General features: G+C 36.0%; 50 protein-coding genes (2 of these 50 cut by a window edge). 27 read left to right on the forward strand and 23 right to left on the reverse strand.

Going from position 1 to position 57,671, the window contains the following annotated elements:
- The 5 genes from ACLMCG_RS10245 to ACLMCG_RS10265 form a co-directional block, all read right to left on the reverse strand.
- Positions 1-835, reverse strand: the 5' portion of a protein-coding gene (locus ACLMCG_RS10245; RefSeq protein WP_413959458.1) for a nucleotidyltransferase family protein. The gene continues 80 nt to the left of window position 1, outside the view; 835 of the gene's 915 nt are visible here — the first part of the coding sequence; the start codon lies at positions 833-835; the stop codon falls past the left edge of the window.
- Positions 825-2,222, reverse strand: coding sequence for a Gfo/Idh/MocA family oxidoreductase (locus ACLMCG_RS10250; protein ID WP_413959459.1), 1,398 nt, complete (start codon positions 2,220-2,222; stop codon positions 825-827). The genes ACLMCG_RS10245 and ACLMCG_RS10250 overlap by 11 nt, the downstream gene beginning before the upstream one ends.
- Positions 2,223-2,706: 484 nt before the next feature.
- Entirely contained in the window at positions 2,707-4,242 is a 1,536-nt protein-coding gene (locus ACLMCG_RS10255; RefSeq protein WP_413959460.1) for a hypothetical protein, read from the reverse strand.
- A 55-nt stretch (positions 4,243-4,297) separates the two neighbouring features.
- Complete coding sequence (locus tag ACLMCG_RS10260; protein WP_047421441.1) at positions 4,298-4,990, reverse strand: AIM24 family protein; 693 nt, start codon at positions 4,988-4,990, stop codon at positions 4,298-4,300.
- 27 nt (positions 4,991-5,017) lie between these two features.
- The gene (locus ACLMCG_RS10265) at positions 5,018-5,743 is read right to left on the reverse strand and encodes a hypothetical protein (RefSeq protein WP_413959461.1); all 726 of its coding nucleotides are present in this window, start codon (positions 5,741-5,743) and stop codon (positions 5,018-5,020) included.
- Between the two features lie 154 nt (positions 5,744-5,897).
- Here ACLMCG_RS10265 and queA point away from each other — a divergent pair, with 154 nt between their 5' ends.
- The 6 genes from queA to ACLMCG_RS10295 all read left to right on the forward strand — a co-directional run bounded on the left by queA (position 5,898) and on the right by ACLMCG_RS10295 (position 12,418).
- Positions 5,898-6,947: a tRNA preQ1(34) S-adenosylmethionine ribosyltransferase-isomerase QueA gene (queA, locus tag ACLMCG_RS10270; RefSeq protein ID WP_047388096.1), complete on the forward strand. Its 1,050-nt coding sequence runs from the start codon at positions 5,898-5,900 to the stop codon at positions 6,945-6,947.
- Between the two features lie 71 nt (positions 6,948-7,018).
- A complete protein-coding gene (rlmN, locus tag ACLMCG_RS10275; RefSeq protein WP_047388102.1) occupies positions 7,019-8,053 on the forward strand; it encodes a 23S rRNA (adenine(2503)-C(2))-methyltransferase RlmN in 1,035 nt (344 codons plus the stop codon).
- A gap of 72 nt (positions 8,054-8,125) precedes the next feature.
- Positions 8,126-9,076: a sterol desaturase family protein gene (locus ACLMCG_RS10280; RefSeq protein ID WP_413959462.1), complete on the forward strand. Its 951-nt coding sequence runs from the start codon at positions 8,126-8,128 to the stop codon at positions 9,074-9,076.
- A gap of 332 nt (positions 9,077-9,408) precedes the next feature.
- Entirely contained in the window at positions 9,409-10,317 is a 909-nt protein-coding gene (locus tag ACLMCG_RS10285; protein WP_413959463.1) for a hypothetical protein, read from the forward strand.
- 71 nt (positions 10,318-10,388) lie between these two features.
- Positions 10,389-11,366, forward strand: coding sequence for a polyprenyl synthetase family protein (locus ACLMCG_RS10290; RefSeq protein ID WP_413959464.1), 978 nt, complete (start codon positions 10,389-10,391; stop codon positions 11,364-11,366).
- Positions 11,367-11,623: 257 nt separating this feature from the next.
- Complete coding sequence (locus tag ACLMCG_RS10295) at positions 11,624-12,418, forward strand: hypothetical protein (protein ID WP_413959465.1); 795 nt, start codon at positions 11,624-11,626, stop codon at positions 12,416-12,418.
- 208 nt (positions 12,419-12,626) lie between these two features.
- Here ACLMCG_RS10295 and ACLMCG_RS10300 read toward each other — a convergent pair whose 3' ends face one another.
- Positions 12,627-12,920 (reverse strand): hypothetical protein, encoded by a 294-nt coding sequence (locus ACLMCG_RS10300; RefSeq protein ID WP_047421833.1) that lies wholly within the window; start codon positions 12,918-12,920, stop codon positions 12,627-12,629.
- 138 nt (positions 12,921-13,058) lie between these two features.
- On the opposite strand from ACLMCG_RS10300, the gene ACLMCG_RS10305 reads away from it, so the two are divergent.
- Positions 13,059-15,491, forward strand: a complete 2,433-nt coding sequence (locus ACLMCG_RS10305; protein WP_413959466.1) for a thiamine pyrophosphate-dependent enzyme — start codon at positions 13,059-13,061, stop codon at positions 15,489-15,491.
- 116 nt (positions 15,492-15,607) lie between these two features.
- Positions 15,608-16,345 carry a class I SAM-dependent methyltransferase gene (locus tag ACLMCG_RS10310; RefSeq protein ID WP_413959467.1) on the forward strand — a complete coding sequence of 246 codons (738 nt, stop codon included), beginning with the start codon at positions 15,608-15,610 and terminating at the stop codon, positions 16,343-16,345.
- 41 nt (positions 16,346-16,386) lie between these two features.
- Here ACLMCG_RS10310 and ACLMCG_RS10315 read toward each other — a convergent pair whose 3' ends face one another.
- The gene (locus ACLMCG_RS10315; RefSeq protein ID WP_413959468.1) at positions 16,387-16,803 is read right to left on the reverse strand and encodes a carboxymuconolactone decarboxylase family protein; all 417 of its coding nucleotides are present in this window, start codon (positions 16,801-16,803) and stop codon (positions 16,387-16,389) included.
- A gap of 108 nt (positions 16,804-16,911) precedes the next feature.
- On the reverse strand, positions 16,912-17,304 hold the full coding sequence (locus ACLMCG_RS10320; RefSeq protein WP_309433895.1) for a helix-turn-helix domain-containing protein: 393 nt from the start codon (positions 17,302-17,304) through the stop codon (positions 16,912-16,914).
- A gap of 165 nt (positions 17,305-17,469) precedes the next feature.
- Between ACLMCG_RS10320 and ACLMCG_RS10325 the strand changes: the two genes are divergently transcribed.
- Positions 17,470-18,531, forward strand: a complete 1,062-nt coding sequence (locus ACLMCG_RS10325) for an NADH:flavin oxidoreductase (protein WP_413959469.1) — start codon at positions 17,470-17,472, stop codon at positions 18,529-18,531.
- Positions 18,532-18,747: 216 nt separating this feature from the next.
- Here the strand turns inward: ACLMCG_RS10325 and ACLMCG_RS10330 are convergent, their stop codons facing one another.
- On the reverse strand, positions 18,748-18,912 hold the full coding sequence (locus ACLMCG_RS10330; protein ID WP_413959470.1) for a bacteriocin-like protein: 165 nt from the start codon (positions 18,910-18,912) through the stop codon (positions 18,748-18,750).
- A 172-nt stretch (positions 18,913-19,084) separates the two neighbouring features.
- On the reverse strand, positions 19,085-20,287 hold the full coding sequence (locus ACLMCG_RS10335; protein ID WP_413959471.1) for an aminopeptidase C: 1,203 nt from the start codon (positions 20,285-20,287) through the stop codon (positions 19,085-19,087).
- 174 nt (positions 20,288-20,461) lie between these two features.
- Between ACLMCG_RS10335 and ACLMCG_RS10340 the strand changes: the two genes are divergently transcribed.
- The 12 genes from ACLMCG_RS10340 to ACLMCG_RS10395 all read left to right on the forward strand — a co-directional run bounded on the left by ACLMCG_RS10340 (position 20,462) and on the right by ACLMCG_RS10395 (position 39,058).
- Positions 20,462-20,980, forward strand: coding sequence for an RNA polymerase sigma factor (locus tag ACLMCG_RS10340; protein WP_413959472.1), 519 nt, complete (start codon positions 20,462-20,464; stop codon positions 20,978-20,980).
- A 12-nt stretch (positions 20,981-20,992) separates the two neighbouring features.
- Positions 20,993-23,308: a T9SS type A sorting domain-containing protein gene (locus ACLMCG_RS10345; protein WP_413959473.1), complete on the forward strand. Its 2,316-nt coding sequence runs from the start codon at positions 20,993-20,995 to the stop codon at positions 23,306-23,308.
- 66 nt (positions 23,309-23,374) lie between these two features.
- Complete coding sequence (locus ACLMCG_RS10350) at positions 23,375-26,143, forward strand: hypothetical protein (protein WP_413959474.1); 2,769 nt, start codon at positions 23,375-23,377, stop codon at positions 26,141-26,143.
- A 3-nt stretch (positions 26,144-26,146) separates the two neighbouring features.
- Positions 26,147-30,661: a TonB-dependent receptor plug domain-containing protein gene (locus ACLMCG_RS10355; RefSeq protein ID WP_413959475.1), complete on the forward strand. Its 4,515-nt coding sequence runs from the start codon at positions 26,147-26,149 to the stop codon at positions 30,659-30,661.
- Positions 30,662-30,857: 196 nt separating this feature from the next.
- On the forward strand, positions 30,858-31,361 hold the full coding sequence (locus ACLMCG_RS10360) for a GbsR/MarR family transcriptional regulator (RefSeq protein WP_034696386.1): 504 nt from the start codon (positions 30,858-30,860) through the stop codon (positions 31,359-31,361).
- A 156-nt stretch (positions 31,362-31,517) separates the two neighbouring features.
- On the forward strand, positions 31,518-31,880 hold the full coding sequence (locus ACLMCG_RS10365) for a hypothetical protein (protein ID WP_413959476.1): 363 nt from the start codon (positions 31,518-31,520) through the stop codon (positions 31,878-31,880).
- Positions 31,877-32,689, forward strand: coding sequence for a hypothetical protein (locus tag ACLMCG_RS10370; protein WP_413959477.1), 813 nt, complete (start codon positions 31,877-31,879; stop codon positions 32,687-32,689). Before ACLMCG_RS10365 ends, ACLMCG_RS10370 begins: the two co-directional genes overlap by 4 nt.
- A 33-nt stretch (positions 32,690-32,722) precedes the next feature.
- Positions 32,723-33,199 (forward strand): SRPBCC family protein, encoded by a 477-nt coding sequence (locus ACLMCG_RS10375; RefSeq protein ID WP_413959478.1) that lies wholly within the window; start codon positions 32,723-32,725, stop codon positions 33,197-33,199.
- An 18-nt stretch (positions 33,200-33,217) separates the two neighbouring features.
- Positions 33,218-33,922 (forward strand): YqjF family protein, encoded by a 705-nt coding sequence (locus ACLMCG_RS10380; protein ID WP_413959479.1) that lies wholly within the window; start codon positions 33,218-33,220, stop codon positions 33,920-33,922.
- Between the two features lie 77 nt (positions 33,923-33,999).
- Positions 34,000-34,899: a TIGR01777 family oxidoreductase gene (locus ACLMCG_RS10385; RefSeq protein WP_413959480.1), complete on the forward strand. Its 900-nt coding sequence runs from the start codon at positions 34,000-34,002 to the stop codon at positions 34,897-34,899.
- 50 nt (positions 34,900-34,949) lie between these two features.
- Positions 34,950-36,395, forward strand: coding sequence for an alpha-L-fucosidase (locus ACLMCG_RS10390; RefSeq protein ID WP_413959481.1), 1,446 nt, complete (start codon positions 34,950-34,952; stop codon positions 36,393-36,395).
- The gene (locus tag ACLMCG_RS10395; protein WP_413959482.1) at positions 36,395-39,058 is read left to right on the forward strand and encodes a glycoside hydrolase family 3 N-terminal domain-containing protein; all 2,664 of its coding nucleotides are present in this window, start codon (positions 36,395-36,397) and stop codon (positions 39,056-39,058) included. The genes ACLMCG_RS10390 and ACLMCG_RS10395 overlap by 1 nt, the downstream gene beginning before the upstream one ends.
- Positions 39,059-39,112: 54 nt before the next feature.
- Here ACLMCG_RS10395 and ACLMCG_RS10400 read toward each other — a convergent pair whose 3' ends face one another.
- Both ACLMCG_RS10400 and ACLMCG_RS10405 read right to left on the reverse strand, forming a co-directional pair.
- Positions 39,113-39,994 carry a hypothetical protein gene (locus ACLMCG_RS10400; RefSeq protein WP_413959483.1) on the reverse strand — a complete coding sequence of 294 codons (882 nt, stop codon included), beginning with the start codon at positions 39,992-39,994 and terminating at the stop codon, positions 39,113-39,115.
- A 123-nt stretch (positions 39,995-40,117) separates the two neighbouring features.
- Positions 40,118-40,504, reverse strand: coding sequence for a hypothetical protein (locus ACLMCG_RS10405; RefSeq protein ID WP_077418619.1), 387 nt, complete (start codon positions 40,502-40,504; stop codon positions 40,118-40,120).
- 199 nt (positions 40,505-40,703) lie between these two features.
- Between ACLMCG_RS10405 and ACLMCG_RS10410 the strand changes: the two genes are divergently transcribed.
- Positions 40,704-40,967 carry a hypothetical protein gene (locus ACLMCG_RS10410; protein ID WP_413959484.1) on the forward strand — a complete coding sequence of 88 codons (264 nt, stop codon included), beginning with the start codon at positions 40,704-40,706 and terminating at the stop codon, positions 40,965-40,967.
- 227 nt (positions 40,968-41,194) lie between these two features.
- Positions 41,195-42,583, forward strand: a complete 1,389-nt coding sequence (gene lpdA, locus ACLMCG_RS10415) for a dihydrolipoyl dehydrogenase (protein WP_413959485.1) — start codon at positions 41,195-41,197, stop codon at positions 42,581-42,583.
- Positions 42,584-42,667: 84 nt separating this feature from the next.
- Here lpdA and ACLMCG_RS10420 read toward each other — a convergent pair whose 3' ends face one another.
- Together ACLMCG_RS10420 and ACLMCG_RS10425 are read right to left on the reverse strand one after the other, a co-directional pair.
- Complete coding sequence (locus tag ACLMCG_RS10420; protein WP_413959486.1) at positions 42,668-43,495, reverse strand: hypothetical protein; 828 nt, start codon at positions 43,493-43,495, stop codon at positions 42,668-42,670.
- Positions 43,496-43,565: 70 nt separating this feature from the next.
- Positions 43,566-44,141: a Crp/Fnr family transcriptional regulator gene (locus tag ACLMCG_RS10425; RefSeq protein WP_413959487.1), complete on the reverse strand. Its 576-nt coding sequence runs from the start codon at positions 44,139-44,141 to the stop codon at positions 43,566-43,568.
- A gap of 178 nt (positions 44,142-44,319) precedes the next feature.
- On the opposite strand from ACLMCG_RS10425, the gene ACLMCG_RS10430 reads away from it, so the two are divergent.
- Positions 44,320-45,120, forward strand: a complete 801-nt coding sequence (locus tag ACLMCG_RS10430; RefSeq protein WP_413959488.1) for a patatin-like phospholipase family protein — start codon at positions 44,320-44,322, stop codon at positions 45,118-45,120.
- 112 nt (positions 45,121-45,232) lie between these two features.
- Here the strand turns inward: ACLMCG_RS10430 and ACLMCG_RS10435 are convergent, their stop codons facing one another.
- Entirely contained in the window at positions 45,233-45,670 is a 438-nt protein-coding gene (locus ACLMCG_RS10435; RefSeq protein WP_142718324.1) for a hypothetical protein, read from the reverse strand.
- A gap of 442 nt (positions 45,671-46,112) precedes the next feature.
- On the opposite strand from ACLMCG_RS10435, the gene ACLMCG_RS10440 reads away from it, so the two are divergent.
- Positions 46,113-48,050, forward strand: coding sequence for an SPFH domain-containing protein (locus tag ACLMCG_RS10440; protein WP_413959489.1), 1,938 nt, complete (start codon positions 46,113-46,115; stop codon positions 48,048-48,050).
- 67 nt (positions 48,051-48,117) lie between these two features.
- Here the strand turns inward: ACLMCG_RS10440 and ACLMCG_RS10445 are convergent, their stop codons facing one another.
- From ACLMCG_RS10445 to ACLMCG_RS10460, 4 genes are all read right to left on the reverse strand, one after another.
- Positions 48,118-48,813 carry an ABC transporter ATP-binding protein gene (locus ACLMCG_RS10445; protein WP_047378181.1) on the reverse strand — a complete coding sequence of 232 codons (696 nt, stop codon included), beginning with the start codon at positions 48,811-48,813 and terminating at the stop codon, positions 48,118-48,120.
- 80 nt (positions 48,814-48,893) lie between these two features.
- Positions 48,894-49,454, reverse strand: a complete 561-nt coding sequence (locus ACLMCG_RS10450) for a hypothetical protein (RefSeq protein WP_413959490.1) — start codon at positions 49,452-49,454, stop codon at positions 48,894-48,896.
- 380 nt (positions 49,455-49,834) lie between these two features.
- Positions 49,835-50,533 (reverse strand): LytR/AlgR family response regulator transcription factor, encoded by a 699-nt coding sequence (locus ACLMCG_RS10455; protein ID WP_413959491.1) that lies wholly within the window; start codon positions 50,531-50,533, stop codon positions 49,835-49,837.
- Positions 50,523-51,587, reverse strand: a complete 1,065-nt coding sequence (locus tag ACLMCG_RS10460) for a sensor histidine kinase (protein WP_413959492.1) — start codon at positions 51,585-51,587, stop codon at positions 50,523-50,525. Before ACLMCG_RS10460 ends, ACLMCG_RS10455 begins: the two co-directional genes overlap by 11 nt.
- 183 nt (positions 51,588-51,770) lie before the next feature.
- Here ACLMCG_RS10460 and ACLMCG_RS10465 point away from each other — a divergent pair, with 183 nt between their 5' ends.
- Positions 51,771-52,886: an acyltransferase family protein gene (locus tag ACLMCG_RS10465; RefSeq protein ID WP_413959493.1), complete on the forward strand. Its 1,116-nt coding sequence runs from the start codon at positions 51,771-51,773 to the stop codon at positions 52,884-52,886.
- A 258-nt stretch (positions 52,887-53,144) separates the two neighbouring features.
- On the opposite strand, the gene ACLMCG_RS10470 is transcribed toward ACLMCG_RS10465, so the two are convergent.
- Together ACLMCG_RS10470 and bla are read right to left on the reverse strand one after the other, a co-directional pair.
- Entirely contained in the window at positions 53,145-54,182 is a 1,038-nt protein-coding gene (locus ACLMCG_RS10470; protein ID WP_413959494.1) for a serine hydrolase domain-containing protein, read from the reverse strand.
- A 3-nt stretch (positions 54,183-54,185) separates the two neighbouring features.
- A complete protein-coding gene (bla, locus tag ACLMCG_RS10475; protein WP_413959495.1) occupies positions 54,186-55,076 on the reverse strand; it encodes a class A beta-lactamase in 891 nt (296 codons plus the stop codon).
- 86 nt (positions 55,077-55,162) lie between these two features.
- Between bla and ACLMCG_RS10480 the strand changes: the two genes are divergently transcribed.
- Positions 55,163-55,675: a hypothetical protein gene (locus tag ACLMCG_RS10480; RefSeq protein WP_413959496.1), complete on the forward strand. Its 513-nt coding sequence runs from the start codon at positions 55,163-55,165 to the stop codon at positions 55,673-55,675.
- A gap of 331 nt (positions 55,676-56,006) precedes the next feature.
- Here ACLMCG_RS10480 and ACLMCG_RS10485 read toward each other — a convergent pair whose 3' ends face one another.
- Together ACLMCG_RS10485 and ACLMCG_RS10490 are read right to left on the reverse strand one after the other, a co-directional pair.
- A complete protein-coding gene (locus tag ACLMCG_RS10485) occupies positions 56,007-57,470 on the reverse strand; it encodes a RagB/SusD family nutrient uptake outer membrane protein (RefSeq protein ID WP_413959497.1) in 1,464 nt (487 codons plus the stop codon).
- Positions 57,471-57,480: 10 nt separating this feature from the next.
- Positions 57,481-57,671 carry the final stretch of a SusC/RagA family TonB-linked outer membrane protein gene (locus ACLMCG_RS10490; RefSeq protein WP_413959498.1) on the reverse strand. 2,764 nt of this gene lie beyond the right edge of the window, so only the last 191 of its 2,955 coding nucleotides appear in the window; its start codon lies beyond the right edge, outside the window — the gene reads right to left on this strand; its stop codon occupies positions 57,481-57,483.

Raw genomic sequence — 57,671 nt, forward strand, 5'->3', positions numbered from 1 at the left:
CATACGTGACACCCATCCATTGAGACGGAGATGCTTTTACCTTTACCTGTACTCTGTTTTCATCTATCATTCTCTGTACGGCAGAAGGAATATAAAACTCCTGAGAAGGCTGTGGATCAGACTCAATAAAGTCATAAAAATAAGCTTCCAGATAACAGAAAATATGAGGATGGAAAATAAAAAAGTTCATAGACACCAAACTATCAGGATCTAATTTTACATTTTCACCATTTTTAATATAAACGATCGAGTTATTTATTCTTTGAATGGAAGTCTGCTCTTCAACCTTAATAAGATAGTTTTCCGGATCCAGCGTACATATTCCTCTGGCTACAGCTCCATTGCCGCTCAACGTTGTCCCTACAGGATAAGCAATCATTCCCAGTTGTGAATCTGAAATATGATGATGGTTAATTTCATGTGCAGCCAATTGATATGCTTCCTTTCCGTAAAAATCATCTGCATTGATCATCACAAACGGTTCCTGTATAGAATATTTGGCGCAAAGTACAGCATGAGCAGTTCCCCATGGTTTTTCGCGATCAGGATAATCAAACCCCTCTAATGAAATAGGAATACTGTCTATTTCCTGATATACCCAATGGAGCTCAAAATTTTTAGTTTCTGAGATTCTGTTGAGCCTTTCAATATAACTTTGAGGAATGAGTTTATTGACAACAATGACCACTTTTTGGAAACCGGCTTCCAGAGCATCAAAGATAGAATACTCCAGAATCGGCGAACCGTTATCGAGTATTCCATCCACCTGTTTGAGACCTTTATATCTGCTGCCTAATCCGCCTGCTAATATGAGTAGTGTCTTTTTAGAACTCATCGGTCATTCCAAATACAGGTTTACGGGTTTTCCATTTTCCATTGGTAAAATCAGGAATATCAACTACCTGACCACCTTTGGCAATAGACTCTTCACTCAATGGCGTAATTGAATACCACAACGCAAGGTCATACACATCCATCGGGAATTCTATATTTCGTTTGATACATTCAATAAAAGTATTCATTACAAAGAAATCCATTCCGCCATGTCCTGCTCCTGCAGCAGTAGTTTCAAACTTTTTCCACATCGGATGATCGTATTCTGTCATCCATTTTTCAGTATTATCCCAACGATGGGTATGGTTCATTGTTTTTTCAAAATAAATATGTCCCTGGTTGAAATCGCCCCATCCGAAATCCTGCCACAATCCTTCAGTTCCCTGAACCCTGAAGCCAAGATCATAAGGTCTCTGTAAGCTTGTATCATGAGTAAGTAGAATGGTTTCTCCATTAGCACATGCAATCTGAGTGGTTACCACATCTCCCTGGTTGAATTTTACTTTTGCACTAGGATGGTTTTCTCCACCTTTTGGATGTTCAACAATGTATTTGTGAAGTCCTACGGATTTTGAAGAGAATGAAGAAAGTCTTGTTAAACGGTTTCCTCTGTTGATATCCATCATCATCGCTACCGGGCCTAATCCATGCGTAGGATAAAGTTCTCCGTTACGCTTTACATAATGCTCGGTTCTCCATTTTGCCTCACTGAATCCTTTCTCTCCGAACTCTGCACCTGAATTGTAAGGATTAACTCCGTCATTGAAAAGAACCCCTCTCAGGTCATGCTGATAACCGCCTCTTCCATGTACCAATTCTCCAAACATACCTTTACGGACCATATTCAGAATGGCCATGATATCTCTTCGGTAACACACATTCTCCATCATGAAGATAGGAACTTTTGTTTCCTCATATACTTTTACAAATTCCCAGCAATCCTGAAGCTTTATCGCTCCGGAAACTTCCATACCCACAATTTTCTTAGCACGCATTGCCTCAACTCCTTGCGTAAGGTGCCATTCCCATGGAGTAGCAATGACAACAGCGTCAATTGTTTTTAATTTTAAAAGATTTCGATAGTCATATTCACCGTTGGAAAACTCCTGAGCAGCCGGTTTATTATTGTCTTTTAATATTTTTTGTGAAGCTGCAAGCATTCTTTTCTCCGGATCTGCAAACGCTACAATCTCTACATCATTACGTTTTGCCAGTAATTTTACATGTTCCTGCCCACGAAGGCCCACACCGATGAAACCGACACGGACTTTTTTATCTGTTTTAAAATCATTGGAATAGGCAAATAATGAATTGGGTAAAACCAATGCCCCAAAGCTTGCCAAAGCTGCCGTCTTAAGAAAGTTCCTGCGCGAATTGCTATTGTCCATCTATTTTTTTCCTAAATATATTAAAACTTTTGTAAATCCCGATGGGGTGATGGATATTAAGTGGGGAGGGGTTATGAGTTACGGGATGCGGATTGCGAGTTAGAAGGTTTTAGGGTAAGAGTTTTTGTGAGTAAGAGCGTTGAAATTGTAGAATATAGATTCCTACGGAATGGACAACCTAAGCACTTTATGTATCCGCTCACTTTGTCATTCCGTAGTAATAGAGATATTTTATTTTAGCCTTTGGGATGAAGGGGCGGGTTTCGAGTTTCGGGGTGTTGAGTGGGATAGCTTGCGTGTTAGGGTTTGGGTTGGGATTATAAGATTTTAGATTCCTGCGAAATGGACAAACTAAGTACTTAATCTATCTATCTATCCACACACTTTGTCATTCCGTAGGAATCTAGATATTGTACTTAATCTTTGGGAAAAAACTCTGGAGACTTCCCCGCAATTTCATCCTTTTGCCCTTTCACCTAAAAACCTACTGATTAATCCACGCCTTTCTTAAAGCCAACTGTTTTGAATCCGGGTTGGGAAAAGAGGTTACTTTTCCGGTGGCTTCATCATAGTTAAAACCTGCTTTTTCAAGATATTCTTTTAAAGGAATGGGCTGGGTGCCTTCTACAAAATCTCTGAAAAATGTACGTATTTCAGGATAGGTTATTTTGGTAATTTCATCAAAAAGCTCATCATCATTAAAATATTTGCCCGATCCGTATTTTTTCATAAGCATCTGCATCATATCCTGAGTTCCTGTTTTTCCGTTTGAGAGTTCTCTTAGTCGTATATCTAAACATAGTCCAAGCAATGCTCCTTTCATATAAAAATTCATATATTGGTCCTGTCTTTCCATAGATTTTTTACTCATTTCCGTAAAGGATAGAGTATTGTCAAACTCTTTCATGCCATGTATCTTTTCTTCCAGACTCTTTTCAAAATCTTCCAGACTGATCATTTTTTGTTTGACAGGCATATGAATCGTAGCATATTCTGTCATTCCCTCATACAGCCAAAGATGTTTAGACATAACAGGATTCAGGAAATCATAATGCTGAATTTCTCCCGAATGGATGTTGAGCGGTGTAACGACATGGAAAAACTCATGAGAAGCAACCCTATTTAAAGCATTCGGAATAAATTTCATATCTCCGGAACGGTACAGGCAGACTGTAGAGTGGGAATGTTCCAGACCATCACCCAGATATCCATTCTCATTGGAAGATTCATAATAAATCAGAAAAGCATATTTTTTGACCGGTAATGTTCCGCCAAGATAAGCCTGCTGATTTTTAAGAATGTTTTCTATTTCGTGGGCAATCGTTTTGGAATAATGCCTTTCCTTTTTGCTGTAGAATGATACAAGCACTTTGGTTTGACCTATTTTGAGCCACGTGGTATCCGGAACGGAATATAAAACAGGAGAATCTACCAGTTCACGGTAATCCTTTGCCCAAACCATATCCGTGTTTTTATTTTTCTGTTTGTAATCTAAAGCAGAGGAAGCATAGAAAGCCTTATTTTTTGTAACGGTAATCTGATAAGGAATATCTTTCAATTCTTCAAAATATCCTACTAAAGAATTATAGTTGATGACAAAAACACTGTCTTTTATAAACATGCTGCCGGCAGATCTGGCCTCATTGGATTCTTTTTCCAAAGAGTCCCATCCGTCAGCTACCTGATAAGATATTTTCTTTACCCGGCTGAGATCATGTACCATCCAGCTGTTTTTGTCCAACCGTTCAGTTAAGACTTTCTTACCGTTTTTATCAGTGGCTGTGAAATCAGAAATGTATTGTCCGAAATTCATAGCCTGATAAAATCCGGGAACCAGTTTAGGGATAATAAACTTACCCTGTTTAAGATTGTTCCTTGGGGGAGCAAAAGAAACCCGGACTTCATCATTGGACATATGAAGAAGATCTATATTGTATTCGTAATTATTCTTTGATTTTTGGGCTATAATTATATCAGGAATTATAACGATCAGAAAAAATAGCTTTATAATAGTATTCATTGCTATTGCTTTAAGTACTACGAAAATACAAAATTACCTCTAGGATTTACGGACTTTATTTTTCCATATAATAAACTTCTTCGTAAGGTTGGATCAATACCCATCCGTGGCCTGAAAACTTCATCTGAAACTCTTCACCGCTTCCTCTTCCGATAAGGCTTTTAAAAGAAACATTTGTTTTAAGTTCCGGGCTCAGATTTCCGGACCATGCAACAGTAGCATTAGGATCAGTGAAAACAGGTGTATCAGGAGTTACTAGTAATGTCAATGGATCTCCGTGGGTGGTAATCGCAATATGTCCCGTTCCTGAAAGTTTCACCTGGAAAAGTCCGCCGGACATCATTCCTGCAATACTCTTCAGCATGGTAATATCGCTGTTTACAGTTTGTTCGTGAGCAAGAACATCATTTCCGTTCACACATACGGATTCATTATTCAGATAAAGGATACGGACTTTTTTTCCGGAATCTGCTACATATAATTTTCCGGTTCCTTCTGCTTTCATTAGCTTACTTCCTTCACCACTGATTGCTTTTTTAAGGAGATTTCCAATTCCTCCGGCCAGCATTCCCTGTCTTTCAAAATTGATATTTCCCACATAGCTTACCATACTTCCTTTTTTGGTCCATACCGCCTGGTTATTAAGGTTGATTTCCAGAAGATGTTTGGTTTCCAGCTCAAAATAATCTCTTTGCTGTGGATTCTCTTTTGTTTCGTTGATAAATGCTTCAATTGAATATTTACTCATAATGATAATTTTTTTGATTGGTTGTTCTTATGCGTTTATCGATTTGATTTTATTTAATTTATATTCTCTTTTATTACTTTTCGGATTCAGATCTACAAATTCATACTCTTCAAAATTGGCAAGCCTGGCTTTAAACATTTCAGTTGCTTTTTCCAGTGACCAGGCTTTAGGATAATGAAAACCTTCAAATTCAGCATTGAAAATCTCTGCTTTGAAATCATGGGAAAACTCATCATCACCTGCGTAGGTTAATGCTATTTTGCCGGTCCATGTAATATCATACCGATTATTATCTTTTTTTGAAAAACTGATCTGATGGCCTGCACAGCTGTCATGCCCAAGCAGATAAATATTGAACGCCAGATCATCATCATCAAAATGTTGTTCAGACGGAAGATCGTTGCTGAAAAGATCATTTTTAATAACGGTGTCGAAGTCCAGTTTTTCATCAAGATTGTTAATTCTGATTCCTCTCTGCTCACCCCAATAATTTGATGACAGTGTACAGGTATGGTAATTTCCCCATACGATTTTGGAGTCCCAGTCAGGCAGATCTTCGTCTTCTTCCTCACTGTTTTCGTCATCATTTGCGTAATAATTTTCAGTTTTTAAATGAAAATCAAACCAGATAAACCCATACTCATCAATCCGTCCGCTCCAGTTGAATGTGACGATTTTATGACCGTCAGGATAGGGATTATTAAGGAAGTATATTTTGCTTACTGGCTCCATGCTGAATTTTAATTTTTCCAAAAATAGAACTTTTTAAGCTTAAAAATCCCCGTAAAATCACGGTTTTATATTTCATTGTAAATAATACTTGACAAAGGGGTGTTCAATGTCGTATATTTGCACTCCGAAAATTACACCTTGTAATTATAATAATTTTTAAACCGTAATTTAAAAAATGAAAACATCAGATTTTAATTTTGATCTTCCTGCGGAATTATTAGCAGAACACCCATCAGAGCACAGAGACGAAGCCAGATTAATGGTACTTGATAGAAAAACACAAACTATCGAGCACAAATTATTCAAGGATGTAGTGGATTATTTTGATGAGGATGATTTGTTTATCTTCAATAATACAAAAGTTTTCCCTGCTCGTCTTTACGGAAATAAAGAAAAAACAGGTGCTAAAATTGAAGTTTTCTTATTAAGAGAGCTTGATAAAGAAACCAGAGTTTGGGATGTTTTGGTAGATCCGGCAAGAAAAATCAGAATTGGTAACAAATTATTCTTCACTGAAGATGAATCTTTGGTAGCGGAAGTTATTGATAACACCACTTCAAGAGGAAGAACATTAAGATTCTTATTCGATGGTTCTTACGACGAATTCAGAACGAAATTAAAAGAATTGGGAGAAACTCCACTTCCAAAGTATATCAAAAGAGCAGTAGAGCCGGAAGATGCAGAAAGATACCAGACGATCTATGCTAAAATAGAAGGAGCTGTTGCTGCACCTACGGCTGGTCTTCACTTCTCCAAGCATTTGATGAAAAGATTAGAGATCAAAGGAATCAATTTTGCTGAAGTAACACTTCACGTAGGATTGGGAACTTTCAACCCAATTGAGGTAGAAGATCTTTCTAAGCACAAAATGGAATCTGAAGAGATCATCATCGATGAAAAAAATGCTGACCTTATCAACAGAGCGGTAGAATCTCACAGAAGAGTTTGTGCGGTAGGTACTACAACAATGAGAGCATTGGAAACTTCTGTTTCTTCAAACAAAAAGATTTCTGCTTTCAACGGATGGACCAATAAATTCATTTATCCGCCTCACGATTTTGGAGTAGCTACTTCAATGATCACAAACTTCCACACACCGAAGTCTACACTGCTTATGATGATTGCAGCATTTGCCGGAAAAGATTTCGTAATGCAAGCTTATGAAGAAGCTGTAAGAGAAAAGTATAAATTCTATTCTTACGGTGACGCAATGTTAATTCTATAAAAAAGATAATAGGTAAAAGGTGGCAGGTAGCAGTTATCCGCCACCTGCTACTTATAATCTACAACCTTACAATGAAAGATATCCGTATATTATCACTGGACCAGCTTAAAGATTACTTTGAGTCTTTAGGAGAAAAACCGTTTCGTGCGAAACAGGTCTATGACTGGCTATGGAGTAAAAACCTCCATTCGATAGATGAAATGACGAATCTTTCGAAATCTCTTCGTGAAAAAATTTCCGAAGAATATACAATTAACCCTGTTTCCGTAGATCTTCTTCAAAAAAGTACTGACGGAACCATCAAAAACGGAGTGAAACTTCATGACGGGCTGATGGTGGAATCTGTTCTTATTCCTACAGAAACAAGAACCACAGCCTGTGTATCTTCGCAGGTAGGATGCTCACTAAACTGCGAATTCTGTGCTACAGCAAAACTGAAAAGGATGAGAAACCTTGAAGTAGCTGAAATTGTAGATCAGGTAGCCCTGATTGACAGCCAGAGCAGAATGTACTTCGAGAGACCGCTTTCCAATATCGTATTTATGGGAATGGGAGAGCCGATGATGAATTACAAAAACGTAGTGGAAGCCATCAGAAAAATTACCCAGCCGGAAGGATTGGGAATGTCTCCAAGAAGAATTACCGTTTCTACATCCGGTATTCCAAAGATGATCAAAATGCTTGCTGATGATGAATTGCGTGTGAAACTGGCTTTATCCCTTCACTCAGCTATCGAATCCAAGCGTAACGAGATCATGCCTTTCTCTGACAAATTTCCGTTGACAGATATTATGGAATCTCTTCAGTACTGGTATCAAAAGACAGGTTCTGTCATTACTTTTGAATACTGTGTATGGAAAGGAATCAATGATGGGGATGAAGATATTAAAGCTTTAATCAAATACTGCAAACAGGTTCCTTCAAAAGTAAACCTTATTCAATACAACCCGATTGGTGACGGAAAGTATGACCAGTGTAACAAACAGGCGGAAGAAAATTACATCCGTCAGCTTGAAAATGCAGGCGTTACTGTAATGGTCAGAAGAAGCCGTGGAGGTGATATTGATGCCGCTTGCGGGCAATTGGCCAACAAAGCAACGGATTAAAATTTCCTTAAAAAAAATCAAAAATTCCTTAAAAAAAGGTTAAAACCCTACCTTTGCACAAATTATTTTGTGATGATGGATTTTCTTATGAGTGAGGATGGGCTGGAAAATGTGTATGCATGGGCTATCCCGCTGCATGCAACCGTTATTTTAGCTGAAATGATTTACAGCCACGTTTCAGAAGCTAAGCTATATAGTGGGAAAGATCTTGCTACCAATGTTTATTTGGCATTGATGAACTTTGGTCTGGACCTTATCATGAAAGCATTTGCCATGGGCGTTATGTTTTTCTTCTACAATCACAGACTTTTCTCATGGGATCTTAGCGTATGGTATCTGCTGGCCTGTTTTATCATCACAGATTTTGCCTATTACGTGCTGCATTATGTTGACCATCGTTCCAGGGCATTCTGGGCGGTACATATCACACACCACAGTTCAGAATACTTTAACCTTACAACAGGATTCAGAAGCCCTGTACTGCAGCCGTTATACAGATATTTATATTTTTCGCCGCTTGCATTTTTAGGATTCAATCCTTGGCATATTATGGTAGCTTACGCCATTGGTCAGGTATATGGAACCTGGGTTCATACACAGACTGTGAAGAGTATGGGATTTTTAGAATATATTCTTGTCACTCCTTCTCACCACCGTGTTCATCATGCATGTAATGTAAAATACCTCGATAAAAATATGGGAATGTGCCTGATTATCTGGGATAAAATATTTGGAACTTTTCAAAAAGAAGACCCCAATATTCCTGTAAAATATGGAATCTATCCTAAAATGCAGGACAACAGACCAGATACAGTCCTTTTTTATGAATGGAGAAAAATCTGGAAAGATCTTAAACAGCCCGGATTAAAATTCACTGACAGAATCAATTATATTTTCAACTCACCGGGATGGAGACATGACGGAACCGGAAAAACGGTAAGGCAATACCAGAAAGAATACTTCGCAAAACAGGCAAAAAAGAAAGAACAACAGCAAACTCAGGAAGAGCAGAAAACTGCTTAAACTTGTTTTTAAAATCAATAGAAATCTAATGAAAAACGGGCTATTTTAGCTCGTTTTTCTATTTTAAGATGAGAGAATAACAAATAATAAATCTCTTAAACTCTCCAACCCAAAATCAAGAATTTTTTTCAAAAGACTACATTAAATATTTAGATTCCTCCGGAATGACAAAGTGTGTGGAGAAATAAAGCGCTTAGTTGTTCAGTCCGTAGGAATCTATGTTCTTATAATCACAAATTCTCTCATTTACAAACCCTCAAACCCTAAAACTCTCAAACCCCGAACCTCACATCCCAACTCTCCAACTCAGAATAAAATCCTATTTTTGTTATATGAAAAAACTCTTTCTGATTGTTGCCCTCATCATTACTCAATCTGCATTTTCCCAGCAGACCGACTTTCTGAAAATAAAAAAATACAGGGTTAATTATCTGAATGATAAGATTGAAGAAACTTCCGGACTTGACATTTTAAACGGAAAATTATACACTTTCAACGATAGTGGAAATCCAGCCGAACTTTTTGAAATCGATAAAAATAATGGCGAAATCATCCGAACACTGAAAACCAATCTGATTAATAATGATTGGGAAGCTTTGGCTAATGACGGTGAGAATTTTTATATCGGAGATTTTGGAAATAATGTAGGAACAAGGAAAAATCTGATGATCTATAAAGTTCCTTACGAACGTCTTGATACTTCTATTAACATTAAAATTCCTGGCTCGGAAAGAGCTTTAGATGGAACGACAATTTCTTTTTATTATCCTGAACAGACTGAATTTATTTCCAAAAATACCAGAAATGATTTTGATGCAGAAGCCATGATCTATTTGAACGGAAAGCTGCATATATTTACTAAAGAATGGGTAGCAAAAGCAACCTCTCATTATATTGTAGACCCCAATATTTCAGAATTTCAAAAAGCAGAAAAGATTGAAACCTATAAAACAGGTTTTGTAGTTACAGATGCTTCCTATTTTGATAAAAAGCTCTATTTGGTGGGATATACCAAGAAAACGGAAGTCTTTTTAGATATCTTTACTGAAACGGAACCCGGGGTATTTTTTAAAGAAAAACCAAAGCACTATTACTTGGGAACAGCCCTTTCATTAGCTCAGATTGAAGGAATAAGCGTAGATGAAACGGGAATTTATATTTCCGGGGAAAAATTTAAATCTCCGCTGGGAACTACAAAACCCTCATTTTATTTTATCCCGAAAGATCAACTCAAAGATTAATTTGTCTTAAAATTGAGCGAAAAAAATTATCTTTGTGAGAATTAATAATTATTCACCCAGCATCGCAGATTGTGGCAAACATTGTAGAAGAGATTAAACGACCGATCAATGATGAAATGAAACTTTTTGAACAGAAGTTTTATGAGTCAATGCAGAGTAAAGTAGCTTTATTAGATAAAGTAACCCGTTTTATTGTTACCACCAAAGGAAAACAGATGCGCCCAATGTTTGTGTTTCTTTGTGCTAAACTTGTGGGTGAAGTCACAGAAAAGACGTATCGTGGTGCTTCTATGATCGAGCTGATTCATACTGCAACTCTTGTACATGATGATGTGGTGGATGAGAGTTTTAAACGTCGTAATTTCTTTTCAATCAATGCTTTGTGGAAGAATAAAATTGCGGTTTTGGTAGGTGACTATCTCTTGTCAAAATCAGTTTTATTATCAACAGACCATAAAGATTATGATTTACTTGGAGTAATTTCCAGAACAATCCGTGAAATGTCAGAAGGTGAACTTCTTCAGCTGGAAAAAGCGAGAAAACTGGATATTACTGAAGATGTTTATTATGAGATTATCCGCCAGAAAACAGCAACTCTGATTGCAGCATGCTGTGAAATAGGAGTTCTTTCCAATAATGCAGATGAAGCTTTGGCTAAGAAGATGATGGACTTTGGAACTTTTACAGGAATGGCATTTCAGATTAAAGATGATCTTTTCGATTATTTAAGCTCAAACGTGATCGGAAAGCCCGTAGGAATTGATATTAAAGAACAGAAAATGACCCTGCCTTTAATTCATACCCTGAAAATAGCTGGTGAAAAAGATAGAAAATATTATTTCGATACCATAAAACGATACAATAACAATCCCAAACGTGTAAAAGAGCTTATAGAATTCGTTAAAACCTCCGGCGGACTGGAATATGCTATTACGGTTATGAAAGATTTTCAGCAGAAAGCCAAAGATATTCTGGACGAATTCCCGGATTCTGAAGCCAGAAAATCGTTGCATATTATGCTTGATTATGTAATTGAAAGAAAATTCTGATAAAAAGAATTTTTTATCAGTCCCGGTTTTTATTCTCTTATTTCCTGTAATCCTGCATGGTTATTGAATTCTTATTATTGGAGAGAAAATAGCCCTATCTCTCAATAATTCAACGAGTTGTGATTAGGCTATTCTTTTTGTATTAGTAAATTACTGTAAACTAATATTTTGCATAACTCAAATAAAGTGTTTGTTAATAATTCATTGGGTTTCAATATAATTGTTGTTTATTTGTCATTACAAAAAAACAACAAATAATGAAAAAAATCCAGACAATGATGGTAGCGTGTGCTATCAGTTCAGGCTTTCTCACGTATGCTCAAGTGGGAATAGGCACTCAAAATCCCCAGACAACTTTTCATATTGACGGTTCTAAAGACAATCCTGCTACGGGAACTCCTTCAGTAACTCAACAGGATAACGATTTTAGCGTAACTTCTACTGCTAAAGTAGGGATAGGCACAACTTCTCCAAGTGAAAAGCTGGATGTGGCATCAGGAAATGCCCGTATCCGTAATATTAACTCGAATATAGGTATCGGGGGAACTGACAGGGTTGTTGTAGCTGATGCTACCGGAGTACTAAAGACTATAGATTTCACTGCTTATTCGCTGTTTCATGCGCGTTTAGCAGCTAACCAGAACATCAGTTCTTCTACAATTACGACTTTATTATTTGCTACACCGATAGCAACTTCTCCTTTCTATTCTTACAATGCAGGAACTGGCGTATTAACCTTCAATCAGGCTGGGAATTATCTGATAACGTTACAGGCAAGCTTTACCAATATGCCTGCGGATACTCAGTTGCTCATTGGCATTAGACCTGTACCGGATGCTAATTATCTGGGAAGAGGAAGCCATTATAATGCAGTTGCTTCTTCAGGAACGGTAGGTGAATTGATGAACTATACAACCGTAGTGGTAGCGCCCACAGCAGGATATCAGATCCGTTTTACAGCAGCTCCAAATCAAAATGCTACGATTATTGCAACAGAAACAGGATCTACAGGAAGTGGAAATGTTACCAATGTAACCGTTCAGAAGATATAATTTTATCTTTACTTTAATCAAAACAAAAGTGTTTTGTATAGGTTTTCAGAAAACTGGAAATATATACAGAACACTTTCTTTTTTTATATTCAGAATCTGATATTGCTTCAGTTTAAAAATAGAAAGAGCTTAATAATAAGTTCTCATATTTTCCTGCGATTATCCTTATATATTACCCTGAAATATAGAATTGAGCGAAAATTTTAAATTAAATAATTTTCAGAGTTACAATAATAACAGCTAGAACTATACAAAATAAAGCGATTAAAAATAAATAATCCGCAATACCTTCAAAGGTAGATTCGCGCTTTTCAATTTTCGTTCTGATAGCCAGAAAAGAAAAGAAGCAGCTACAGGCAAAAAGAATACAGGCAAATCCTGCAAATTCGTCCAAATACGTACTCTGACTGATCTTAGAAATTTTCAATGAGGTAATAATGATTAAAGAAAATCCTAAAAGATTGCTGGAAGCATTCAAAATGTGAGGTGACTTTTTTTCCATCATTTACAATTTTTATCAAAATAAAGCACAATTTTTTTTATTATCAAATTTTTAAAAAAGATTATTAAAAATTAAAATTAATTTAAAAAGTGTATATTAGCAAAATACTTGAAGATTAAAAAACTTTTTTACTTAGCTATGCAAACAACCTATATTGAAACACAGCAAATATCCTTTCAAGATTTTAAAAATCAGATACTTGAAGACTACAGGTTAGGAAGGATCTCTCGTGAAATGTCTTATCTCGGAAGGAGAGAAGTACTCACTGGAAAAGCTAAATTCGGAATTTTTGGGGATGGAAAAGAACTTCCTCAGCTTGCTATGGCGAAAGTTTTCAGAAATGGGGACTTCCGTTCAGGATATTACAGGGATCAGACTTTTGCATTGGCAATAGATGCCTTAACAGTAGAAAGTTTCTTTGCACAGATGTATGCAGATACAAGCGTGGAAAGAGAGCCTGCTTCAGCCGGAAGACAAATGAACGGGCATTTCGCAACAAGAAGTTTAAATGAAGACGGAAGCTGGAAAGATTTGACAGCTCAGAAAAATATATCTTCGGATATTTCTCCTACAGCAGGACAAATGCCAAGATTATTGGGATTGGCTCAGGCTTCTACAATTTATAAAAGTGTAAAATTTGAAGGTTCAGAAAAATTCTCAAGAGAAGGTAACGAAATTGCTTTCGGAACAATTGGAGATGCTTCTACAGCAGAAGGTCATTTCTGGGAAACTCTGAACGCTGCATGTGCACTTCAGGTTCCTATGATTGTTTCTATCTGGGATGATGGATACGGAATTTCAGTTCCTACTAAAAATCAAAGAGCAAAAGCTGACATCAGCGAGATGCTAAGCGGTTTCCAGAGAAAAGAAGGAGAAAATCAGGGATGTGAAATCATTCAGGTGAAGGCCTGGGATTATCCTGCATTATTAGATGCATATGCTAAGGCAGAACATTTTGCAAGAACAGAAAGTGTACCGGTAGTAGTTCATGTAATTGATGTTACTCAGCCTCAGGGACACTCTACATCCGGATCTCACGAAAGATATAAAAATGAAGAACGTCTGGCTTGGGAAGCTGAGTTTGACGGATTGGCAAAATTCAAAGAATGGATTTTGAACTACTCTATTGAGATTGATGGAAATGAAGAGGTGATTGCTACTGCTGAAGAACTGGAAGCTATTGATGAAGAAGCAAAAAAAATTGCAAAAGCTGGACAGAAAACGGCTTGGGAAAACTATCAGAAAGCAGTTTCAGAACTTATTCAGTCTATCTTACCTTTAGTAGAGAACCTTAAAGGGCAGAATGCTGAAGTTGAAACCTACATTTCTCAATTCAATAAGCTTGTTTCAAAAGCTAAAAAGGATATTTTCCATTTAGTAAGAAAAGCTTTACTGGTAACAAGAGGAACCAATTCTGCAGAAAGAAATCAGTTGATGCAGAAATACAATGAAGTTGCTGCAGTTGAAAAAGACAACTATTCATCTCACTTATACTCTCAGTCTGAGTGGAAATCTGAAAACATTCAGGAGATCAAGCCGGTATATTCCGACAGCTCTGAGGATGTTGATGGAAGAGTAGTGATCAGAAACAACTTTGACAAAATTTTTGAAAAATATCCTGAAACCTTAATCTTTGGTGAAGATACCGGAAATATCGGTGACGTAAACCAGGGATTGGAAGGAATGCAGGAAAAGTATGGGGCTTTACGTATCGCTGATACAGGAATTCGTGAGGCAACAATTCTTGGACAGGGAATTGGTATGGCAATGAGGGGTTTGAGACCAATTGCTGAAATCCAGTACTTAGACTACGTTCTTTACTGTTTACAAGGAATGAGTGATGATCTGGCAACCGTACATTACAGAACGAAAGGAGGTCAGAAAGCTCCACTGATCATCAGAACAAGAGGTCACAGACTAGAAGGAATCTGGCATTCAGGTTCTCCAATGGCGGGTATTCTTAACCTTTCAAAAGGAATTCTGGTATTGGTACCTAGAAACCTTACAAAAGCTGCCGGATTCTATAACACGATGCTTCAGGCTGACGAACCTGCGATCATCGTAGAATGTCTGAACGGATACAGATTAAAAGAAAAACAACCGGATAACTTAGGAGAATTTACCGTTCCTGTAGGGAAAATTGAAGTAACTAAAGAAGGAAAAGATGTTACTTTGGTCACTTACGGTTCTACATGGAGAATTGTAACAGAAGCTGCCAACGAATTGGAAAAACTGGGAATTTCTGCAGAAGTAATTGATATTCAGTCGTTGATTCCTTTCGATTTATCTAACGAAATTGCTGAAAGTGTTAAGAAAACAAACAGATTAGTCGTGATTGACGAAGATGTGGAAGGAGGAACTACAGGATTCATCTTACAACAGATCCTTGAAAAGCAAAAAGCATTCAGATACCTGGATTCTGATCCGTTGACGATTGCAGCAAACGATCACAGACCTGCGTATGCAAGTGATGGTGACTATTTCAGCAAGCCATCTGCAGACGATATGGTAGAAAAGATCTACGCTATGTTTAATGAAACAAATCCTCAGAAATATCCAGCGATATTCTAATTGGGATTTTAAATAAATTTTGAAACCGCTTCCTTTTGGGAGCGGTTTTGTTTTTTAGAAATGGACTTAAAATTTGTAAATTTGAGAATTGACCATCTTCTTTAAACACTAATTAAATGAAAATAACTCAGCTTGTAATCTTATTCAATTATAAAAAAATAGTACTTGGTATTTTGATATCATTATTTCTTTTTATAATGTCTTTTCAGATAAATTCATCACTATTGATCATATTATTAAGAAGCTTTGGGAGTCTTATTATTTTAAATATATTGGCTTCAATTGTTGCATCATATATTCTTTATGATAAATCTGATTTGTATGAACCGAATGATTTAAGAGAGTTTGCAGACTGGGAAAAAATTGAAAATGCTGTTGTAATTCATGCAAGCTTTGATCCTTTATCAGGAAAACTTGAGGAAAAATATCCAAAAATAAACTTTACGGTTTGTGATATTTACGGAAACAGGCATGAGCATGAAAGCGGGATTGAAGTTTCAAAAAAAGTGTTTCCTCCCAATCCCAGAGAAATAAGAATTTCACCAGATACTTTACCTTTTGAGAACGAATCTCAGGATGTTATTCTTGCAGTCACCGCACTTCATGAGATTCTTGATAATCAGAAAAGAGTTTTGTTTTTTAAAGAAGCTAAAAGAATTTTGAAAAAAGGAGGCCTAATCATAATATCTGAACAGTTTAGAGATATTACCAATTTTATATTCTTTAATATCGGAGCTTTTCACTTTTTAAGTCAAAAAGAATGGAAAGAATCAATTTCACCAGCAGAAATGAAAATAATAGAAAGTAAAAAAATCACTCCTTTTGCCAATATGTTGATTTTAAAGAAAGATTAAGTATAATTTTCATAAAATTACTTCTGCTGGTGCTATAAATTTTAATCCTTCTCAGCCAAGGTAATTCTCAGTTTATTCAAAGCATTCATCAGAGTTATACTTGCCGTAAGTTCTACAATTTCTCTTTCCGTGAATTGCTCTATCAGTTTTGATTTGATATTTTGCCAATCATCTTTACTGTAAATAATAGCTTCAGCCCATTCTAAAACAAGCTTTTGTTGATTATTGAAGGCATTGGTATGTTTCCAGCCTGGAAGTCTGTTAATGACATCCTGTTCAAAGCCAAAATCAGAGAGTTCTTTTGCATGATAGCTGCAGCAATAAGCACAGCCATTAATTTGAGAAACCCGAAGTTCAACGAGTGCAATTAATTTTTCGTCAATCCCGGATTTTCTAATGCTGTTGTGGGCTTTATACAGATTTCCAATGGTTTCTTTTGCAATTTCTTTGTAATTCATAATGAAAATTTTTCTGCAAATTTGCATCAGAAACACTTCAAAACCAATATACTTACTTTTTGGTTATACACTTACCTTTTTGAAAGTACAATTTAAAATAAAAGGCTATCAAACATTGACAGCCTTATTATTTTTCACATCTTCATTCAAAAAAGCGCAATCTTTATCTTCATGCGATCCTTTTACCTGATATTTAGCTTCCCATTCTTCCAGTAAATATAAAATTGGTAACAAGGCCAACCCTTTTTCTGTAAGAGAATATTCCACGCGTGGAGGAAGTTCTTTAAACTCTTCACGGATAACCAGTCCATCGGTTTCCATTTCCCTTAGCTGATCAGTTAATACCTTTCTGGAAATGACATTAATGCGTACTGCCAGTTCTCCAAAACGTAATCTCCTGTCTTTAATAACAAGAACTATAATAGGCTTCCATTTGCTTCCTAAAGCGGCCATAGCTTTACCCAGAGGACAGCTGTATTGCATTAATTCATTCTTTTTCATAAGAAAATCTTTATTTAAATATCATATGGAACCGGAATTTCATACGTTACTTTGATGTTACTAATGTAAGTTACTGCGAAGTTACCACTATTTTTTTAATAAAGGATACAAAAGTGAACTATTATTAGTTACTTTGTGTAACAATTATAAAATATAAATTTAAATATGAGCACATCATCATTATTTAAACCGTTTCAATACAAAAATTTACAGCTTAAAAATAGAATCGTAATGGCTCCTATGACCAGAGCACAATCTGACAATGGAGTTCCAACTCAGAATATCGCAGACTATTACGGGAGAAGAGCGGCTTCAGAAGTAGGATTAATTCTTTCTGAAGGAACTGTGATCAACAGACCGGGATCAAAGAACTTACAGAATATTCCTGATTTCTATGGGACAGAAGCTTTAAATGGTTGGAAAAATGTAATTGATACTGTACATCAGAATGGAGGTAAAATGGGACCTCAAATCTGGCACGTAGGAGATACAAGAATGTCTGAGGATTATCCTTTGGTTCCAATGGAAAAAGCTTCCACAATGACTATTGAAGATATTCAGGATACGATAGCACAGTTTGCAGCGTCTGCAAAATCAGCAAAAGACCTTGGTTTCGACTGTATTGAAATTCATGGAGCTCACGGATATCTTATCGACCAGTTTTTCTGGGAAGTTACTAATACAAGAACAGATGAATACGGTGGTAAAACATTAAAAGAAAGAAGCCGATTTGCTGTAGAGGTTGTGAAAGCCATCAGAGCAGCGGTAGGAGAGGACTTTACCATTATCATCCGTCTTTCACAATGGAAGCAGCAGGATTATAAAACCAGACTGGCATTTACTCCTAATGAAATGGAAGATTGGTTATTACCGTTAAAAGAAGCAGGTGTAGATATTTTTCACTGTTCACAACGTCGTTTTTGGGAACCGGAATTTGAAGGTTCTGATTTAAACTTTGCCGGATGGGCAAAAAAAATTACCGGACAGCCAACTATTACAGTAGGCTCTGTAGGGTTGAACGGAGATTTTCTTAACGCTTTTGCAGGACAGGGAACAGAAAAAACAGACCTTACAGAATTGATCAGAAGACTTGATAATGAAGAATTCGATCTTGTTGCGGTAGGAAGAGCTATTCTTCAGGACTACCAATGGGTAGAGAAGATCAAAGACGGAAATACAGAAGCTCTTCTTGATTTTTCAGCAGAAAGCATGGGCGTTTTATTTTAATATCAAAAATGAATAGTGAATTCGCTTCGCAGTCGATTTTTTAACAGCATAATTTATTGATTTGCGAAACAGAATTAACAATTCAATCTGGTATTAAATCAGCATAATTCACTTTATTTTATATTTAATTTTCACCTATTTATTAAAGAACCCGATTTCAGAATTTCTGAGATCGGGTTTTTATTTGTTTTTTTATAAACAGTTTTTAAAGCTATTTTATAAGAATCTGCATCCGGTTGCAGCTGGTTCACATGTCCAGTATGCAGGAACACCACCTTCAGCTTTGTGACGGCAGGCAACCGTATCACCTTCACACTGTGGTGCATTTCCTCCGCTGATTTTTTTCAATGTTGATTTTGTTAATTTCTTTAGATTTTTCATGTTAATTAGATTGTTGATTTATACAAATATAATATTTTTTGAAAATAAAACAATACTTTGCACTTAAATGTGAAATATATTCTAAAATAAACCCGCTTCCGGAATTTCGGAAGCGGGTTTTTAACAGATTTAAATATCTAAAACTGCCCTTTAAATGGCAGAAATGATTTCTTTACAAACCAATATTTTTGGTTGGCTTCAATTGCTTTAAGATACTTTTCGGGATTGCATTTTTGTGAACAAGAATTGCTGTTGATTTATATTCAACATAAGGTCTTGTTACGTAAATATATCCTGCAAAATCATTGGTTACTCCCCATGAGTTTTTCACCATATAATACTCTTTGCCAGTTTGGTCTTTTGCCAGACCTACGATATGCATACCGTGGTCATCCGTTGTAGAAAGATTATTAAGGGCTTTTTGGCGGATATCTTCAGTGATCGTTTTATCTTTTTTAGGCTCTGTAAACAAAGTCTGTTTGTTCTCAGCAGTAATCTGATCAAGATCCATATCAGGAACATAAGCCACACCGTTTTTGTAAGAGAAATAAGGTTCAGAAACGTCAGTTGCCCAACCTACAGAATATCCCTTATTTACTGCATTGTCGATGATCGCTGTAAGATCTTTCATCGGTACATTCCAGTCAGAATCATGGCTCCAGTTATCAGGAATCGGGACTACAAATTTCTCATAATAAGCATAGTCTTTGTAAGAAGATAATTCTACATAATCTTCAGCATTGATTCCTACTACTTCTTTTGCAAATGTTTTAGGAGTGTAGTTCTTCCCTTCATACGTAAAATTAGCAGGTACTTTTCCTAAATATTCATCAAGAATAGCATCTACAGAATCCATCCAGTTATCCGTCAGCTTTCCTTTTGAAGAAGCTTGAACAAGACTGTCAAGAACCGGCTTCAGTTTCCCCTGCATTTCCTTGAAGTTGTTGGTCGTTTGTCCTGCTTTTAATCCTGAATACACATCCTGGGGAACAGCTCCGTACTTCTTATACATATTGATTACGTCGTGAAGTTCACCTCCATCACCCCAACTGATCGCTCCATTATTTAAAACGTATAACTTCGCTTTATCATGATAAGAGTTTCTCGCTGTAAAAATTTCTGCAAGATCTACAGGTTTTTTGCCCATTCTCTGCATTTCAGATTCAAGGAATGAATTTCCTGAGTAGCTCCAGCAAGTTCCTGATGAACCCTGATTCTTTACAGAAGTTGCACCAACGTCTTTTAGCGTTGTGAACTGAAAATTAGCATTTTGTGATTGGTTGTTTTTTAACTTATTGATTAAGTCATCTTGGGCAAACATCATACTTCCTGCAGACAAAACAAAAAGTAATGATGCAATTTTGGCATTTTTCATTACTATAAAAAGATTATTTATATTAAGAGTCGTTGATAATAAAGATTTGTTACAGATGGAAAAGTTAAATTTGAAATGAAAAAAAATTACTTATTCACTATTTTTCTAAAAAATATAATCATGTTTCCAACCCCGGCAAAAGTTTCTGCATCTATAATAATATAACTCCTGACTATGGAACAAGAATTATTACTAGAATGCTATCGTAACGACCGCAATGCACAGCGGAAGGTCTACGAGAAAATGGCGGGCAGGCTTTACGCAGTCTGCAGACGCTATTTGAAAAACGACGAAGATATAGAAGAAGTATTGGCCGATACGTTCTACAAAATTTTCACGAAAATTACCCAGCTTCAAAATGCTGAAACCTTTGAAGCATGGGCCAGAAAGATTGCGGTGAACGAATGCTTACAGAAATTAAGATCTAATAAGGGATTACTGATTTCTCTTGAAGAAAATTTCATAGATCATTCTGAAGGAACCACAGAAAACCTTTCTCTGGAAAAAGATATTCTGAGTTTACTGAACTTCCTTCCTGAAGGCTGCAGAGCTATATTTAACCTTTTCGCTATTGAAGGATATCCTCATAAAGAAATAGCTGCCATGCTTTCCATCAGTGAAGGAACCTCAAAATCACAGCTCAATTTTGCAAGAAAAAAACTGCAGGAACTTTTAGTGAATCAAAACATTTAAACTTTTAGAACAATGGAAAATAATCATATAGATCAACAATTCAATGAAGCTTCCAGGCTTTCAGAAGAGCCAACTGTTTTTCCTGGTTTTGAAAAAGTATGGGGGGAAATTGAAGAAAAATTGGATAAAAAAGAAGAAAAAAAGAGAGTCGTTCCTATTTGGCTGCCGTATGGTATCGCCGCAAGTCTGGTGATTGGTTTAGGAGCTTTTTACTTTATCAATAAAAAAGAAACTGTAGAACCTTTACAACCTGTAATTGTAAAAAATACAACTTTAAGAGGTCCAATTAACAAAACAGATATTGCAAAAATAGATAGTACCATAAAGGATAATATCAAAAAAGAAGAGTTGCCTTTATCTGTACCTGTTCCCATAGCATATCAAACTTCATCAGTTGTGGGAATAGACCCATACAAAATGCATCCGAATTGTAATATACCGACAGTAAAAGCTCCTGATAAAATAACAACATCTTTACTCCAAATATACAATGATACTTTAAAAACAAAAGACATTGAAGAAGTTGTAGTAATGGGATATTCAAAAACAGTTAAAAATAAGACCATATTATCATCTTCAACAGCGATGATTGCTTCAACAGACAAAACACCTGTACATTCTCCGTCTGCAGTATCTTCATTGGTTGGAAGGGCTGCTGGAATAGAAGTCTCAACCGGAATTAAAAAGCCTGATGCAATATTAATTAGGGGAACAAGAAGCATAGATGGCCGTTCTGCCAACCCTTTGTATATTGTGGATGGGATTGTAATAGGCAGGGAATCTGAAATTTTGAATACCCTGGATCCTAAAAAAATAAAAGAATTAAAAGTACTGAAAGGGTTGGAAGCTACTGCATTATATGGAAGCAAAGCTAACAATGGAGTTGTTGTAATTACCACAAAAGGATTATCTACAGCAGAAATAGAAAAACTTAAAAAAGTTTCTTCAGAAAGTGCAGAGAAAAGATTAAAAGAAACAGAGGAACCAGAGAAAAAACTTCCTGAAGCAGGCCAGCTTACAGCAGGGGAAGTTAATGATTTTTCTAAGTGGGATTATTGGAAAGATATTGCTGTTCCTACTCTGGATCAGTATAAAAGTACATGGAAATTCTTCCCTGATAAAAGAATTTCAGTTCAGTTGGTCAATAGGGAAAAAAGGCCGATAATAGGTGAGAAAGTAAAACTATTGGATGACCAAAAGAATACAATTTGGGAAGCTGTCTCAGATAATCTGGGTAATGCAGAATTATGGATATCACCCATGATAGATGAAAAATCTGAATCAGGAAAATATTATTTATCTGATGGTTCAGGGCAGATCATAAGCAGTAATCTCAGAACTTTTAAAAATGGACAAAACCTTATTATCCTGAATAAACCCTGTCTGCAAAAACGTGTATTGGATCTTGCCTTTGTAGTGGATGCTACAGGTTCTATGGGAGATGAAATTTCCTATCTTCAATCTGAACTTTTAGATGTTTTAAAAAAAGTTGAAGGACAGCTTAAAAATACAAATGTAAGGTACGGATCTGTTTTTTACAGAGACCAAGGAGATGAATATGTGACCCAGAAATTTGATTTTTCAGATAAAGCAGAAGATCTTATTGGATTTATAAAAAAACAGAAGGCATCAGGTGGAGGAGATACGCCGGAAGCTGTTGTAGAAGCTTTGGAAGTTTCTGTTGATGAATTGAGATGGAGTAATGAAAATTCAACTAAAATTATGTTTTTAATTCTGGATGCACCACCACACCATTCAGAAGAGAATATAAAGGAACTTTATAGTAAAATAAAGGCTGCAGCAAAAAAAGGGATTACAATTATTCCTTTGGCAGCAAGTGATATAGATAAACAAACAGAATATCTGATGCGGACATTTGCCTTACTCACAAACGGAACCTATACATTTCTTACAAATGACAGCGGAATAGGAAACAATCACATAAAACCCACTATAGATTCTTATGAAGTTGAAAAACTAAATGATTTATTGTTAAGATTAATCCTTCAAAGAGCAATTTTACCGGAATGCAGCACAGGTATTTCAAATGATAATATTAATAAAAAAATGGAGAAAGAAATTGATAGTCAGTTTAATAGTAAGACTGTGGTATTCCCGAATCCAACAAAAGGTGTATTGCAGATAAAAACAAGTAAGCCAATTGAAGAGCTGTATATTTATGATCTTGCTGGAAAAATTATTATGATAAAAGAAAAGCTGCCGGAAGGTAAAAATACAATTGATTTAACTTATTATCCTCAAGGGGTTTATCTTGTACGTATTCTTGCCAATGATGTGTGGGAAACGTTTAAGATCATTAAAAATTAACTATCTTAAAAAAAGAAATTTCCACGGAAGTTTCTTTTTTTATATTTTTAAGCATACTAATCACTGATGAAAAAGAATTATCTGCTGTTGCTGCCATTTACCATTACTCTATTACAGGCACAAGATTCACAATTATATTACTCTGGAAAATTTTTAACAACTAAAGATAAAGCACAGAACTTTTTAAAGGTTTCTAATAAAAACAGTGGGGTTTATGAACTGACTGATGAGGAAGGATTTGCAATTATTGCTGCCAAACCTTATGATACCATTTCGTGGAACCAAGGCAAAAATACTCATGTTATTTCTACTTATGAACTCAGGGAATTAAAAGCTATTCTGGAAAATCAGACTTCCAATAAAAATGTAGAAAATATCTACAGTAAAGCCTATGACAGTCTGGTTTCAAAAGAAACAAAAGATGATTTCAGCATTGAAAAAACGAAGACCCGCTTAAGTAAAAGATCTCATTCGTATTTTGATCAGATAAGAAGAGTAAGACAAAAGAATGACAGTATTTATATTGTAAAAAGACTCGATCAGAAAACATTACTTTTTAATGGAAGCTTTACCACATCATTAGAGATTAAAAACAGAAATGCTATTCCCGGAACTCAAAACAAATATGTACAGGGAAGATCAGAAGGCGGAAATCTTGTCTGGAAAGGTCCTGAAACCAACGAAATGTTCAGTTTTGGACCAGATATTTCTACCTTGGGATTTGATGGTCTGGCTTATGAATATGATCAGAACGGAAGACTGATTCCCTGGATTGATGGGCTTCAGCGTGCCCGAAAATATGATAACAGTCTTTTTAAAACAACAGTAGGATACAACAATCAGTTGAATGTAAATGCTTTTATAAAAGAAGGTTACAATGAAAAAATCCAGTTGTCTTTGAATCTGGGCCAGCAGAAGAACCATATGTATTTTACAGATCAGTTTGATATTGCCAATACTTTTAAAGCCAAACTGAATACAGAACTAAGTGGATATTCCATTAATTTTGCTTTTAATTACGAAGAAGACAAAGCCACCAATACCAATAGAATAGGGCTGTTCAACAGAGCGTATCAGAATTCCTTGCTAACACCTGTTTCTTTTTCAAATGGCCAAAATACCCTTCTGAGTAATGGTTTACAGAGAAGTTACAGCAAAGATGCAGACAATCCTTCATTCCTTTTTGAAAAGGATAGTAAATACCACTATCAGAATAGGGATAGACTGTTTAGTTTTAATGTTGTTAAAAGTTGGGATGAATTTAAACTGAATGTCAGCCAGTCTTATGAAAGGAGCAATATCTGGAATAAAGACCAGTATAAGCCTTCTACTTATGGTTTCAGCAGCGGATTACTCAATGAAAGGGTACAAAACAACAGTTTGTATCATTCCAATATATTGGGTTCCTATGCATTAGGAAACTATGATTTTAAAAATACGTTCAGCTTGAATTTTATTCTGAACGATAGGAAATCGGATGTTTATAACAGTCTGACCCATCAGCAATACTTCTATCAGAGAACTTCGCAGGATCATATTTTTAATTACAATATGGATATCCATGATTATGATTTTGAAGCAGGTCTCAATCTTGGAAATTCTTTTTACATTTCCAATACCTCTCTGAAAAATACTTATTGGCTTCCCAAAGCTAATTTCTATGTGAGATTCAATAACATTTTCGATTGGTATAATTACAGTTTTAAACTGCTGGGAAGTTACACACAGTTGAGTTCCGAGCCGGAAATTACAAGATCATACGCTTCCTATGTAACAACTTTACTTAACGCACAAAACTACAATCAATACTTCCCTGTACAGGAAGTGGAAAGCTTCAGAGGTTTATCCAATATCAATACCAGAGAATGGAAAGTGGGAGCCAGTCTTAACCTTGGTTATAATATAAGTGTGGAAGGAGAATATTTCAACAGAAAAAATACAGATGATGTATTTCCTGTTTTTGAAAATAATCAGCTGAAAATAAAGAATATAGCGGATCATACATACAGTGGATATGAATTCAATTTTGCTTATGACCGTTTGCGTTTGGGAGACAACTTTTACAGTGTTCAGAAAGTGTCATTTTTCAAATATAAAGATATCGTAGACAGGATATCGTCCGGTTATCAGAATATTGCTGTTTCAGGATTTAAAGACATTTATAAAACACTGTCGGAAGGACAGGTCTTGGGAGCTGTCGTGGGAAGCTACTTTGAAAGAAATGCTCAAGGGCAATTAATCATTGATGAGTTTGGATTTCCCAAAAAAGCTGACGGAATGAAAATTATCGCAGACCCTACACCGGATTTCGTGATGAAATTCACTCATAGTTTTGCTTATAAAAACTTTTCCCTAGATATCAATTGGGAATGGAAAAAAGGTGGCCAGCTCTGGAACGGAACACAGGCGGTTCTCGATTATTATGGACGTTCTTCTGAATCAGGAGAAGACAGAAACATCAAAAATTATATTTTTCAGGGTGTACAGGCCAATGGAACGACAAACCAGATTCCGGTAGATTTCTATGACCCCAACCAGAATGTTCAGGAAAACCGCTGGTCCAGATATGGCTACCTTGGTGTGGCGGAAAACTATGTTCAGAAGGCAGATTATATAAGAATCAGCAATATTTCACTGTCTTCCAGTTTTCCGGTCAACTATGGAAAACAGAATATCAAACTTACTTTTTATGTGAATAATCTAATGCTTTGGCAGGCAAATAAAGGAGCAGATCCCAATCAGCATTTTTATGATATGGACAACGGAAGAGGGCTGGATTTTTTCAATCTTCCGTCTTTTAAAACATTTGGATGTATTGTTTCACTCAAATTTTAACCCATGAATTTCAAATTTATATCATCATATATCATCTCGCTGAGCTTAATATTGTCAACGGTTTTTCTAAAAGCACAGCAGCCATTTCAGGATTTTGAAAAAGAAAAAACCTACGTTCAGACCAATCATGTTTTTTACAAACCTGGCGAGGGAATGTATTTTAAAATATACGTTGTAAAAGGAAAAAACAACCTTCCGGCAGAAGACAGTAAAATTGTAAATTTTGAAATTATTGATCCCGCAGGAAGTGTTTTGAAAAAAATGAAATATGAAATTACCAATGGGTACGCCCAGGGATATTTCTATTTTGATGAAGATATGAAAGGTGGAATCTATAAAATAAGAGCCTTTACCAACTGGATGCAGAATGAAGAAGGGAAAAATACCTTTGAAAAAGAAATTACCCTCCAGAAAATAGTATCTCCAAGAATATTAATGAAACTGGATTTTCCTAAAAAAGGATATGGTGCGGGAGATGAGGTGACAGCCGATTTTTCAATGAGAAGTCTGAGCAATCTTCCCATTCCTTTTTATGAAGCAGATTATACAGTAATGACCAATGGCGAAACCGTTTCAGAAGGGAAATTCATTACCAATAAAGAAGGTAAAAATCAATTGATTTTCAAACTCCCTGAAGTCTTGAAATCCTCTGATGCACTTTTGAATATTAAAGTGAATTTTGATGGATTTACAGAATCTATTTCAAGAAATATTCCAATTGTCCTGAACAATCTGGATGTGAAGTTTTTGCCTGAAGGAGGTACTTTTATCAACGGGATAGAACAAAATATGGCCTTTAAGATTCTGGATGAATTTGAAAAACCTGTAGACGCTGTTCTGGCTGTTTACAATCAGAATCATGAAAAAATAAAAGAAATTTCAGCCTATAATTTCGGGATGGGAAGCTTTCATTTTACCGCTAAAAAAGGAGAAACTTATTATGCAAAAGTTCTAAAACCTGAAAGTAATACACAGACGTTCCATCTTCCGGTAGCAAAAGATGAAGGTTTGGTTTTAAATATTCAGAATGAAAACAAAAAATTGACTTTTACCATCATTTCAACCCATGAAAAAACAATTACCCTGAATGGGAATTTCCGCGGAAAAGAATGGTATACCAAAGATCTTCTAGTGAAAAAAGGCAGCAATTCATTGGAGATTGATGAAAAAGACTTCCCGATAGGAATCTGCAGATTTACCGTTCTGGAAAATAATATTCCTCTTGCAGAACGTATTGTTTTTACCAATAAAGAAAATCGGTTGAATATAAAGGTTAAGCCCGTAAAACAACATTACCTGCCGAGGGAAAAAGTAACACTGAACATCGAAACTACGGATGAAAATAATAGGCCTGTTCCTGCCAACCTTGGCCTGAGTGTGGTGGATGATAAACTATGGACATACGCTGATGATAAGCAGAATCATATCATTTCCTGGCTTCTGATGGACTCCGAGTTGAAAGGGAAAATTGAAAAACCACAGTTTTATTTCGATAAAAAAGAAGAAAAAGCAGATAAAAGCCTGGACCTTGTTATGTTGACAAACGGGTACAGATATTTCGAGCTTATCCCGGAAATCATTACAACCAATAAGTACAAATATCTTCCCGAAAAGAAAAATACAATCTACGGAGTGGTAGAAGATGAAAACAAAAATCCGGTGAAAGCAGATGTTTTTCTTTTAGATACTGATAATAAAAAAATCCTTAAGCAAGCTGCTGCAGAAAATGGACGTTTTTATTTTTCAGACCTGAATGCAGACTATTCATATAAAATTATAGCCAGATCTTCTCAGCCTAAACATCAGTTGAAAATCAGAATTTTGTCTTATAATTTGGATATTAACCCTTTAGTGAAGCAGAAGCTTTCCAATATTGATGTAGAAGAAATTGTAAAAGAAGCTGAGAGAAAAGAAAAGAAGATAGAAAACAGAAATAATACCCAAACACTGAACAAACCCGATGGGTCAGCAAAAGATACTGTTAAGAATAAAAGGATTGAAGAAGTTGTTGTTTTAGGATACAATTTGAAAAAAGGGAAATCCGCAATTACTTCTGCAACAATAACGTCTTCTATGGAAATTCAGAATCCGAATGTAACTTCATTGCTAAGCGGTAAAGTTGCCGGATTAATAATTACACCAACAGGACAGTCCGCAGCCAGTGCACAGATAAGAATAAGAGGAGAAGCATCCATCACCAATAAGCATCCACTATTCATAGTAGACGGTACACCAGTAGAAAATTTCAACACCACTATAAATCCGAACGATATCAATAGTATCACCGTTCTCAAAGACGCTGCTGCTACAGCTATTTATGGAAGCAGGGCTGCAAATGGAGTGGTAATCATAAATTCATATAAAAATAACATTTCAAAAATCAGTTTTGATATTACCCCGAAATCTTATATTGCTGTTGAAGCAGTACCATATGGAAGGCTTATATCATATGCCGGATCAAGAGCATTTGCCTATCCGGAATATAAAACGACCAATACATCTTACCGTTTCGATTACAGAGAAGCGCTTTACTGGAATCCTGTGGTAGAAACCGATAAAAACGGGAAAGCAAAAGTGGAATTTTATAATTCTGATGCCAACTCTACTTTTAGAATTATGACAGAAGGTATTGCTGCATCAGGGCTTGTAGGAAATGATGAAACTACCTATGCTGCTCAGAACCTTATCTCCATAGATGCTAAAATTCCACAATATCTGACAAGAACAGATCAGATGACAATTCCTGTTGTTATTAAAAACAATTCTTCGGAAATAAGGAAAATGACCATGGATGTTATTGTTCCTAATCACGTAAAACTGATGCGCTCTGACAGTTTAATTACCCTGAAACCATTAGAATCAGGAAGATTATTTGTCAAAATACAGACAGATGAAATTGTAGATTCCAACATTCAGTTTACCATAAGATCCGGAGATTTCAGGGAAACCATGATTCTTCCGTTTAAAGTAGAAGAGAAAGGATTCCCACATCAATTTTCCATCATCAATAACAAAACGGAAGATATCAAAATCAATATTCCGGACTATATCAATGGAAGCCTGTTTTCCTCATATTATGTATTTGAAAACACCGCTTTACAAATGTTTGCAGATATTGATCAGCTGAAGAGAGAACCTTATGGCTGCTTTGAACAGCTTTCTTCAACAGTATATCCTAATATTTTTATTCTGGATTATTTAAAATCAAGTAAAAAAATAGATACTGCAACGGAAAATCAGATAATTAAGAATCTGAAAAAAGGATTCCAGAAAATGTTGAGCTATAAAAATAAAGACGGAGGTATCGGATATTTCAGCAGCGAGGAATCAGATGTGGCACTTTCTGCATTTGCCTTACTGGAGTTTACGGATTTAAAAAAATATGTCAATCCGGATGCAAAATTTATTCAGGGACTTTCCTCATTCATTTTATCCAAAAAGAATGCAAATGGATTATTTGAAGTAAGAAAACCTTATGAATCAAAAAAGGATTTTTCAGAATATTCCTGGTCAAGAAATATGTACGTTATATATGCTTTATCCAAACTTGGTTTTAAAAATGAAATAGAAGATTCCTTTACTGTAATGATGAAAAGAGCTTTGGCTACAAAAGATTCTTATCAATTGGCTTTGCTTGCCAATACTGCCGCTCATATGGGAAAACAAAAGGAATATGATGATTTGATGAAGATGCTGGACCAGCAGTATGAAGCGAAGAATGTAAAATCTAAAATCACCTTTACAGGCTCATGGGGAAGATCTGCAGATGCGGAAACCCTTTCGTTATATATCATGGCACTTCAGAAAGACGAAAATCTGAATCGGTTGAAAATTGCGGAAGCAGCAGATCAGCTTATTAATTTCAATGGATATTACGGATTTGGTTCCACTCAGGCAACAACATTGGCCATACAGGCATTGTCTGAATTCTTCTCTAAAAATGAAAAATTAGATGGAACTGAAAGGCCGGTTATCACGATCAATAAAGCAAATACTTATCCTAATATCAGTCTTTCATCAGCATACAAGGCTGGAGAAAATAAGATTAGTATTCACTATCCAATCAAAAATGGACTGCCTTATAAAATAGAATATCAGTATTATACCCTCCAGGCTCCGGAAAGCAAAGATATTCCTGTTACGATGGAATCAAAGCTGAAATCTGCAGTGTCCAGAATAGGAGAGACCAACAGAATGACAGTGACCGTTAAGAACAAAATCAACGGACAGCTTCCAATGACCATTGCGAAGATTGGTATTCCTGCAGGCTTGACTTTACAAAATGCTTTACTAAAAGATCTGATTGATAAAAAGCAGATTTCCTACTATGAAATCTTTGACAATTATCTGGTACTTTATTGGGAGCATTTCAATGCAGAGGAAACAAAAACGATTAATCTGGATCTCAAAGTGGAGTTTGCAGGTACCTATACCGGAAAATCCAGCAATGTTTATCTCTACTATGTGCCGGAAGCAAAACACTGGAATCAGGGAATAACGGCTAATATTGAACCTTAACTTTAATTTTTTAAACTTTAAAACAGACATTCTCAGGGATGTCTGTTTTTATTTTCTATCCTTTTGTATCCTTGTCAAAGTTTTTAATGACAAAAACTAAACTCACTGAAATCTATTAAAAATTAATTTTCAAAAATTATTGAAAATTCAAAAAAATATAATTACATTTGTTACAGAAATCTAAAAGGAAAACAAAATGCAACTTTCAGAAGCAAAAGAAAAATACATTCAGACCTGGGGAACCTTTGCTACCAATTGGGGGATCAACCGTACAATGGCACAGGTGCATGCACTGCTTTTGGCAAGTGGCAAACCTCTTTCTACCGATGAGGTAATGGAGCAGCTGGAAATTTCAAGAGGGAATGCCAACATGAATCTTCGCGCTCTGATAGACTGGGGAATCGTGAAAAAAGAATTTGTAAAAGGCGACCGTAAAGAATATTTCGTTGCAGAAAAAGATGTTTGGTATCTCTTCAAGCAAATTACTAAGGAACGCAGAAAAAGAGAAATAGAACCTGTAATTTCTTTTCTTGAAGAATTAAAAAATATTGAGGATAAAGACTCAGAAGAAGCTCAGGAATTTATCAAGCTGATGAATGACTTCAGTTCGGTAACCGGAAAGATCAACAATATTATGGATCTGGCAATAAAAAGTGATGATCATTGGCTGGTAGGAAAGATTACCAATCTGTTGAAATAGAAAAAGAAAGAGGATGAAAATCCTTTTTTATTTCAAATTAATTTTCAAAAATTACTGAAAATATAAAATTAATAATAATTATGAAAAATTTAATCATTCATTTGTTCCTGATTATTTATTTCAGAAGAAAAGGATCACTTTAAAACCATTGCTGCCATGAAAACATTTGCAAAATATGATTATTACATTCAGTTATTCTTTATAATAATTGGGCCTCAGGCTTTTATATTTGGTGGTTTGTCGGGATTTGTACTGTTTTATTTTATAGTAGGAACTCCTCAATTGGTAAGTTTCCTGATCAAACTGTTTTTTAAAACAAAAAAGTCATCATTGTATATAGCGTATGGGATTGTAATAATACCGGTCTGGATTATTGTAACCATCTTGTTTACAGAGAAACACATCAATGATTTTTTTGGATATGTTTTAATGGCCGCTCTTTTATATAGCCCTGTGATGGCAGCAGCATATGTTTATGACTGCTACAATATTTATAAACCTTATAAATCACAATTATGAAAACGCTCAAAAACCACACATTAATCTACGACAACGAATGTCCGATGTGTAATCTTTACTCCAAAGGTTTTACCAAATGCGGAATGCTGGATGAAGATGGAAGAGAAGCATTTACGGAAATCTCAGTGAGAAATAAAATACTCATAGACTTCAACCGGGCGAAAAATGAAATTGCTTTGGTAGATCATAACAAAAATGAAGTCGTCTACGGATTAGACAGTCTGCTTCTCATTATTGGAAACTCTTTTCCATTGTTGGCAAAAATTGCTCAAACAGGACCTCTCTATTGGTTTTTTCAAAAGTTGTATTCCTTCGTTTCTTACAATAGAAAACAGATTATTCCTTCCTCAAAAGATTATACAGAACAATCTTGTGTTCCGGATTTTAACCTGAAATACAGAATAGCATACATCAGTTTTGTTGTTATTTTTTCAGCCTATATCCTAAGTGAATTTTCCTTGAAGCTGGATTTTAATTTAGAACGAAATTTCCTGAGAGAATTTGCCGTTTGTCTTGGTCAGATCGTTTGGCAGACTCTCTTTTTAAAAAGTTATCTCAAAGATAAAATCTGGGATTATCTCGGAAATATGATGACTGTTTCCTTAATCGGGACTTTACTGTTAATTCCTGCTCTGATGACCAATTTTACCCCTGTCTTTTATCTGATATACTTTGGAATGGTAGTATTGATCATGTTTCTGGAACATATAAGAAGATGCCGAATACTAAAATTAAATTTTCTTCCTACCATTTCATGGATGGTATTCAGGTTCACAGCGCTGGCCATTATTATTCTGACAACCATTTAAATTACAATTTGTATACTCTTAAAACCTCTTAAAATGTCAACAATCTATTTAAATACAATAATCAATGCAGACATCCACTATGTTTTTGATCTGGCAAGAGACATTGATCTGCACCAGCAATCAACCTCAACATCTCATGAAACAGCAATTGCCGGACGTACTTCAGGGTTGATTGAAGAAAACGAAACCGTAACCTGGCGCGCCAAACATCTGGGAGTTTATCAGACCCTCACCACAAAGATTGTCAGTATGGAAAAACCAGTCCAGTTCATTGATGTGATGCAGAAAGGAGCCTTCAAATCTATGCGGCACAGGCATACCTTTAAATCTGTAAACGGGAAAACACTGATGACCGATGTTTTTGAATTTGAATCTCCGCTGGGCATCATAGGGAAATTGTTCAATGCTATTTTTCTTACAGGATATCTCAAAAGTTTTCTGCTCAAAAGAAATGAAATGATCAAAACCGTTGCAGAATCTTCTAGCCATGATGGAATTGCCATTTTTTAACCTGAAAAACACATTATTATGAACTTTTTAAAAGCAGAATGGCGAAAGCTGGCCATCATCAATTACGAAATTGATCCCGAGATCTTATTGCCGTATTTACCTAAAGGAACAGAACTCGATTTTTACAAAGGCAGATGCTATGTAAGTTTAGTTGGTTTCATGTTTTTAAATACAAAACTGTTGGGATTTCCCATTCCTTTTCACCGGAATTTTGAAGAAGTAAACCTGAGGTTTTATGTAAAGAAAAAAGAAAAAGGAGCCTGGAAAAGAGGTGTGGTATTTATCAAAGAAATTGTTCCCAAACCTGCATTAAGTTTTGTTGCCAATTCTATCTATAAAGAAAATTATCACACCATGCCGATGAAAAACCAGATTCATGAAAAAGAAGGTGAACTGCTGATCAGATATTCATGGAAAGATAAAAGCTGGCATTCTATTCAGATTATGGCTGATAGTACACCAAAACCTATGAAAGAAAACTCAGAATTTGAATTTATCACAGAACATTATTTTGGTTTTACAAAAAAAGAAAATATCACTTCCGAATATGAAGTATGCCACCCAAAATGGGAATACTACACCATAAAAGATCATCAGCTGGATATTGATTTTCAAAATATCTACGGAAATGATTTTGAATGTCTGAATCATAAGGAACCAGTTTCTGTAATGCTTGCTGAAGGCTCAGAAATAGAAGTGAGAACAAAGAAATACATCAGCTGAAAAGAACAAAAACAGAAATTTCTGTACTTAAACCATAAACATTGAACCCAAAACCTTAAACCTTAAATTGTAAAACAATGAAAATACTCATAGCCGGAGGCACCGGATTTCTTGGTGAAAATCTGGAGAAATACTTTACAGAAAAAGGAAATCAGGTCTATATCCTGACCCGTAATCCTCAGCGTAAAAACGAAATCTACTGGGATGCCCAAACATTAGGTGAATGGAAAAATAGTTTGGAAAAAGCAGACGTGCTGATCAACCTTACAGGAAAATCTGTGGATTGCCGGTATCACGACAAAAATAAGCAGGAAATATATTCTTCAAGAATTAACAGTACAAAAATATTGCAGAAAGCTGTAGATCAGTGTTCTGAAAAACCAAAAATTTGGCTGAATGCAAGTTCTGCAACCATTTACGTTCATTCTGAACGGCATCTGAATACGGAAGAAAACGGAATTATCGGAGATGATTTCTCAATGAATATCTGCAAAAGCTGGGAGAAAGAATTTTTTGCAGTCGAAAATAAAGAAATAAGGAAAGTTGCCCTTCGCACATCCATTGTTCTGGGAAATAATGGCGGGGCATTTCCTAAGCTGAAAATGGTTACAAAGCTGGGCTTAGGAGGAAAACAGGGACGGGGAAACCAAATGGTAAGCTGGATTCATATTGAGGATTTTTGTAAAGCAATAGACTGGATCATTCAGCATGAAAATATTTCAGGAGCAATCAATATAACCGCTCCGGCTCCGCTTTCCAATGATAATATGATGAAAAAGCTAAGAAAAGAATTGAAAGTCCCTTTTGGGCTCAATGCTCCGGTCTGGCAGCTGGAAATTGCTTCTATTTTCCTGAAAACAGAAACCGAATTACTTTTAAAAAGCCGTAATGTATACCCTGAAAGATTAATAAAAAGCGGATTTCAGTTTTCATTTCCAGGTTTTGATGAAGCCATTCTTAATCTCTTGGAATCCTAATGTTTGTAGATTTCACAAAGGATAATTAAATTAGCGGAAAACTATTCCATATGCTGGTTATACCCAAAATAAAACCCTTTTTTCTTTCATCCTTTTTAATAAGTTCAGTAGTATTTTCACAGGCCCATAATGTGTCTGACGGATATCAGAAACCCACAGACCCTCTTGTAATTCAGAACCTGGACCAATGGCAGGATATGAAATTCGGACTTTTTATGCATTGGGGAACTTACAGCCAGTGGGGAATTGTTGAAAGCTGGAGCTTATGCCCGGAAGACGAATCATGGACCCAGAGAAAACCTGAGCATGGGAAATCTTATGACGAATATGTAAAGAATTATGAAAATCTTCAGACCACTTTCAATCCCACTCAGTTTAATCCACAAAAATGGGCGGATGCGGTAAAAAAAGCAGGGATGAAATATGTGGTTTTTACAACTAAACATCACGACGGTTTTGCAATGTTTGATACCCAACAGTCTGATTATAAGATAACCTCTTCTAAAACTCCCTTTTCAAAAAATCCAAAAGCAGATGTGACAAAAGAAATCTTCAATACCTTCAGAAAAGAAGGATTTAAAATTGGAGCTTACTTTTCAAAACCTGACTGGCATTCTGATGATTACTGGTGGCCTTACTTTCCACCAAAAGACAGAAATGTTAATTATGATCCGAAGAAATATCCTGAAAGATGGGAAAATTTTAAAAAATTCACTTTCAATCAGCTGAACGAGATTACTTCCAAGTATGGTAAAATTGATATTCTCTGGCTGGACGGAGGTTGGGTACGTCCTTTTCATACCATAGATCCTAAAGTAGAATGGCAGCGCACTATCAAAGTAGAGCAGGACATTGATATGGATAAAATAGGAACAATGGCCAGGAAAAATCAACCGGGAATTATTATTGTAGACCGTACCATTCCCGGAAAATGGGAAAACTATGTTACTCCTGAGCAGGCTGTTCCGGAACACACACTTTCGATCCCTTGGGAAAGCTGTATCACAATGGGAGATTCCTTCTCTTATGTTCCCAATGACAACTATAAAACCTCCCAAAAGATTATTGAAACCCTGGTGAAAATCATTTCAAGAGGTGGAAATTACCTGATGAATATCGCTCCCGGGCCCAACGGAGATTACGATGCCGTTGTCTATGAAAGATTACAGCAAATTTCCGGCTGGATGGACAAAAATCAGGCTGCTGTTTTTGCTACAAGAAGTATTGCTCCCTATCACGAAGGAAACTACTATTATACCCAAAGTAAGGACCATCAGACTGTAAATGTATTCCATCTTGATGAGCAGGCAGAATATAAGGCTCCGGAAGCACTTACCTTTTCCATCCCGGAAAATTTTAAGCCGAAATCCTTGAAAATATTAGGTCTTTCATCAAAAATTCAATGGAAAAAAACAGCAGGAAATACACTTGAAATCCAATTACCTGAAGAAAGAAAAAAGCTGAAATACGCAACCGTAATCCAAATCGTGCAATAATGAGACTATTTCGTTTTAAACTTACAGGAGTAGTATTATTGTTGAATGTGGTGATTGTTTCTGCCCAAAAACCTTTATATAAAGACTCCAAACAGCCCATTGAAACCAGAATTCAGGATCTGTTGAAGAGAATGACCCCTGAGGAAAAATTCTGGCAGTGTTTTATGATACCCGGAGATCTGGATCATGTTCCGAAAGGACAGTATTCCCATGGAATTTTTGGGTTACAGGTAAGTGCAGGAAACCAAGGGGGCGGTGCTGCAGGACAGTTACTGAAGTACAATGCCAATGAAGATGCTGAAAGACTGGTGAAGAAAATCAATGCCATTCAGAAATATTTTGTTGAAGAATCAAGATTAGGAATTCCGATTATTCCTTTTGATGAAGCTCTGCACGGATTGGTGAGGGAAGGGGCTACAGCTTTTCCACAGGCGATTGGCCTTGCAGCCACTTTCAACCCGGAATTGATGAATAAAGTCTCAACAGCAATTGCGAAAGAATCAAAATTGAGAGGAATCCGCCAGATTCTGACCCCTGTAGTAAATCTGGCGAGCGATGTAAGATGGGGCAGGACAGAAGAAACTTACGGCGAAGATCCCTTTCTGACCTCTGTAATGGGAGTCAGTTTTGTCAGTTCATTTGAAAATATGGGAATCATCACCACTCCGAAACACTTTTTAGCCAATGTAGGAGAAGGCGGAAGAGATTCATATCCTATTCATTGGAGTAAAAGATATCTTGAGGAAACCCATTTAATCCCTTTTTATAATGCTTTTACAAAAGGAAAAAGCCGTTCAGTGATGACTTCCTATAACTTGCTTGATGGAAGACCATCAACAGCTAATCATTGGTTACTGACTGAAAAATTAAAAAATGACTGGAATTTCAAGGGCTTCGTCATCAGTGATGCAAGTGCAGTAGGAGGAGCAAATGTGCTTCATTTTACAGCAAAAGATTATGACGATGCTTCTGCACAAGCAATTAATGCAGGGCTTGATGTGATTTTTCAGACAGAATATAAACATTATGAACTCTTTATTCCCCCTTTTTTGGATGGAAGAATTTCAAAAGAAAGAATTGATGATGCCGTTTCAAGAGTGTTGAGAGCCAAATTTGAGCTTGGATTATTTGAAAATCCTTACGTTTCACTCAAAGAAATTGAAGAATTAAAAAAGCTGAATCATAAACCTCTGGCAGAAAAAACAGCTGCAGAATCTTTCGTTTTGCTTCAGAATAATAATCAGACGCTTCCCGTTCCCGGAAGTGTTAAAAAAATTCTCGTGGTAGGAACAGATGCCGTTGATGCGAGATTAGGCGGTTATTCAGGCCCCGGAAACAAAAAAGTAAATATTGTTGACGGAATTAAAAATTACATCAGAGATAAAAATATTGAAGTCGTTTATTCAAAAGGCATTGATTGGAATGTAAAGGATTTTACCGTGATTTCCAATGAATATCTATCCTCTGAAAACAAAAAAGGGCTAAAAGGAACCTACTTTTCAAATACCGATTTAAAAGGAAATCCGGCTTTCGAAAAACAGGATGAACAGCTCAATTTCAAATGGACCCTATATTCTCCCGATCCTCAAAAACTTCCCCCAGATCAATATAGCATCCGCTGGACAGGAAAACTGGAAGCTCCGGATTCAGGCAAGTATCAGTTAGGATTGCGCGGAAATGACGGCTTCAGATTATACCTTGATGGAAAATTAGCCATTGATCAATGGGAAAAATTAAGCTACTCCACCAAAACAATTGATATAGATTTTTTAAAAGGGAAAAAATACGACATTACCATTGAATTTCATGAAAACCGTGGAGAAGCCAATCTTGAACTGATCTGGAACTATGGACTTCATCATTACGCGAAAGACTATCAGGAAGCTTTAAATCTTGCTCAGAACACAGACTATATCATTGTTGCCGCCGGTATTCATGAAGGCGAATTTCAGGACCGTTCCTCATTAAGTTTGCCAGGAAATCAGGAAGCATTTATTCAGGAAATTTCAAAATTGAAAAAACCTGTAACAGTAGTTTTAGTAGGAGGATCTGCTATAAAAACAACCGTCTGGAAAGATAAAGTAGGAGCTATTTTAGATGTTTGGTATCCGGGAGAAGAAGGAGGAAACGCCATAGCAAAAACGCTTTTCGGGGCTGAAAATCCGTCTGGAAAATTACCCATAACATTTCCGGTTGAAGAAGGCCAGCTGCCTTTGACGTATAATCATCATCCAACAGGAAGAGGAAATGATTACCATGACCTGAGTGGTGAACCATTGTATCCGTTTGGATTTGGTTTAAGTTATACTACCTTTGAAATCTCCGGTTTACAGCTGAACAAAGTCAAATATTCAGAAAATGAAACTATTATGGCTACAGTCAATGTGAAAAATACAGGATCAAAAACAGGAAGTGAAGTCATTCAGCTATATGTAAAAGACTTATTGGCAACCGTTTCAAGACCGGTTATTGAACTCAAAGGATTTCAGAAAGTAGAATTGCGGCCCGGAGAATCAAAATCTGTCACCATTGAAGTTCCCATAAAGCAATTACAGTTTATGAATGAAAAAATGGAATGGACGGTAGAAAAGGGAACCTATAGAATTATGGTCGGCAATTCATCCAAAAATCTTCCCTTAAAACAAAATATTGAAGTTTTATAAAACAAAAAAGAGCAGAAATTTCTGCTCTTTTTAAGTATGTTTTTTTGAAGATATTTAGTATTTTCTGGCTAATAAAACGTTCAATAAGAATGTTCCGGTCCAGTTACTGTTATTGGAACCATTATTTCCAATGAAATCTATACGGGCCACAGATACGGTAAGTCTGGTTCTTCCTGCAGTACCATTATTGGCAAGGCTTACAAAAGATGCTGTAAATACATCCGGGAAACTTGAATTATTTCCTGCCGTAAGAATTGGATACATATTGGCAACGTTGAACGGAGTACCCTGATATTCATAAACCAGGGTCATTCTGCTGGCATTGGAATAGAGTGAAGTATGAGCATTATCTACTGATGTTTTACTAATAATCCACCATCTGTCGTTTGCTGTTCCTGTGTCATAACCTGCATTCGTGTGGTTGGTCCAGTCGGCAACAGGTGCAGTACCAAGTCTGTGAGGAGGAATGAGAACTTGTGTTCCATAGATTTCCACATTGCTCGGCTTAGGTAGAACTGTAAAGGACAAATCCCACGTTCCACCAGTAGTATTACTGTTGTTCACGACTTCAGCATAGGCTCCGATAGGAATTACAAAAGAAGGAACAGGAGTGTTGTCAATTCTTAGAGTATTACCGCTGGAAGCCTGGAGTGTGATATTATTCTGCGAAATATTTTTAATCTTATAAATTCTCCCCGTAAAACTTGTTGTTCCCGTTCCGATGACCGGAAGGGTAAATGTCGCATCGGCTGTTCCATTATAAGTAATATAATGGTCGGTAGTCTGAATATTATAAGTTGTGGCTGTGACTTCGCTATAGCCAGCCCTTAAGGAACCATTTACGGCAAGTGTACTGTTAGGGGTTGTTGTGTTAATACCTACTTGTGCAGTTAAGGGAAGGGCTCCAAATAAAAGGATCAAAATGTATTTTTTCATGTGTTGGGAAATTTGGTTTCCATCAAATATAGAAAAAAAATAACTAAAAGTTAAATAAAACTTAATAAATTTATGTTATTAAGTAAATCGTTTATCTAATAATGCGTTAACTTTTGAAAAATACTAAACCAACCTGCACGGAACTTCCAAATCTTCGGTAAGATAATAGCTGCAGCAAAGGCGATGGTAGCCATCTGCAATGATCAGTTCATTTTCACCTCTTACAAGTAATATAGGCGAAAGCTTTTTATTTTTTTCTACTTTTTTCAGGTTTTCTTTTACATGAATATTGGTTTCAGGAAGCAGGGCAAGCTTGCTGGCTCTTAAAATATCTTTCGATTTTTTTGTAATCGTAGGGGCTGCCTTTAATTTTTCAACCATTTTTCTGGCTTTATCAGGTTCAAAAAGCAATTCCAGATAATCCTGTGCTGCAGGAAAATCGTGGACTTCAGGTTCTTTCATCCAGATACTGTCTTTGGTCAGATTCCCTTTTTTTACAGACGTTTTCATACGTGTTTATTTAAAGATAAATGTATGAAAAATAGACCGTTATTAACGACTGTTATTTCAAATGGGACAATGGTTTTATAATACGGATTTTACTTTCCAAAAAAAATATTGGTATGATATGTGTAAGATTTATCATGAACCGGAATGAATTTAATTAAGACTATAGAATTGATTAAAATCATTCAAAAATATGAACATTATGAAAAAGTTTTTAATTTCAACACTACTAGTATTAGGTTTATCTATGAATGTTTCAGCTCAGAAACGTCCACCAGCTCCTCCACATCCATCAAAAACGGAATTGGTGAATATTAAAATGCAAGAGCTTACCAAAAAATACAATACTGAGAAAAAACTCATTCTTAATCATCCGCTTGCAACCAAACAGATGAAGAGAGATCAGATGAAGGCTTTAAATAAAAGATATGAGGTAGAAAAACGATTGCTTAGAGAGGCTAAATAATGCTTAATTTTTGCAGTTATTAAAATTGAAAAAATCGGTTTTTATATTTTAAATTTTGATGAATTTTCAATGTAAAATAAAATTTATTGAAAGAGAACGCGTTATGTGTTCTCTTTTTTTGTTTAAAATTGAATAAAATAGTCTTGTTGATGCATTTTAAGATCAGTTTTCAGAAACATAAAACATCCAATATTTTTCCTTAAATTCGCATAAAAATTTTTAAAGTAATGAATTACGATATTATTGTCATTGGAAGTGGTCCTGGTGGATATGTTACTGCGATCAGAGCAGCGCAATTAGGTTTCAAAACCGCAATTATCGAGAAAGAAAATTTAGGAGGAATCTGCCTTAACTGGGGATGTATTCCAACTAAAGCTTTATTGAAATCTGCTCAGGTTTTTCATTATATCAACCATGCTGAAGATTATGGTTTGAATAAAGTGGAGGCTAGTTTTGAATTCCCGAATGTAATTCAGAGAAGCCGTGGTGTTGCCAGCAAAATGAGCAAAGGAATCGAATTCTTGATGAAAAAGAATAAGATTGACGTAATTCTTGGTACTGCAAAAGTACAGAAAAGTAAAAAAGTTTCTGTAACAGATAAAGAAGGAAAAGTGACTGAATATACAGGTACTCATATCATTATCGCTACAGGAGCTCGTTCAAGAGAATTACCAAACTTACCGCAAGATGGTAAAAAAGTAATCGGATACAGACAGGCATTATCTCTTCCTGAGCAGCCGAAATCTATGATTGTTGTAGGTTCCGGAGCTATCGGGGTAGAATTTGCTGACTTCTATAACACAATGGGAACAAAAGTAACTGTTGTTGAATTCATGCCAAACATCGTCCCTGTAGAAGACGAAGAAATCTCTAAACACTTAGAGAAATCTCTGAAGAAAACAGGAATCGAGATCATGACAAACGCTTCTGTAGAAAGTGTTGATACAAGCGGTGAAGGAGTAAAAGCTACTGTAAAAACTGCTAATGGAAATATCACTCTGGAAGCTGATATCTTATTATCCGCTGTAGGTATTGCTGCTAATATCGAGAACATCGGTTTAGAAGAAGTAGGAATCCAGACTGATAAAGGAAGAGTATTGGTAAACGAATGGTACGAAACTTCAGTACCTGGTTACTATGCAATCGGAGATATTATCCCAACTCAGGCTTTGGCTCACGTTGCTTCTGCAGAAGGAATCACTTGTGTTGAGAAAATCAAAGGAATGCACGTTGAGAAAATTGACTATGGTAATATTCCTGGATGTACTTACTGCCACCCTGAAGTAGCTTCTGTAGGTCTTACTGAAAAGCAGGCTAAAGAAAAAGGATACGAAATCAAAGTTGGTAAATTCCCTCTTTCTGCAAGTGGTAAAGCTACTGCAAACGGAAATACAGACGGATTTATCAAAGTGATCTTCGATGCTAAATATGGTGAGTGGTTAGGATGCCACATGATTGGTGAAGGAGTAACGGATATGGTTGCTGAAGCTGTGGTAGCAAGAAAACTTGAAACAACAGGTCACGAGATCATCAAATCTATCCACCCGCACCCAACAGTTTCTGAAGCAATTATGGAAGCTGCTGCTGCTGCTTACGGTGAAGTGATTCACATTTAATTTTAAATGTATAGAAATCTATATATAAAAAGCCCGGAGAAATCCGGGCCTTTTCGTTTTCAGAAATCTGTAAGAGGTATTCATTTACTGTACTGGAACTGCCGAGATAATGTTTTCTCCCCAATTTGCCCCTCCCAAACGATCTAAATAAACAGAAGAGGACGGAGTTCCTATCACTTCTGAATTTCCAACAATGAGCCAGTAAGTTTTATTCGTCCCGGAATTATTGCTGATAAGAAGCTGTCCATTGGCAATATTATATTTTAGTGCCCCTGAAGGAACAGGTCCCTGAAGCATACCACTGACCTTATCAGCACTTCCCTGAATGTCAGGGCTTTTATTAGTGAAAAGTTGAGAATCTGAAAAGGTAGATCTGAACCATACATAATCATCAGAATCTAACACTGAATTGTTATTATTTACCGATAATAAATTAACGGTAACAAGCCATTTTCCCGGAGGGAGCACAATATTAGAACCTGTTTGATGATAATTGTAATCATATAAAAAGGGAAGATTATATCCATTTCCCATGGTTCCCACTACAAGCTCTAAACTTTGCTTTTTCCATGTTCCTACACCATTTTCATCTGATGTGAGTACTTTATTTTTACCCTGCAGTCCATCATTTATTTTAATTCCAGGGAGAGGTGATGCAGAAGTTCCTGAAGTAGAGATATCCACTTTTACAGAAGGTGAAAGTATTCCAAAGCCTGCATTTCCTGTTTCTGAAACAATAAAATCGTCTGATAACTGGGCTAATGACGGAGGTCCGGATGTTGGGTTATTTTTTCCTCCGTCTACATGGAAAGTACCGAGAGGATTTGCTGTATTTATCCCTACCTGTCCAAAAATAAAAGTACTCATAAAAATAAAGGAAGCGGCGAAATGTTCCATTTTCAATAATGTCATGTGTTTTTTGTTAGTTTGATTAAACGCAGCAAAATTAGAAGAGCATTATTAATTAAGCAATGAACAAATGTTAATAAATTTGCCTTTTGATTCTACTTAAAGCCTGAGGGGTAATTCCCAGATAAGAAGCAATATATTTTTGTGGAATCTGTTTGATTAAAATAGGATTTTCTTTAAATAAATTCTGATATCTGTCTTTGGCAGAATATTTTAAAAAGGAGTAGAGTCTTTGAGACCGTTCCAGAAACATATTCTGATGGGCAATTCTTCCAATGCGTTCTGCATTCTTTGTTTTTTTGTAAATATCCTGAAGATCCTGGTAAGTAAACCGATAAAGCAATACATCTGTCAATGTTTCAATCCCATATACAGAAGGAGTTCTGGTAATAAAAGACTCATCAGCACAGGCAAACTTTTTTTCAAACATAAAGTCATACGTAATATCTGTTTCTTTATTTTCATCCGTTGGGATAAAGAACCTTAATATTCCTTTTGATAAGAATGACAGATGATCTTCTTGATCACCAGGGTATAGAATAATTTCTTTTTTTTTAAACTCCTGAACAAACATTTTAGAGGCTATTATTTCCCAATCTTCGGAGGTGATCCCAAAATGAGTCTGTAAGTATAAGTAGATTTCATCCATAGGTGCTTTTATAGATTTGATTATAAATGTTATTCTTACATGGCTATTGTTTTGATATATCAGAATTTTACAGCAAATATGAACAATTAATCCATGATAAATATTAAAATAATTTTAAAATCAGCATATTTATAAAAATTAACTCAATTATTCCAGGCTGTTTCCTTACATTTATTCTATGAATTTTGACAGAGTAGGACTTGTTTTATCAGGCGGCGGTACCAAAGGAATCGCTCATGCAGGAGTATTAAAATTCTTACAGGAAAAAGGGATTGAAATAGATATACTTTCCTGCTGTAGCGCGGGGTCTATTGTAGGATGCCTTCATGCCATCGGGAAAACTCCCGAAGAAATCCTGGAATTTTTCAATTCCATATATTTTTTCAATTGGAAACATTTTACATTTAATCAGCCGGGACTTGTTTCTTCAGTGATTTTCAGGAACTATCTGAAGCCTATCTTCCATGACATGAAATTGGGTGATCTTGATATTGAAGTGAAAATTGTAGCCACAGAATTGGTTTCCGGAACCCAGAAGATTTTTGACAAAGATTTTGAGATTGTGGATGCCATTATTGCCTCATGCTCCATTCCCGGAATAACAACTCCATACATTATTGGTGAGGAAATGTATTGTGATGGAGGTGTGCTGAACAATTTTCCGGCAGATATCATCAGAGACGATTGTGATAAGCTGATCGGAGTGTTTGTATCTCCACCCAATGAAGCTAAGATTAAAGATCTGAACTCCATTAAAGCAATTGTTTCCCGTTCTTACGATTTACTTTCCTATAGAATTGAAAAAGTAAAATTTGAGTACTGCGACTGGTTCATTTCCTCCCAGAAACTATCTTCTTATGGCACTTTTGAGCGAAGAAAAGACAGACTGGAAGAGATTTTCGATATTGGTTATAAAGCAGCTAAAGAAAGCTATGAAGCCAGTGGCTTTTTTGAAGAATTAAAACAGTCCGGAACATAAAAAATCCCGCATCAATGCAGGATTTTTATTTTATATTAAAGAAACTCTAAGTCTTTAATGAAATTTATATACAGACTATAAAACTTCCAGCTTCTCTCCTCCGGCTTCCAGCTTAATTTTTAACTACATATCCGTCCTGACGTACAATTTCATTATCGTTGGCATCATTTACAACCAGTGTATAAGGAGCTTTTTTTGGAGAATCGGTAAGGTAATTTCTCCAGATCTGATAGCTGTGTCCTTCATTGCTGAAGGAGATATAATAATTTCCTCCGGTACCGTCAGGAATCATTTCCCCATCGCTGATAATCATACTGGGTTTAGCTGTGATCTTTGCATTGGCATTCCATGACTGGTAAAGATACTTGCCGTTTGGCTGTTTGTCGATTCTGATCTTGAACTTTTTGGTTTTAATAATGACCGTTTTAGGTACCTGTTGAAGAGCAGATGAAGTTACAGAAATATCTGTTTTCGGAGTCGGAACTTCTTTGGCATAAGCGAAAGAAAACTGCGCTAAGCAGAAAGTCCCTAATAAAAGTTTTTTAATCATTTTCTTATATTTTGTAGTGATGTTAAGCCTCATCAAATTTAGAGCCATTTTTCAATGTTTCAGAAGAACTCAGGAAGCTCCAAAAGAGATTTTCAGATTTCTGAAGGCTTGTTATGTGAAATAATTATATTGATTTTCAGTTAATTATAAATTTGTTTGAAAAAAATCGCCGGTTTTTGAAACAACTGAATACTTTTCTTCTGTACATTTGTACCATCAAAGGATCTCGTTCCTTTATTATCAAAATGAAACTAATTAACTTTAAGTTTTTTCTATTAAAAGTATCAGAAATCATCTTTACGATTTTTAATACTTCTCCTCCTGTAATTTCTTAATTTTTTCGAAAGAATTATCACATAATTCGTACTCTGTTTTTTCATATACCGAAGAAATAGAGCACAATCCCTGTTTTCAAATATAATCAAAAACAAAAAACAAAACTATGGAATTAGCTTTTCATGGCTGGATGATTCCGGCCGTAATTGCACTGTTGTGCGTACTTTTTTATAAATTCATTTTAAGAATTTTCTTTGGATTAATCATTGTTCCCCAGGACAAAATAGGTTTAGTAACCAAGAAATTCGTGTTGGTAGGTAAGCAGGAACTTCCGGAAGGAAGGATTATTGCAACCAATGGAGAAGCGGGCTTTCAGGCTCAGACATTAGCTCCGGGTGTATATTTCAGAAAATGGATATGGCAGTATTCTATCGATTTTCAATCTTTTACAGTGATTCCGACCGGAAAAATAGGATTATTACTGGCAAAAGATGGAGCAGAATTAGAGACCGGAAGAATCTTAGGAAGAAAAGTGGATTGTGATTCTTTTCAGGATGCTGAAGCTTTTTTGAAAAACGGAGGAAGGAAAGGCCGTCAGACCGCGATTATTGCGCCTGGATCCTATAGAATCAATACGCTGTTATTTGAAATAGAATTAACCGATATGACTCAGATTCCTGATAATGCAGTAGGGATTATCACAACCATGGAAGGAGATCCTTTAGCTGAAGGTCAGATTGCTGGTAAGATTATCAGTGATCATAATAAGTTTCAGGATGTAGATACTTTTTTAAACAATGGAGGATTTAAAGGGCTTCAGGAGCAGGTAATCCTGGCGGGTTCTTATTTCCTGAATCCCTGGTTTACAAAAGTTGAAATGGTGAAAATGACGGAAATTCCTATTGGCCATGTGGGAGTTATTATCAGCTACGTGGGAGAAGAAGGACAGGATTTGAGCGGGATTGATTTTAAGCATGGAAATATTGTTGAGAAAAGTCATAAAGGAGTTTGGGCAGAACCCATTGGTCCCGGAAAATATCCCATCAATCCTTATATTATGAAGGTTGAACTTGTTCCTACCACCAATTTGGTACTGAACTGGGCGTATGAAAGAAGTGAATCCCACCAGCTGGATAAAAATCTTTCAACAATTACGGTACGAAGTAAAGACGGTTTCCCATTCAATCTTGATGTTTCTCAAATCATTCATATTCCTACCTATGAAGCTCCGAAAGTGATAGCCCGTTTTGGAAATATGATCAATCTTGTAAGTCAGGTTTTGGAACCAACCATTGGAAATTATTTCAGAAATTCAGCGCAGGACAGTGATGTGATTGCCTTCCTGGGAACCCGAAAAGAAAGACAGCAGTCGGCAAAAGACCATATCAGCAGTGTTTTGGAACAATATAATGTAAATGCTGTGGATACTTTGATTGGAGCGATTGTTCCTCCGGAAAGTCTGATGAAAACCTTAACGGATAGAAAATTGGCGGAAGAACAGAAAATTACGTATGAAACTGAAATGCTGGCTCAGGAAACACGTCAGGCTTTAGAAAAAGAAACGGCTGTTGCTGACATGCAGAAAGAAATTGTAAAAGCAGATCAGGGTGTTTTGATTGCGGAAAGAATAGCTGATGCATCAGTAAAAAAGGCAACCGGAGATGCCAATTCAGTAAGATTACAGGCGAATGCGGAAGGAGACAGACTGAAACTGTTAGCAACAGGTGAAGCAGAAAAAACAAGACTTCTCGCCAAAGCCGAAGCAGAAAAAATAGAATTGCTGGCAAAAGCAAATGCAGAACAAATTTCATTAACAGGTAATGCTGAAGCAGAAAAAATTCTGGCCATTGGTAAATCTAACGCGGAATCTTACAAGCTATCGGTAGAAGCAATGGGCGGAAATAATTTTACCCAATTGAAAATCATGGAGAATATAGCCAGCCAGAATGTAAGAATAATGCCTGAGGTATTAATTGGCGGTAACGGAGATTCAGCAAATGGCGGAATCAGCGGACTTCTGGGACTTCAGCTGTTGGAGCAGGTGCAAAAGAAAAATGCTGAAACGGTTACTGTGATTGAAGAGAAACCGGATAACAATTCTTGATTTTAGCATAAGGAATAATTAAACTAAAAAAATCGCCCGGAAATTTTTCCGGGCGATTTCCTATTTTTTATACTGTATAACTTGCAAACGCCTCTTCCAGGCTTTCAAATTTACCTTTAAACTCATCAATAGGACAATCCTGAAGAATATTTCCTTTATGAATAAGAATAACTCTTGAACAAAGTGCTTCTACTTCCTGCATGATGTGGGTAGAAAGTAAAACGGTTTTCTGCTGGCCGATTTGCTTTACCACATTACGAATTTCAATGATTTGATTGGGATCCAGACCATTGGTAGGTTCATCCAGAATCAGTAAATCCGGCTGATGAATAATAGCTTGTGCCAATCCTACACGTTGCTTGTAGCCTTTTGAAAGCTGCCCAATCTTTTTGGATTTTTCAGGCGTGATTCCTACCAGTTCTATCACCTCATCTACTCTGGATTCAGGGATTTTGTGGATATTGGCTACAAACTGAAGGTATTCTTTTACGTACATCTCCAGATAAAGCGGATTGTTTTCAGGAAGAAAGCCTATTTTCTTTTTGCTTTCAATCTCATGGTTTGAGATATTCATACCATTGAAGATGATTTCACCCTGGTCAATTTTCAGTGCTCCGACAATAGATTTCATCAGGGTAGATTTTCCGGCACCGTTCGGGCCAAGAAGACCGATGATCTCGTTTTTATCAATAGAAATGTTGATATTGTCAAGGGCAGTCTGCTCACCAAATTTTTTGGTTAAATTGATTATCTGAAGCGGCATAAGTTTTACTATCTTTTTGCAAAAATAAAATAAAAAAACTCATCCGATAGAATGAGTTTCGCAATATTTATAAAATATAATTATTTTCTTGATTTTTTCTTGGTTCCACCTGTTGCCGGGGCAGCAGTAGAGGCTGTATTTCCGTTTCCTTTATTCACTGAAGGATTTATAGAAGCAGGTTTGTCATACATGGCATACTTTCCATTAGCTCTTCCGAAAATCTTCTCCACCTGTTTTTGGGTTAAAAACTGTGATTTTCCAATGTATTTCCGGTTTTTGTTGATCACCTGGATAAACTGCATGGTTTGCTGGCCATAATTCTTTTCATAATGAAGCTCGATGATATCATTAGGCAATTCCAACACAACATTCTCTTCCGGAGTGGAGATAAAACCATCCATAATAAGTCTGTATAGTCCGGCAACATCACCATTAAGATTCTGAAATGAAAAAGATCGGATTGTATTCAGGTTGCTGGTGTTCAGATCCTGGTAGTTGACTGTAAATTTATCTTCCTTTTTATAGAGACCAACGGAATTATCTTTACCAATTTCCACCAAACTTTCATTCTTCAACACTTTAATCTGTGAGAAAACTGAAATACCGAACATACATGTAATAAGTAGAATTATTTTTCTCATGAATTGAATTTTAATGTTTTATAAAATTGGTGTACATAAAATTACTAATAAAAAGGCTAAAAAGCAATTTTATTTGTTAAAGCAAAAATAACATTTTTTTTTAATATTTCTATGAGATCATCCGTCGATGCTATGGATGTCATTGTTTGTGTAAGTGATTGCTAATTAGTTGATTGGTTCTTTTTTACGAAAGTGAAGCCAATTGGGTTTAAAGTTGATTGCCAATTATCAATGTGATGTAATGTGTTGAAAAACAGATTGAAAATCTCTTAAGTGAGGTTGAGAGAGAAACTAATTTAAAATAAATGTTAAAAAATGCCTGTATAGATTAATTTCTAAAAGGAGCCGAAACACAACAATGCAATTTTCTGGAAATAGGTTTATAACAGTTTATTTCTGGAAACAGCAGAGATTAAGACATCAAATTCCTTTTTATAACTTCTTCCCACAGGAATTTTATGATTGTTGACAACAATTTCATTATTATTGAATGCCATCACAAAAGCAGAATTAATGATAAAAGATCTGTGAATTCTCACAAAACTTTTACTTGATAACGTCTGTTCCAGGTCTGTAATTTTACTTTTCGAGATAACACTTTCATTGGTAATGAGTACTATTTTGATATCATTTCCCTGACTTTCAAAATAAGCGATGTCTGAAAGTATAAGTTTCCGGTGCATTCCTTCAGTTTTGACGAGGATAAAATCTTCTGTATGGCCGGCGGTAGTTCTCAGGATACGTTCCACAGATTTAAAAAAGCGTTCAAAAGTAATCGGTTTCAGGAGATAATCTACCGCTTCCAGTTCAAAACCTTCAATGGCAAAATCCCGATAAGCTGTGGTGAAAATAGTCTTGGGCTTTTTAGGCAGTGACTTCAGAAAATCAATCCCGTTAAGCTGAGGCATCTGAATATCCAGAAACATAAGGTCTACAGTCTTATTTTGCAGTATTTTATAAGCCTGCATTGCATTCTGAGCTTTTCCCACCAGCTTTAAATCGTCGATCTTAAAAATATGGTTTTCCAGTAATGACATGGCCAGAGGTTCGTCATCTACAATAATACAGTTAATCGTCATGTGAAGGAGTGATTATTTCAACTTTAAAAATATAGTTTTCCTGTGAGATACTGAAGGTAAAATGTTCATGATAGTGATACTGCAGCTGTCTTTGTATGTTCTCCAGCCCGATCCCTTTTTCATTGGCTGTCTGGTGGGCTGAGAAGGAGTTTTCAATTGTAAAGACAGAATACTGGGAATTCGTTTCCATATGAATCTTTATTTCCGTGGTTTCTGAACTTTTTCCTACTCCATGTTTAAAGGCATTTTCCACCAAAGTAAGATAGAGCAGGGGCGGAATGGTATTCGGGGAGTTTAATCTGATGTTTTTTTGAATTTTTAATCTTTCATCATGATACCGCAGGCTTTCCAATGCAATATAATGCTCAATAATCGCCAGCTCATCAGACACCGAAACCCATTTTTTCTGCCCTTTGTATAAAATATAATCCAGAATATCAGAAAGCTGGCTGATGGATTGGGAGGTTTTATCAGAATGGGTGATTGACAAAGAATAAATATTATTCAGGGTATTAAAGAGAAAATGAGGATTGAGCTGAGATTTGAGCGATTGCAGTTCCAGTTCAGTCTTTTCCTTTTGCAGTTTGATAGTACGTTCCTTTTCATCCTTATACCGTATGAAAAACATGATGGAAATAAAGATAAATGCCCCACTGATAATTGTGAATGTATAATGGAGTAAAAGGTAAGGGATATCTATAAAAATACTGTAAACACTGTCTTTCTCTTCCTTGGTAAAAAGAGGTTCTGCAATATAAACAAGGAAAAGCCTGTTGATGACAGAAATAAGATAGAGACTGATCATAAGATACAGCGAAAACTCAGCATATCTTTTTCGGTCAAAAAAACGGCGGATCAGCACAAAATAAATAAAGTTGGCTCCTGCAATCTGGAAAATCCAGTGGCAAAAGTTATAGATCATCATTTCTTTAAAAGTTCCACTCTCATATTCTCCATACATTCTTGCCGTTCCGAATAAAAATAAAGCAGTCCAGAAGAACAGCTGGAAGTATAGAGTTTGTCTGATCTGAGTTCCTGATGGAGTTTTCATCATCTTCAAAAATATAAAAACTTAAGTTACACCAGAGAAATGGTATGCAAAAGACTTTAAAATAATGTCAGATAACATCATTTATGCTATAAACTGTCTATTCTGCTATTGGTAGTGAATAACCTGTTGTCCGGATTCCATGTAAGAAGGTAGTTTGAAATAGGTCAATATTTGCATAAAAAAATAATGACGGAACGTTCTGAAAGGCTTTACGGATTGGATCATCTGAGGGCCGCTGCTATTTTACTTGTATTACTATATCACTACAGAGCCTTTAAACATCCTGGCTGGATAGACAGTATCGGGAGATTTGGGTGGACAGGAGTGGACCTTTTCTTTGTGTTAAGTGGTTTTCTAATCTCAGGACAACTGTTTAAAGAAATAGAAAACAATGGAAATATCAGCCTGAAAATATTTTATATAAAACGGTTTTTCAGGATTATTCCCGCTTATTTTTTTACTCTTTTTCTCTATTTTACATTTCCTTTTTTCAGGGAAAGGGAAGCGTTATCTCCTTTTTGGAAGTTTGTTACCTTCACTCAAAACTATGGGCTTGATGTCATCAGCCGGGGAACATTTTCTCATGCGTGGTCATTGTGTATCGAAGAACAATTTTATCTTATTCTGCCTTTGTTCCTTTTGATATTAGCACCAACAAAACTGTTCAGATATATGGCTGTTCTGATGATTGTCGTCATTGGGTTTTCTATTGCAGCAAGGCTGATGGCATGGAATGAATTTATTGCAGCAGCAGATACATCCTCCACAGATTTCTGGAAATTATGGTACATGAAAACATATTATCCTACCCACACAAGATTAGATGGCCTGGGAACAGGTGTTTTGATCGGGTATCTCATGCAGTATTCTTCAATGTTTAAAAACATCGTTGCTGACAATGGAAATAAGCTTTTCTTTCTTGGAATAGCACTGCTGGGAGTTTCATTTTGGATATGTAATGAACAGGCTTCAAAAACGGCTTCTGTATTTGGTTTTACATTGGTAGCGGTAAGCTATGGAATTATTCTGCTGGCTGCTATTTCCCAATCGTCCTTCCTGTATCGTTCAAAGTCATATATTACTGCTCAGCTGGCTGCTTTATCATATGCAGTTTATCTTTCACATAAAGGTATTATCCATATGGTGCAGGAACTCCTTGATTATTTTAAATTTGAAACCTCAGACAATATCACTATTCTTATCTGTCTGCTGGCTTGTATTTTGGGTGGTTTATTCTACCAATTTATTATTGAGAAACCTTTCTCGGTCATTAAATCCAGGGTTTTGAAAAAACTTGCTTAGCATTCTAAGTTCGCAGGAAGAATTACCAGATGCCCATTTTTGTTAACGCAAAGTTTTATCTTTTCAACCTGAATATGTAAGGGAGCAAAGCGGGAATCAATTTTATTGATTCTTATTAAGCTGACGATAATCACGCAGCTTCAATACGACTTTGTCGCTGTTTCTTTGCCCTCTTAAATCTATCCATTGAAGTTATCGAAACTTTGCGTTTAAGAATTTATGTCTCGAAGATTATGAATATTTGTAAAGTATTTACAATTATTTGGATGTCATCGCTTTCAATACTGCATTCTTTATCGAAGCCTCTTTAAAACTCCAGTATTCACTTTTTTCAGGCATCTGATTTTCTAAAATAACCAAAGAAGTATCTGTAGAAGGAAAATAAACATTAAGGCAGGTGAATCCATCACCAAGGCCTGTCACAGCAAAATAATCAAGGCCTGCTTCTTTGATAAACCTTACATTATATCCAAATCCCATACTTTCTTTTCCAAAGACATTATGCTGGGAACTTGTGGAAGGAGTCAGCATTTGCTTTTGAAACTCGGGAGATAGAAGCTTTCCTTTAAATAATGCCTCATCCCATTTGGCAAGATCCTGTACAGTAGAAATAATACCTGCAGCAGGAGCAATATCATCATTCAGAAAGGATTCTTTTACTTTCTCAAACTGATTGTCTTCGTTCATGTAGCCGGGAACAAGAGCCTGATTGCTCTTAGTATTATATACCAAAGTTCTGTCCATTTTCAGTTTTTTGAAAAGAGAAATAGCAAGTTCTGTGAAGTTTTTTCCCGTGGTATTTTTAAGGATTTCTCCCAGAAGCATATAAGATAGATTGCCATATTTGAACTGGGAGCCGGCTTTGAAAGCTGCTGGCTTATTGATATCTGTAATACCATGCGTATGATTCAGAAGATGATGGATGGTAACGCTATCTGCCCAGCTTTGAGTAAGAGTGGGCAGGTACTTTTTGATAGAGGTATGAAGATTCAGTTTCCCCTGTTCTGCAGCCTGTAAAATCAAAACAGCGGTAACCTGCTTTGAATTGGACATGATTTCAAACTGGTCATCTGTTTTCAAAGGAATTTTCTTTTCAAAATCTTTGTAGCCATTGGATTTCAGATATTGGATTTTCCCTTTCTGAGCAACCAACACGACACCGTTGAACGCTATCGGACTGGATGCTGCTATAATGCTGTCTATTTTTTGCGTATAAATGTTTTTCTTCTGAGCTGTTGCAGTAACAGACAATACTGCTGAAAATAGAGCTGTGAAGAATATTTGGGTTTGGGTCATTCTTTATTTTTTATGGTGATGGTCATAAGCTGCTTTCGAAATTTCTGCAATAATTGCCTCTGCATTTTCAAACTTTTCATAGGTATCATGAACAAAAACGGCAATGTATATCTTTTTTTTGTCTGAAAGTTCAATAATTCCGAAATCATTGATAGCGCCTGTCATTCCTTCTTTATTGGTAAAAGATGTTCCTGTTCTGTGCGCTACTTTTACGCTTGACGGGAGTTTGCCCTTAAGCCTTTTGGGTCCGGCAGTGTTATTAAGCATTGTGTTATAAAGCCACAGCGTATGTTCTTTATTCAGTATTTTTCTATTGTTGAATGCTTCAAGAAGCCGGATCGCTTCGTTGGGTGTTATTTTGTTTACAAACTGAGACTCCCAGTCTTTATGCATATCTTCTTCATTGTTTTGAATGATACAATCTTCACTGTTGACAAGTTGCTGAACAGGCTCTGGTCCGCCAACCAACCTCATCAGAATATCACTGATATTATTGTCACTATATGAAACGATCCATCTCAGAGCTTCTTCCAGGCTGATCTCTATATTGCCCTCAGGATGCTCTTTTTTGAACGGACTCCAGGTATCTTCAAGAAGTTCTTCTTTTTTAATGAATAGTTTCTGCTGTAAAGAAAGCTCTCCCTTTTCTACTTTTTTCAATACTGTTAAAGCAATAGGAAACTTTACTGTACTGAGCATAGGATACAGCTTATTGCCATTAATCTGTATTGTTTCTTTCTGATAAGGTCCAATGATTGAAACACCCACATCTGCCTTTTTATTTGCGATAATGGATTCAATGTTTTTTTTAAGATCTGAAAGTTTTGAGTGCTGTGAAAAAAGAGGTAGGCTGGCCAGGAGTGCGAATAACACCAAAATAATTCCTTTCTTCATTTGAGTCTGGTTTTAAAGTTTTTTTGATTTCCAAATATATGTATTTCCACTTCTTCTTTATTGTAAATATTTAATAATTTAGTTGCATGAAAATAAAAACTATTAGCCTTCTCATTATTCTTTTCTCTGTTATTTCCTGTAAAAAAGACAAAGAATATCCGAAATATGTTGAGCTACAATCCGGCGGCGGAGAATATTCACTTTATATAAAGAACGGAACCTTTGAATTTTTAAAAACGGAACTTATAAGTTACGATCAGATTTCGACAGCTCCATTTTCAGAGGGGAAATATGAGATATCGGGAGATGAACTTATTTTAAGAAGCGGTACAGGGAAAAAGTATACTTTCAAAATAGGAAATGAAGCTGAGCTAATTCCTGAAAAAATGGATTCTTTAAGTGAATTGAAAGGTTTGTATCCGGTTCAGATTCTTCACAACAATAAAATGCCGAAAGAAATGGGGCGACTGGATTCTTTAGGAAGGAAAAATGCACTGTGGCTTTATTTCAATGAAAAAGGGAAAGTCATCAACCAACGGTTGTATAAAAACGGTGAGCTGGTGAAAGACAATTACAAGTCTGATATTGTTATAAAATAAAAAATCTGCAAGAGACTTGGAAATAAATAGTATTCAATTTTATCGCAGATAAAATATTTTCGCCTTATAACAACTTTATTAATAACATTTTGCGTCTTTGCGTTTTCCAATTATACCTTTTTTATTTGTGTTTTTTTGGAGAACGCAAAGACGCAAAGCTTTTTTAATTATATGCATAATTTTAAGGCGAAAAAAAAATCAAAGATTTTTAGCAAGTGAAAGTCAAAAAAATATCAGGCACCTCACCTTAGTCAATAAAAAAAGCACCATTTACAAGTAAATGATGCCTCGTCACTGAATATATTTGAATGTAAAATTGTTTTAGGTTTATCTATTCATTCTGTTTGATTTGTGGGTTATTATTAATCTCTTTATTAGGGATCTGGAATCTGAATTTATCCGGAGTAAGGTTGAATCTTCCAAAAGTATGATTCGTTCCTGTGTATACTCTTTCCAAAGGGGTGTTTAATCTTTTCATATCAAACCATGCGTAACCTTCGCCCCAAAGTTCAATCCTTTTTTGAAGAACGATCTCATTGATAAGCTCATTGCCTGACTTTGTAGAGAGTGTATAAGCCTGATCCCTTTTTGAGGTAATTTGAAACAATACCTGTCTGGCTTCTGCTTCTCTTCCCTTTCTGGCAAGGGCTTCAGCCTGAATATAATACAGAGAGGAAGCTCTGATATAAATATAATCTCCTTCAAAAAGAGTAGGATCTTTAAATTTCCAGCTTACGTAAGGTGGATAATTTTTTGTTTTTCCGTTAAAAGTATAAGCCGCAGCCTGACTGCCATTGAACACTTTTTTACGGTAATCCGTTTCCGGAATTGCTTCGTAAAGACGTTTGTCTATCAGCTTACGGATCTGAGCTGCGCCGGCATATCCTTCATTAGTATTATCAAACATCGAGAAGAATGAGGCATAATAATTTCCGATACTCATGGTAGAAATTGTATTATGAAAACCCCATATTACTTCAGGATTATTGATATTGGAAAACCCGGTGGTGGTATAATCATCTTCTGTCATAAGACCAACTCCCTGTTTGCTTTCCTCAGCATATTGGGCAGCTTTGATGTAATCTCCTGTTTCCAGAAATACTTCGGCAGCAATTGCCTTGGCGGTTCTCCTATCAATCTGAGCTCTGGACGGCCGGGCATAAGTATCTAAAAGTGTAATAGATTCCTCAATATCATTTTTGATTTGTGCATACACCTCAGCAACAGTTGATCTTGGAAGTCCCTGGCTTGGATTTTTTGCAGTAAGTACCAATGGAAGTCCCGGTTCAGACTGATGACCATTATAATCATTGGCATAAAAACGGACTAAATAAAAATAAGAGTACGCTCTTAAAGCTAATAACTGTCCTGCAATCGCTCTGTTTTTTGCATTTGCATTTTTATCCAGATCATCAAGAAGCTTATTGATCACAAATATTCTTGCATAAAAAGTGGTCCATACAATCTCTGAAGCAATGTTGCTTGCATTGGTAGCTTCATAATTGTAAAACATTCCCAAATGCTGGTTCGTAGACTGGATGACATCATTTGACATTAGATCAGCACCTGCTTTGATGCCCATGATTCCAAAATCTGAGTGAACGGTAGTACCGCCGGCACCATTGCTCCGAAGATCAAGATAAATTCCTCCGAGGATTTTTTCCGGGCTGGAAGAATCATTATTCAGCTGTTCACCGGAAATATCACCTTCCGGTAATGTATTAAGGTCACTGGCACAGCTGTTAGTAATCAGACTAATCGTTACAGCTGTTATAAAGTATTTTATTTTGTTCATTCCTGTTCTTTTAAAAATTAAGTTTAAAGCCTAAAGAGACACTTGACAGCAGAGAATATCGGTAGGCATCAGAAACTCCTGTAAGGGAAGCTCTTGGATCATATCCTTTTCTCTTAGACCACAGATACAGATTGTTACCTGTAACGTAGATTTTCAGACCTGATAAGCCTGCCTGCTGTGCAAAACCATCAGGAAGCTGAT

Origin of the sequence: Chryseobacterium sp. S90 (assembly GCF_047444895.1) — a bacterium.
Taxonomy (GTDB): domain Bacteria; phylum Bacteroidota; class Bacteroidia; order Flavobacteriales; family Weeksellaceae; genus Chryseobacterium.

What these genes read in the sequence shown, in the direction of transcription:
- ACLMCG_RS10250 (WP_413959459.1), bottom strand. Translation starts at nt 2,222, where the DNA reads ATGGACAATAGCAATTCGCGCAGGAACTTTCTTAAGACGGCAGCTTTG.
- ACLMCG_RS10255 (WP_413959460.1), bottom strand. Translation starts at nt 4,242, where the DNA reads ATGAATACTATTATAAAGCTATTTTTTCTGATCGTTATAATTCCTGAT.
- ACLMCG_RS10260 (WP_047421441.1), bottom strand. Translation starts at nt 4,990, where the DNA reads ATGAGTAAATATTCAATTGAAGCATTTATCAACGAAACAAAAGAGAAT.
- queA (WP_047388096.1), top strand. Translation starts at nt 5,898, where the DNA reads ATGAAAACATCAGATTTTAATTTTGATCTTCCTGCGGAATTATTAGCA.
- rlmN (WP_047388102.1), top strand. Translation starts at nt 7,019, where the DNA reads ATGAAAGATATCCGTATATTATCACTGGACCAGCTTAAAGATTACTTT.
- ACLMCG_RS10280 (WP_413959462.1), top strand. Translation starts at nt 8,126, where the DNA reads ATGATGGATTTTCTTATGAGTGAGGATGGGCTGGAAAATGTGTATGCA.
- ACLMCG_RS10285 (WP_413959463.1), top strand. Translation starts at nt 9,409, where the DNA reads ATGAAAAAACTCTTTCTGATTGTTGCCCTCATCATTACTCAATCTGCA.
- ACLMCG_RS10295 (WP_413959465.1), top strand. Translation starts at nt 11,624, where the DNA reads ATGAAAAAAATCCAGACAATGATGGTAGCGTGTGCTATCAGTTCAGGC.
- ACLMCG_RS10300 (WP_047421833.1), bottom strand. Translation starts at nt 12,920, where the DNA reads ATGGAAAAAAAGTCACCTCACATTTTGAATGCTTCCAGCAATCTTTTA.
- ACLMCG_RS10305 (WP_413959466.1), top strand. Translation starts at nt 13,059, where the DNA reads ATGCAAACAACCTATATTGAAACACAGCAAATATCCTTTCAAGATTTT.
- ACLMCG_RS10310 (WP_413959467.1), top strand. Translation starts at nt 15,608, where the DNA reads ATGAAAATAACTCAGCTTGTAATCTTATTCAATTATAAAAAAATAGTA.
- ACLMCG_RS10315 (WP_413959468.1), bottom strand. Translation starts at nt 16,803, where the DNA reads ATGAATTACAAAGAAATTGCAAAAGAAACCATTGGAAATCTGTATAAA.
- ACLMCG_RS10320 (WP_309433895.1), bottom strand. Translation starts at nt 17,304, where the DNA reads ATGAAAAAGAATGAATTAATGCAATACAGCTGTCCTCTGGGTAAAGCT.
- ACLMCG_RS10325 (WP_413959469.1), top strand. Translation starts at nt 17,470, where the DNA reads ATGAGCACATCATCATTATTTAAACCGTTTCAATACAAAAATTTACAG.
- ACLMCG_RS10330 (WP_413959470.1), bottom strand. Translation starts at nt 18,912, where the DNA reads ATGAAAAATCTAAAGAAATTAACAAAATCAACATTGAAAAAAATCAGC.
- ACLMCG_RS10335 (WP_413959471.1), bottom strand. Translation starts at nt 20,287, where the DNA reads ATGAAAAATGCCAAAATTGCATCATTACTTTTTGTTTTGTCTGCAGGA.
- ACLMCG_RS10340 (WP_413959472.1), top strand. Translation starts at nt 20,462, where the DNA reads ATGGAACAAGAATTATTACTAGAATGCTATCGTAACGACCGCAATGCA.
- ACLMCG_RS10345 (WP_413959473.1), top strand. Translation starts at nt 20,993, where the DNA reads ATGGAAAATAATCATATAGATCAACAATTCAATGAAGCTTCCAGGCTT.
- ACLMCG_RS10350 (WP_413959474.1), top strand. Translation starts at nt 23,375, where the DNA reads ATGAAAAAGAATTATCTGCTGTTGCTGCCATTTACCATTACTCTATTA.
- ACLMCG_RS10355 (WP_413959475.1), top strand. Translation starts at nt 26,147, where the DNA reads ATGAATTTCAAATTTATATCATCATATATCATCTCGCTGAGCTTAATA.
- ACLMCG_RS10360 (WP_034696386.1), top strand. Translation starts at nt 30,858, where the DNA reads ATGCAACTTTCAGAAGCAAAAGAAAAATACATTCAGACCTGGGGAACC.
- ACLMCG_RS10365 (WP_413959476.1), top strand. Translation starts at nt 31,518, where the DNA reads ATGAAAACATTTGCAAAATATGATTATTACATTCAGTTATTCTTTATA.
- ACLMCG_RS10370 (WP_413959477.1), top strand. Translation starts at nt 31,877, where the DNA reads ATGAAAACGCTCAAAAACCACACATTAATCTACGACAACGAATGTCCG.
- ACLMCG_RS10375 (WP_413959478.1), top strand. Translation starts at nt 32,723, where the DNA reads ATGTCAACAATCTATTTAAATACAATAATCAATGCAGACATCCACTAT.
- ACLMCG_RS10380 (WP_413959479.1), top strand. Translation starts at nt 33,218, where the DNA reads ATGAACTTTTTAAAAGCAGAATGGCGAAAGCTGGCCATCATCAATTAC.
- ACLMCG_RS10385 (WP_413959480.1), top strand. Translation starts at nt 34,000, where the DNA reads ATGAAAATACTCATAGCCGGAGGCACCGGATTTCTTGGTGAAAATCTG.
- ACLMCG_RS10390 (WP_413959481.1), top strand. Translation starts at nt 34,950, where the DNA reads ATGCTGGTTATACCCAAAATAAAACCCTTTTTTCTTTCATCCTTTTTA.
- ACLMCG_RS10395 (WP_413959482.1), top strand. Translation starts at nt 36,395, where the DNA reads ATGAGACTATTTCGTTTTAAACTTACAGGAGTAGTATTATTGTTGAAT.
- ACLMCG_RS10400 (WP_413959483.1), bottom strand. Translation starts at nt 39,994, where the DNA reads ATGAAAAAATACATTTTGATCCTTTTATTTGGAGCCCTTCCCTTAACT.
- ACLMCG_RS10405 (WP_077418619.1), bottom strand. Translation starts at nt 40,504, where the DNA reads ATGAAAACGTCTGTAAAAAAAGGGAATCTGACCAAAGACAGTATCTGG.
- ACLMCG_RS10410 (WP_413959484.1), top strand. Translation starts at nt 40,704, where the DNA reads ATGAAAAAGTTTTTAATTTCAACACTACTAGTATTAGGTTTATCTATG.
- lpdA (WP_413959485.1), top strand. Translation starts at nt 41,195, where the DNA reads ATGAATTACGATATTATTGTCATTGGAAGTGGTCCTGGTGGATATGTT.
- ACLMCG_RS10420 (WP_413959486.1), bottom strand. Translation starts at nt 43,495, where the DNA reads ATGACATTATTGAAAATGGAACATTTCGCCGCTTCCTTTATTTTTATG.
- ACLMCG_RS10425 (WP_413959487.1), bottom strand. Translation starts at nt 44,141, where the DNA reads ATGGATGAAATCTACTTATACTTACAGACTCATTTTGGGATCACCTCC.
- ACLMCG_RS10430 (WP_413959488.1), top strand. Translation starts at nt 44,320, where the DNA reads ATGAATTTTGACAGAGTAGGACTTGTTTTATCAGGCGGCGGTACCAAA.
- ACLMCG_RS10435 (WP_142718324.1), bottom strand. Translation starts at nt 45,670, where the DNA reads ATGATTAAAAAACTTTTATTAGGGACTTTCTGCTTAGCGCAGTTTTCT.
- ACLMCG_RS10440 (WP_413959489.1), top strand. Translation starts at nt 46,113, where the DNA reads ATGGAATTAGCTTTTCATGGCTGGATGATTCCGGCCGTAATTGCACTG.
- ACLMCG_RS10445 (WP_047378181.1), bottom strand. Translation starts at nt 48,813, where the DNA reads ATGCCGCTTCAGATAATCAATTTAACCAAAAAATTTGGTGAGCAGACT.
- ACLMCG_RS10450 (WP_413959490.1), bottom strand. Translation starts at nt 49,454, where the DNA reads ATGAGAAAAATAATTCTACTTATTACATGTATGTTCGGTATTTCAGTT.
- ACLMCG_RS10455 (WP_413959491.1), bottom strand. Translation starts at nt 50,533, where the DNA reads ATGACGATTAACTGTATTATTGTAGATGACGAACCTCTGGCCATGTCA.
- ACLMCG_RS10460 (WP_413959492.1), bottom strand. Translation starts at nt 51,587, where the DNA reads ATGATGAAAACTCCATCAGGAACTCAGATCAGACAAACTCTATACTTC.
- ACLMCG_RS10465 (WP_413959493.1), top strand. Translation starts at nt 51,771, where the DNA reads ATGACGGAACGTTCTGAAAGGCTTTACGGATTGGATCATCTGAGGGCC.
- ACLMCG_RS10470 (WP_413959494.1), bottom strand. Translation starts at nt 54,182, where the DNA reads ATGACCCAAACCCAAATATTCTTCACAGCTCTATTTTCAGCAGTATTG.
- bla (WP_413959495.1), bottom strand. Translation starts at nt 55,076, where the DNA reads ATGAAGAAAGGAATTATTTTGGTGTTATTCGCACTCCTGGCCAGCCTA.
- ACLMCG_RS10480 (WP_413959496.1), top strand. Translation starts at nt 55,163, where the DNA reads ATGAAAATAAAAACTATTAGCCTTCTCATTATTCTTTTCTCTGTTATT.
- ACLMCG_RS10485 (WP_413959497.1), bottom strand. Translation starts at nt 57,470, where the DNA reads ATGAACAAAATAAAATACTTTATAACAGCTGTAACGATTAGTCTGATT.